The 46,800-nt window shown below is 71.3% G+C and carries 33 protein-coding genes and 7 pseudogenes; 23 read left to right on the top strand and 17 right to left on the bottom strand.

Annotated elements, in window-relative coordinates; translation table 11 throughout:
* Positions 1 to 268: pseudogene (locus FF36_RS24235) on the top strand (IS1634 family transposase); the annotation flags it as partial.
* Between the two features lie 70 nt (positions 269 to 338).
* Here the strand turns inward: FF36_RS24235 and FF36_RS24230 are convergent.
* Together FF36_RS24230 and FF36_RS41560 are read right to left on the bottom strand one after the other, a co-directional pair.
* The gene (locus FF36_RS24230) at positions 339 to 923 is read right to left on the bottom strand and encodes an SDR family NAD(P)-dependent oxidoreductase (RefSeq protein ID WP_255355910.1); all 585 of its coding nucleotides are present in this window, start codon (positions 921 to 923) and stop codon (positions 339 to 341) included.
* Positions 920 to 1,162, bottom strand: a complete 243-nt coding sequence (locus FF36_RS41560; protein ID WP_199865483.1) for an SDR family NAD(P)-dependent oxidoreductase — start codon at positions 1,160 to 1,162, stop codon at positions 920 to 922. The genes FF36_RS24230 and FF36_RS41560 overlap by 4 nt, the downstream gene beginning before the upstream one ends.
* 138 nt (positions 1,163 to 1,300) lie before the next feature.
* Here FF36_RS41560 and FF36_RS24225 point away from each other — a divergent pair, with 138 nt between their 5' ends.
* Positions 1,301 to 2,086, top strand: coding sequence for a TetR/AcrR family transcriptional regulator (locus FF36_RS24225; RefSeq protein ID WP_199865482.1), 786 nt, complete (start codon positions 1,301 to 1,303; stop codon positions 2,084 to 2,086).
* A 44-nt stretch (positions 2,087 to 2,130) separates the two neighbouring features.
* On the opposite strand, the pseudogene FF36_RS24220 reads toward FF36_RS24225, so the two are convergent.
* Positions 2,131 to 3,303, bottom strand: a pseudogene (locus FF36_RS24220) (ABC transporter substrate-binding protein).
* Positions 3,304 to 3,736: 433 nt separating this feature from the next.
* On the opposite strand from FF36_RS24220, the gene FF36_RS24215 reads away from it, so the two are divergent.
* From FF36_RS24215 to FF36_RS38885, 6 genes and pseudogenes are all read left to right on the top strand, one after another.
* Positions 3,737 to 5,065: an FAS1-like dehydratase domain-containing protein gene (locus tag FF36_RS24215; protein ID WP_044887476.1), complete on the top strand. Its 1,329-nt coding sequence runs from the start codon at positions 3,737 to 3,739 to the stop codon at positions 5,063 to 5,065.
* A gap of 408 nt (positions 5,066 to 5,473) precedes the next feature.
* Positions 5,474 to 6,985 (top strand): annotated as a pseudogene (locus FF36_RS38900) (branched-chain amino acid ABC transporter permease); the annotation flags it as partial.
* 1 nt (position 6,986) lies between these two features.
* Positions 6,987 to 8,372 (top strand): annotated as a pseudogene (locus FF36_RS38895) (branched-chain amino acid ABC transporter ATP-binding protein/permease); the annotation flags it as partial.
* Positions 8,373 to 8,574: 202 nt separating this feature from the next.
* The gene (locus FF36_RS24205) at positions 8,575 to 9,303 is read left to right on the top strand and encodes an ABC transporter ATP-binding protein (RefSeq protein ID WP_044887465.1); all 729 of its coding nucleotides are present in this window, start codon (positions 8,575 to 8,577) and stop codon (positions 9,301 to 9,303) included.
* Between the two features lie 332 nt (positions 9,304 to 9,635).
* Positions 9,636 to 10,182: pseudogene (locus tag FF36_RS40465) on the top strand (ABC transporter substrate-binding protein); the annotation flags it as partial.
* Between the two features lies 1 nt (position 10,183).
* Positions 10,184 to 10,919, top strand: a 736-nt coding sequence (locus FF36_RS38885) for an ABC transporter substrate-binding protein (protein ID WP_242422803.1), incomplete at its 5' end; no start/stop codon positions are given.
* Between the two features lie 372 nt (positions 10,920 to 11,291).
* On the opposite strand, the gene FF36_RS24195 is transcribed toward FF36_RS38885, so the two are convergent.
* The gene (locus tag FF36_RS24195) at positions 11,292 to 11,759 is read right to left on the bottom strand and encodes a helix-turn-helix transcriptional regulator (RefSeq protein WP_044887463.1); all 468 of its coding nucleotides are present in this window, start codon (positions 11,757 to 11,759) and stop codon (positions 11,292 to 11,294) included.
* A 532-nt stretch (positions 11,760 to 12,291) separates the two neighbouring features.
* Between FF36_RS24195 and FF36_RS35565 the strand changes: the two genes are divergently transcribed.
* The 4 genes from FF36_RS35565 (at position 12,292) to FF36_RS24180 (ending at position 18,547) form a co-directional block, all read left to right on the top strand.
* A complete protein-coding gene (locus FF36_RS35565) occupies positions 12,292 to 12,447 on the top strand; it encodes a hypothetical protein (RefSeq protein WP_157866981.1) in 156 nt (51 codons plus the stop codon).
* 2,283 nt (positions 12,448 to 14,730) lie between these two features.
* Positions 14,731 to 15,516 (top strand): enoyl-CoA hydratase/isomerase family protein, encoded by a 786-nt coding sequence (locus tag FF36_RS24190; RefSeq protein ID WP_095212335.1) that lies wholly within the window; start codon positions 14,731 to 14,733, stop codon positions 15,514 to 15,516.
* Between the two features lie 221 nt (positions 15,517 to 15,737).
* The gene (locus FF36_RS24185) at positions 15,738 to 16,535 is read left to right on the top strand and encodes a FadR/GntR family transcriptional regulator (protein ID WP_044887462.1); all 798 of its coding nucleotides are present in this window, start codon (positions 15,738 to 15,740) and stop codon (positions 16,533 to 16,535) included.
* 308 nt (positions 16,536 to 16,843) lie between these two features.
* Positions 16,844 to 18,547, top strand: a complete 1,704-nt coding sequence (locus FF36_RS24180; protein WP_242422801.1) for a SpoIIE family protein phosphatase — start codon at positions 16,844 to 16,846, stop codon at positions 18,545 to 18,547.
* 96 nt (positions 18,548 to 18,643) lie between these two features.
* Here FF36_RS24180 and FF36_RS24175 read toward each other — a convergent pair whose 3' ends face one another.
* The 5 genes and pseudogenes from FF36_RS24175 to FF36_RS24150 all read right to left on the bottom strand — a co-directional run bounded on the left by FF36_RS24175 (position 18,644) and on the right by FF36_RS24150 (position 23,990).
* Complete coding sequence (locus FF36_RS24175; RefSeq protein ID WP_044887460.1) at positions 18,644 to 19,117, bottom strand: pyridoxamine 5'-phosphate oxidase family protein; 474 nt, start codon at positions 19,115 to 19,117, stop codon at positions 18,644 to 18,646.
* A gap of 360 nt (positions 19,118 to 19,477) precedes the next feature.
* On the bottom strand, positions 19,478 to 20,839 hold the full coding sequence (locus FF36_RS24165; RefSeq protein ID WP_044887458.1) for a M20/M25/M40 family metallo-hydrolase: 1,362 nt from the start codon (positions 20,837 to 20,839) through the stop codon (positions 19,478 to 19,480).
* Positions 20,836 to 21,303, bottom strand: a pseudogene (locus FF36_RS38880) (GNAT family N-acetyltransferase); the annotation flags it as partial. The gene FF36_RS24165 and the pseudogene FF36_RS38880, both read right to left, overlap by 4 nt.
* A gap of 293 nt (positions 21,304 to 21,596) precedes the next feature.
* Complete coding sequence (locus FF36_RS24155) at positions 21,597 to 22,538, bottom strand: NADP-dependent oxidoreductase (RefSeq protein ID WP_044887456.1); 942 nt, start codon at positions 22,536 to 22,538, stop codon at positions 21,597 to 21,599.
* Positions 22,539 to 22,730: 192 nt separating this feature from the next.
* Positions 22,731 to 23,990, bottom strand: a complete 1,260-nt coding sequence (locus FF36_RS24150) for an LLM class flavin-dependent oxidoreductase (protein ID WP_044887455.1) — start codon at positions 23,988 to 23,990, stop codon at positions 22,731 to 22,733.
* 979 nt (positions 23,991 to 24,969) lie between these two features.
* Here FF36_RS24150 and FF36_RS24140 point away from each other — a divergent pair.
* Positions 24,970 to 25,806: an SAM-dependent methyltransferase gene (locus FF36_RS24140; RefSeq protein WP_044887453.1), complete on the top strand. Its 837-nt coding sequence runs from the start codon at positions 24,970 to 24,972 to the stop codon at positions 25,804 to 25,806.
* Between the two features lie 118 nt (positions 25,807 to 25,924).
* Here FF36_RS24140 and mscL read toward each other — a convergent pair whose 3' ends face one another.
* From mscL to FF36_RS33275, 3 genes are all read right to left on the bottom strand, one after another.
* Positions 25,925 to 26,458: a large conductance mechanosensitive channel protein MscL gene (gene mscL / locus FF36_RS24135; protein WP_063897425.1), complete on the bottom strand. Its 534-nt coding sequence runs from the start codon at positions 26,456 to 26,458 to the stop codon at positions 25,925 to 25,927.
* A 171-nt stretch (positions 26,459 to 26,629) separates the two neighbouring features.
* Positions 26,630 to 27,928: a bifunctional o-acetylhomoserine/o-acetylserine sulfhydrylase gene (locus tag FF36_RS24130; RefSeq protein WP_044887452.1), complete on the bottom strand. Its 1,299-nt coding sequence runs from the start codon at positions 27,926 to 27,928 to the stop codon at positions 26,630 to 26,632.
* Between the two features lie 22 nt (positions 27,929 to 27,950).
* A complete protein-coding gene (locus FF36_RS33275) occupies positions 27,951 to 29,213 on the bottom strand; it encodes an isopenicillin N synthase family dioxygenase (RefSeq protein ID WP_044887451.1) in 1,263 nt (420 codons plus the stop codon).
* A gap of 708 nt (positions 29,214 to 29,921) precedes the next feature.
* Between FF36_RS33275 and FF36_RS24120 the strand changes: the two genes are divergently transcribed.
* From FF36_RS24120 to FF36_RS33270, 9 genes are all read left to right on the top strand, one after another.
* A complete protein-coding gene (locus tag FF36_RS24120) occupies positions 29,922 to 31,460 on the top strand; it encodes an ABC transporter substrate-binding protein (RefSeq protein WP_044887450.1) in 1,539 nt (512 codons plus the stop codon).
* Between the two features lie 40 nt (positions 31,461 to 31,500).
* Positions 31,501 to 32,520, top strand: a complete 1,020-nt coding sequence (locus FF36_RS24115) for an ABC transporter permease (protein WP_242422800.1) — start codon at positions 31,501 to 31,503, stop codon at positions 32,518 to 32,520.
* Positions 32,517 to 33,527: an ABC transporter permease gene (locus FF36_RS24110; protein ID WP_063870494.1), complete on the top strand. Its 1,011-nt coding sequence runs from the start codon at positions 32,517 to 32,519 to the stop codon at positions 33,525 to 33,527. Before FF36_RS24115 ends, FF36_RS24110 begins: the two co-directional genes overlap by 4 nt.
* Entirely contained in the window at positions 33,524 to 34,351 is an 828-nt protein-coding gene (locus tag FF36_RS24105) for an ABC transporter ATP-binding protein (protein ID WP_044887449.1), read from the top strand. Before FF36_RS24110 ends, FF36_RS24105 begins: the two co-directional genes overlap by 4 nt.
* Positions 34,348 to 35,178: an ABC transporter ATP-binding protein gene (locus FF36_RS24100; RefSeq protein ID WP_242419490.1), complete on the top strand. Its 831-nt coding sequence runs from the start codon at positions 34,348 to 34,350 to the stop codon at positions 35,176 to 35,178. Before FF36_RS24105 ends, FF36_RS24100 begins: the two co-directional genes overlap by 4 nt.
* Positions 35,179 to 35,273: 95 nt before the next feature.
* Complete coding sequence (locus FF36_RS24095) at positions 35,274 to 36,452, top strand: LLM class flavin-dependent oxidoreductase (protein WP_242419491.1); 1,179 nt, start codon at positions 35,274 to 35,276, stop codon at positions 36,450 to 36,452.
* Positions 36,449 to 37,849, top strand: a complete 1,401-nt coding sequence (locus FF36_RS24090; RefSeq protein ID WP_044887448.1) for an LLM class flavin-dependent oxidoreductase — start codon at positions 36,449 to 36,451, stop codon at positions 37,847 to 37,849. The genes FF36_RS24095 and FF36_RS24090 overlap by 4 nt, the downstream gene beginning before the upstream one ends.
* The gene (locus FF36_RS24085; protein ID WP_044887447.1) at positions 37,846 to 39,207 is read left to right on the top strand and encodes an LLM class flavin-dependent oxidoreductase; all 1,362 of its coding nucleotides are present in this window, start codon (positions 37,846 to 37,848) and stop codon (positions 39,205 to 39,207) included. The genes FF36_RS24090 and FF36_RS24085 overlap by 4 nt, the downstream gene beginning before the upstream one ends.
* 135 nt (positions 39,208 to 39,342) lie before the next feature.
* Positions 39,343 to 40,269, top strand: coding sequence for a phosphotransferase (locus tag FF36_RS33270; protein ID WP_157866982.1), 927 nt, complete (start codon positions 39,343 to 39,345; stop codon positions 40,267 to 40,269).
* Between the two features lie 46 nt (positions 40,270 to 40,315).
* Here FF36_RS33270 and FF36_RS41135 read toward each other — a convergent pair.
* The 5 genes and pseudogenes from FF36_RS41135 to FF36_RS24060 form a co-directional block, all read right to left on the bottom strand.
* Positions 40,316 to 41,119, bottom strand: a pseudogene (locus FF36_RS41135) (phosphotransferase); the annotation flags it as partial.
* Between the two features lies 1 nt (position 41,120).
* A partial coding sequence (locus FF36_RS41130; RefSeq protein WP_422615112.1) for a hypothetical protein occupies positions 41,121 to 41,251 on the bottom strand: 131 nt, incomplete at its 3' end.
* Positions 41,252 to 41,257: 6 nt separating this feature from the next.
* Positions 41,258 to 43,921: a winged helix-turn-helix domain-containing protein gene (locus FF36_RS24070; protein WP_044887444.1), complete on the bottom strand. Its 2,664-nt coding sequence runs from the start codon at positions 43,919 to 43,921 to the stop codon at positions 41,258 to 41,260.
* 461 nt (positions 43,922 to 44,382) lie between these two features.
* Positions 44,383 to 45,630 (bottom strand): IS4 family transposase, encoded by a 1,248-nt coding sequence (locus FF36_RS24065; protein WP_044887443.1) that lies wholly within the window; start codon positions 45,628 to 45,630, stop codon positions 44,383 to 44,385.
* Positions 45,631 to 45,727: 97 nt separating this feature from the next.
* Positions 45,728 to 46,333, bottom strand: coding sequence for a GNAT family N-acetyltransferase (locus FF36_RS24060; RefSeq protein WP_242422799.1), 606 nt, complete (start codon positions 46,331 to 46,333; stop codon positions 45,728 to 45,730).
* A gap of 203 nt (positions 46,334 to 46,536) precedes the next feature.
* On the opposite strand from FF36_RS24060, the gene FF36_RS24055 reads away from it, so the two are divergent.
* On the top strand, positions 46,537 to 46,800 hold a 264-nt coding region (locus FF36_RS24055), incomplete at its 3' end, for a transposase (RefSeq protein WP_044887442.1).

Below are 46,800 nucleotides of genomic sequence, written 5' to 3'. Positions count from 1 at the left end.
GCGCATCGACGGCCTCATCCACGTCATCTGCCTGGCCCTGCTCGTGTTCACCCTGATCGAACGCGCCGTCCGCCAGGCGATCGCCCCCGCCGAGAAGCTGCCCGGCCTCTACGCCGGCCGCCCCGCCCGGCCCACCGGCCGACTCATCCTCGAAGCCCTCGCCCCCCTGCGCCTGGTCCCCACCGCCGCCGGCCAGCCCGCCTACATCCCCAGACCCGGACCACTCCAACAGCACCTGCTCGACCTCCTCGGCATCGACCCCACCTAACCCCCATGACCCGAAAACAAGATCACAGGGGCCGGTCGGCGCAGCAGAATCCGAAGTGCGAAACACGGGGCTAGCTGCCCTGGGCCTCGATCGAGACCTGTTCCCACTGCGCCCAGGTGTCCAGCCGCTGCTGGTAGACCGCCTTGACGATCTGGGTGGGCGGGGTACCGAACAGCACCCGCAGCGGCGGGTTCTCGGCGTTGACAATCTTCAGTAGGGCCGCGCCGGTCGCTGCTGGGTCACCGATCGCGGACCCGGCGTTGGCGCGCCGCTCGGCCATCGCCTTGCGCAGGTTGTCGTAGGCCGGCGACGGGGCCGAGTGCACCGCCGAGGACCCCGCCCAGTCGGTGCTGTAGCCGCCCGGCTCGACGAGGGTGACCTTGATCCCGAAGGCGGCGACCTCCTGGGCGAGGGACTCGCTGAGCCCCTCCAGCGCCCACTTCGACGCGTGGTAGGCGCCGAGGGACGGGAAGGCGGCGATCCCGCCGATCGTGGAGATCTGGATGATGTGCCCGCTGCCCTGCGACCGCAACTGCGGCAGCACCGCCTGGGTGACCCACAGGGCGCCGAAGAAGTTCGTCTCGAGCTGGTCGCGGATGTCGCTCTCGGTGAGTTCCTCGACCGCGCCGAAGTGGCCGTAGCCTGCGTTGTTCACGACGATGTCGAGCCGCCCGAAGTGGGCGATCGCCGCCTTGACCGCGGCGCCACGGCGGCCCGGTCGGTGACGTCCAGCGCGAGCGGCAGTACGGCGTCACCGTGGGTCTGAGCCAGGTCGGCCACCGCGTCGATCTTACGGGCGGTGGCGACCACCTGGTCGCCGGCCCGCACCGCGGACTCCACGAACACGCGGCCGAAGCCTCTGGACGCTCCGGTGACAAACCAGATCCTGCTCATGGTGTTCCCTTCCCGGGTGCTGAGTTTGTCGCGGCCAGCCCGGTCTGATGTCTCGGCGGTGGCCGCTGTTCGCAACACCGTACGCCGGAAACGTCACTCGATGACAGGTCGGTCACGGCGTACCATCGGCGGATGATGATGGAGTCGCCTCCCGGCCTGCGGGAACGCACCCGCCGTGCCGTGCGCTCCGAGCTCATGACCGTGGCGATGAGCCTGTTCGCCGAGCAGGGTTACGACGCGACCACGATCGACCAGATCGCCTCCGCCGCCGGACTGTCCAAGCGCAGCTTCTTCCGCTACTTCGCGTCGAAGGAAGAGGTGATCCTGGTCAACTTCGAGACGTTCGGCCGGGCGCTCGCCGACGCCGTCGGGCGACGCCCCCCGCAGGAGGGCGCATGGCTGGCGCTGCGCCGTGCCTTCGACCTCATCGAGGAGCGCAACCGCCTCGATCCGGGGCGCACGTTCGTCCTGCTGCGGATGCTGCACGAGACCCCGGCGCTCAAGGCCGCGCACCTGGAGAAGCAGTCCCGATGGCGGGAGCTGCTGGTCCCCGAGGTCATCGATCGCCTCGCCCGCGTGGCCGCCCCGGCCCGGTCCGAACCCTCGCTCGGGTCTGACCCGTCGGTCGGGTCTGATCCGTCGGTCGGGTCTGATCCGTCGGTCGGGTCCGATCTGCCGGTCGAGTCGGATTCGTCGGCGGGGTTCGATTCGTCGGCGAGGGCGGAGCCTCTGACTGGTTCACCCGGTGCCGATGAGCGGGCCGGTGGAGTCGGTGGGGTCGAGCGGCGTGCTGCCGCGGTCGTCGCGGCCGCCCTGGCCTGCCTCGACGCCGCCCAGAGTGCGTGGTGTGACGCCGGCGGCCGGGCGTCGCTCGCGGCGCTGCTCGACGAGGCGATGGGCGCGGTCGCGCCCTTGCGCGCATGACCTTGCGCGCATGAGCCGGGCGGGTGATCGCCACGTTCCGGCGGTCAGTCCGGCAGGACCTTCCCGCAGAGCTGCTTCTGTGTCACCTCGAAGGCGGTTGCCGCGGCGTTCGCCCGGACGAAGGCGTAGCAGGTCTGCTGCCGGCCGAAGTCGTCCCTGATGCTGATCGGCGCGATCAGCCCGCGGGCGTTGTAGTTCGAGACGTTGTGCAGGTTGCGGATGAAGGAGGCGCGGGTCGGGCAGGTGCCGGCGTCGGCCAGGCCACGCAGGAACAGGTCGGTCTCGATGTAGGAGCGCAGCGCGAACTCCTGGTCGGGCGAGCTGAGCTGGGGCGCGTACCGGTGCACGGCGTTGCGGTACTCCTCCAGCGGTGGGCCGCCGGCCTCGAACGGCAGGAAGTACAGCGGGATCGACACCCCGGCCATCACCGGGCCGAGCTGCCGCAACAGGCCGGTGTCATACCCGGTGAACGACAGGGTGGACTTCGGGGCCGCGCCGGCTGACCGCATGGCCCCCAGGATCTCGGCGAGGGAGCGGGCGTCGAGCAGGCTGAGCACGACGTCGGTCCCCTCGGCGGCGAGCCGGCGGCCGGTGGTGGCGGGGTCGTCGACACCCTCGGTGTAGGCGAGCCCGGTCGCCTCGACGCCGGCGGCCCGCATGCTCCGGATGACCTTGTCGCCGAAGCTCGCCACGGCGCCGGACAGCGGCTGGATGAGCATGACGGCCTTCGTGCCGCCGCTCTGCCTGACGTAGGTGCCGAACGTGTCGATCGCGGACTCCGCCGAAGAGACGAAGGAGAACATGTTCCGTTACTGCGCCCAGACCGATTCCGCGTCGAGGCCGGTGACGGGAACGCCCTGCTCGTTGAGGTACCTCGCGCTACCGGAGGCGGCCACCGACGATATGATCAACCCGAAGACCCCGGTGTTCTCGACGAGGTCGCGCGCCACCCGCCCGTTCGTGTCCGGGTTCGCCTCGTCGTCGCGCCATTCGTAGGTGATGCGGCGGCCGTTCACCCCGCCCTCGGCGTTCGCGAGTCCCAGCCGGGCGTCGACGCCCGCGCGGGCCGCGGCGAAAACTGCCGATCCGACCCCGGTGTCCGGATAGATGAAACCCAGCTTGATCTGGTCTTTCGAAACTCCGGGGGAGTTACAGGGACCGTCGGCGTCCGGTGGGCCCGCCGTCGAGCATCCGACGCCCGCCACCAGCAGGCCCATGATGGCGGCGGCCACGCCTAAGCGGCCCTTGCGGGATGAAGACACAGAGTCCCCTCAAGTCGATGGCCGCGCCGACTCTGGTGCTCGGCGATCGGGTGCGCGAGGTCGTTCCCCTGTCATGCCTCGCCGCATCGGGGCCGCCCGGCGAGTGGAGCGATCCGCGAGGCCGGAAGATCCGTCATGACATGGATAACTTAGTAAACCTCGATCGACCGTGCGGCAACAGTCGTCCTATGCCGGGCAGTCATGCCCCGACTGTCGGGATGCGAGCTCCAGCCGAGCCTCGCCGGGCAGGGAGTGGCCTCGATGCGCCTTCCTTGGGATGTGCGCCGCCCCGGGAGCGCGTTGACCGGGCCGGAGGGGTCGTCCCCGGTGTCGCTGGGACTCCGCGGGAGAGGGGGACGTGGACATAGTTATCTGTTATAACTAGGTGGTGGATGAGAGTGCTGAGCGCTTCGGTGTCCTGACGGACGCGGCCTTCGAGCGGTCGCGCAGGCGGATCGGGGTTCCGCAGCCCCTGCCGAACCCGCCGCACAACTACGAGGTGACCTGGGACGCCTCCCGGCACTTCGCCTACGGCTACGGGGACGACAACCCGCTGTACTGCGATCCGGACTACGGCAAGGGCACCCGGTGGGGGACGCTCATCGCGCCGCCGACCTTCCTGTACACGGTGGGTGAGGACGCGGCGCCCAGGCCCGACCCGGAGACGAAGGCGTTGCTCAAGGGCGATCCGTTCGCGGGCCTGGGTTCCTACCAGGCGGTGATGGAGTTCGAGTGGTGGCGGCCGTTCGCCCTCGGTGACCGGGCGCGTTGCCTGCGTACCCAGGTCGGGGTGGTGGCGAAGCCCAGCTCCTTCGGGGGGCGCACCGCGCACGTCACCCACGACTTCATCTTCGCCAACCAGCACGGCGAGCCCACCTGCCTGCAGCGCGGCACCTGGATCAACGCGGAGCGGCACACGTCGCGGGAGCGCAAGAAGGAGCACGATCTGCCGGAGCCGTACTCGGCGGAGCAGTTGGCGGAGATCGACGCCCTGTACGCGGCGGAGTCGCGGCGGGGTGGGCAGCCGCGGTATTTCGAGGACGTGGTGGTGGGGGAGGAGCTGCCGACGAAGGTGAAGGGTCCGTTGACGACGACGGATGTGGTGGTGTGGCACCTGGGCTGGGGAATGCAGCTCACTCCGCCGGGTGCGTTCCGGTTGGCCCACCGGGTGCGGGCGAAGGCCCCGGGGCTGTATCCGGCGAACGCCCTGAACATTCCGGACACGGTCCAGCGGTTGCACTGGGAACCGGCGCGGGCGCAGGAACTGGGGTTGCCGACGTCGTACGACTACGGCGCCATGCGGGAGACGTGGCTGTGTCATCTGCTGACGGACTGGATCGGCGACGAGGGCTGGCTGTGGAAGCTTTCGGTGCAGCACCGCCGGTTCAACTTCGTGGGGGACACGACCTGGTTGAAGGGGCGGGTGACGGACAAGCGGCAGGTGTCCGGGCCAGACGGGTCCGAGGCCCGCGGCGAGGGGGGGATCCGCGGCGAGGGGGGGATCCGCAACGAGGGGGGGATCCGCAACGAGGTCGAGATCGAGGTGTGGGCGGAGAACCAGCGGGGGGTGACGACGTCGCCGGCGAAGGCGGTGGTGCTGCTGCCGAGCCGGACGGGTGGCCAGGTCGTCCTGCCCACCCCGCCGGCCGACTCGGCCGAGGGCATCGTCCGCCACGAGATGGACCGCATCGCGGCGGAGGCGGCCGCCGAATCCTGACGTTCCCCGCACCGTGAGACGTCCCCGGCGGGCGAAGGCTGGTCCTTCGCCCGCCGGGGACGTTCGCCGTTTCGGGGCCGGTTGCCCCTGCCTCGCTCCGGTCCTGGGCCCCCGGGCGGGCGTGGCACAACGGATCACCGCTTGACCAGGTCGACCACCTAGTTTACAAAGATAGCGGTGTGCCGCACGTCTCACCGGTCGTCGACCGGATGCGTCGAGCCCCGACGTGCCGAAGGGCTGACCCGTCCCGCTCGGATCGTCGCGCCCCCCTGACCGAACCGGTAGGCCACCCGCACCCGGCGGTCCGTCCCGCGGCGTCGGGGTCGGCGCGTCAGGCCGCCCGGACCCACCTGCACTCGATCACTTCGCGGCTGTGCCGACGGAGGGTGAGGGGAGACATCGCCCGCGATGACTCAACACATAGTCTTCCTGCTACTCGGGCTGGGGAGCGGAGCCGTCTTCGGGGCGCTCGCGCTCGGCCTGGTGGTCACGTATCGCAGTTCGGGTGTGGTCAACTTCGCCACCGGCGCCATCGCCCTGTACACCGCGTACACGTATGCGTTCCTGCGCAGGGGTGAACTGCTGCTGCCGATCCCCGGCTTACCGAAGACCGTCTCCGTCGGCTCCGACTGGGGCCTGTGGCCCGCCCTGGGCGTCTCGCTGGTCATCGCCGCGTTGCTCGGGGTCCTGCTCTACGTGCTGGTGTTTCGGTGGCTGCGCACCGCGCCGCCGGTCGCCAAGGCGGTCGCCTCGATCGGTCTGCTCATCGTCTTCCAGGCGCTGCTCGCCCAGCGGGTCGGCACGACGCCCGTGTCGGTGAAGCGGATCCTGCCCAGCGACAGCTACACGATCGGCGACCTGCGCATCCAGGGCGACAAGCTGTGGTTCGCCCTGACGATCGTCGTCCTCGCGCTCGCCCTCGCCGGCGTGTTCCGCTTCACCCGCTTCGGCCTGGCCACCCGGGCCGCCGCCGAGACGGAGAAGGGCGCGCTGGTCACCGGCCTGTCGCCGGACCGCATCGCGCTGGCGAACTGGGCCATCGGTGCGGTGGTCGCCGGCCTGTCCGGCATCCTGATCTCACCGATCGTGCCGCTCATCCCGGTCTCCTACACCCTGTTCATCGTGCCGGCGCTCGCCGCCGCCCTGGTCGCCGGCTTCAACTCCCTGGGCCTCGCCGTCGGCGCCGGCCTGCTCATCGGGATGGTGCAGTCCGAGCTGCAGTACCTGCAGTCCCAGCACTCCTGGCTGCCGCAGCAGGGCCTGGGCCAGCTCGTCCCGCTCGTCGTCATCCTGGCGTACCTGGTCCTGCGCGGCCGGCCGCTGCCGACGCGCGGCATGCTCATTCGCGCCAACCTCGGCCAGGCGCCCCGGCCGCGCCACCGGCTGCTGAACGTCGTCATCCCGGCCGTCGTCGCGGTCGTGCTGCTGGTCGTCACCTCGGGCTCGATGCGGGCCGCGGTCGTCACCTCGATGCTGCTCGGCATCGTCACGCTGTCGTTGGTGGTCGTCACCGGGTACGCCGGCCAGGTCTCGCTCGCGCAGCTCACCCTCGCCGGGGTCGGCGGCTTCCTCGTCAGCCGGATGACGACCGACTGGAACATTCCGTTCCCCGTCGCCCCGTTGCTCGCCGCGCTCGGTGCGATGATCATCGGGGTCGTCGTCGGCCTGCCCGCGCTGCGCATCCGCGGCCTTCCGGTCGCCGTGGTGACACTCGCCCTCGGGATGGCGGTCGAGTCGATCTGGTTCCGCAACCCGGACGTCAACGGCGGGACCGGCGGCGCGAAGGTCGCCGACCCGAAGCTGTGGGGGCTCAACCTGCGCATCGGCGCGGGCGAGAACTACCCCCGCATCCAGTTCGGCCTGCTCTGCCTGGTGGTCCTCATCCTCGTCGCGCTGGCCGTCGCGGAGCTGCGGCGCAGCNGCCTCGGCGCGGCCATGCTCGCCGTGCGCGCCAACGAGCGCTCGGCGGCGGCCGCCGGCATCGACGTCGCCCGGATCAAGATCGCCGCCTTCGCGATCGGGTCGTTCATCGCCGGCCTCGGCGGCGCGCTGATGGCCTACCAGCAGACCCTCGTGGACGCGGAGTCCTTCTCCGTCGTCGGTGGTCTGGCCCTGTTCGCCACCGCCTACCTCGCCGGGATCACCTCGGTCTCCGGCGGTCTGCTCGCCGGCGTCCTCGGCGCGGGCGGGCTGTTGTTCGTCGCGCTGGACAAGGCGGTCGATCTCGGTAGCTGGTACCAGGTCATCACGGGTCTGGCCCTGGTCCTGTCCGTGCTGCTCAACCCGGAGGGCGCCGTCGGCCCCGTCCACGCCTGGTGGTCAGGTCAGCGGGCGAAGCGGCTGCGCGCCGAGCCGCCGGTCCTGCCCACCGCCGACGCCATCCCGCCGACCATCCCCGCCGAGCCGGCCGCGGTCTCCGAGCCGGCCGCGGTCTCCGAGCCGGCCCCGGTCTCCGGGTCGGTGCCGGCTTCCGGGTCGGTGCCGGTCGCGGCCGATGCCGTCGCGGCGGCGGCGACCGCCGACGCCGAGCGGATCCTGCTCACCCTGCGCGGAGTCGGGGTGCAGTACGGCGGCGTGCGGGCCGTGCAGGACGTCAGCCTCGACTTCGGCCACGGCCAGGTCATCGGTCTGATCGGCCCCAACGGCGCGGGTAAGACCACCCTGATCGACGCGATCAGCGGCTTCATCACCGCCACCGGCGAGGTCGAGTTCGAGGGCTACCGGCTCGACGGGCTCAAGCCGCACCACCGGATCCGCCGGGGCCTGGGCCGCACCTTCCAGGGCATCGAGCTGTACGAGGACCTCTCGGTCGCCGAGAACGTCTCCGTCGGCGAGGCCGCGGCCCGCGGCGGCGGTGGCCGGCTACCCGCCGATCACGCCGACCATCTCGACCGGCTCTACCGCGCGTTGCAGCTCCACGAGGTCCGCGACCGCCCCGTCCGCGAGCTGTCGCAGGGTCACCGCCAGCTCGTCTCGATCGCCCGGGCGCTCGCCGGCCGGCCGCGGGTGCTCCTGCTCGACGAACCGGCCGGTGGCCTGGACAGCACCGAGAGTCTCTGGCTCGGCGAGCGGCTGCGGGAGGTGGCCCGCACCGGGGTGACGATCGTGCTCGTCGACCACGACATGAACCTCGTGCTCGGCGTCTGCGACCGGATCGTCGTGCTCGCCCTCGGCGCGGTGATCGCCAGCGGCTCGCCTGAGGAGATCAAGAACCATCCGGCGGTCACCGAGGCCTACCTCGGCAGCACCCCCGTCGCGTCGCAGCCCTCGGTGCCGGCCGGAGCGGTCGCCGGTTCCGTGGTCGCCGNCCCCGCGGCGGCAACCCCCGCGGCAGCCGGAGCCCCCGTGACCGCCGATTCCGCCGACGCCGACGCCGACGCCGACGCCGGAGTGAACGCCGACGCCGAGGCCCAGGCCGGCACCGGCACCGGCACCACTGCTTCCACCACTGCTTCCACCACGGCGACTCCGCCCGGACCGTCCGCATCGCTGGAGAAGGAGAGCGTCGGTTGAGCGTCCTGCTGCAGACCCGCGGGCTGAACGCGGGATACGACCGGGTACCGGTGGTGCGCGGCTTCGATCTGACGCTGCGTGAGGGCGAGGTCGTCGCCCTGCTCGGGCCGAACGGCGCCGGCAAGACCACGGTCCTGCTGACGCTCGCCGGGCTGCTGCCCACGCTCGGCGGCGAGGTAGCCGTGCACGGGCAGGGCGTGAACCGGGCCAGCCCGCGGGCGCTGTCCAGGCTCGGCGTGGTGCTCGTGCCCGACGACCGGTCCCTGTTCACCACGTTGACTTCCCGGGAGAACCTCCAGCTCGGGCGGGTCAAGGGCGGGCTGAGCGTCGACGAGGTGCTGGACTACTTCCCGGCGCTGCGCAAGCGGCTCGATGTCCGGGCTGGGATGCTCTCCGGCGGGGAGCAGCAGATGCTCGCCATCGGGCGGGCGCTCGTGCAGCGCCCGCGCATCCTGCTGATCGACGAGCTCAGCATGGGTCTCGCCCCGGTGATCGTGCAGGAGCTCCTGCCGGTCGTGCGGGCGGTGGCCACGGACACGTCGGCGGCGGTGGTGCTCGTCGAGCAGCACGTGCACCTCGTCATGGGCATCGCCGACCACGCGATCGTGCTCGCCCACGGCGAGGAGGTGCTGTCCGGGCCGGCGGCCGAGCTGCGGGCGAAGCCCGAGCTGCTGGAACGGGCCTACCTCAGCGAGCGGCACGCCCCGCGGGAGACAGCCGCCTGAGCGTGGCGAATCGCCTTCGTCGCGTCCCCGGCCCCGGCCCGGCTTTCACCGTCCTGGCCGTTCGGCAACACATCTCGGCGTCTGCTGGCCCGTTCCGGCGCCTGCGGCCGTACCCACCGGAGAGCCGTCTCCGGGTGAAGGCCGCGCCCACGAACTCGGTTTGCTTGACGAACCGCGTGATCACTAACATAGTGCACTAAGTCATCTTAGGAATTCTTGTGGGGTCTGCGGTCGTCGCGCCGGCGAGGGGCACCCGGCGATCGGCCGGGCCGCCCGACCGGCGGGGATACCCCGCCATCTGCGGGACGGCCGGACGGTGAGAGGGAGGAACAGTGGGCGCGAGGAACGGGTACTGGCACGGCGGACGCCGCGGCGTGCGGGCGGGATCGGCGTTCTTGGTCCTCGGCCTGGCCTTACTTCCGGCGGCCTGCGGCAGCGGGAGCGGCGGCGGCGACGCGGGCAGCTCGTCCGGCCCCACCGCGTCGACCGCGACGCTCCCGCCGGGTACGAAGGCGGCGGGTGCGCCGGTGAAGATCGGTTTCATCACCGCGGAGGGCGGCAGCGCGGTGTCCCTGCCCGAGGTCCGCGAGGGCGCCCAGGCGGCCACCGCCTACGCCAACGACTACCTCGGCGGCATCGGCGGGCGGCCCATCCAGCTCGTCGTCTGCAAGTCGCAGGAGGACGCGGCCTCCGCCCGGACCTGCGCCAACGAGATGGTCGAGCAGAAGGTCACCGCGGTCGGCACCGGAACCACCGGCTTCGGCGACACCCTCGTGCCGATCATCGCCGGGGCGAAGATCCCGTATGTCACGGGCACCGCGACCGCCGGCTCCGAGTTCGCCACCGATGGCGTGTTCTCCTGGACCGGAGCCTTCCCCGNCACGCTGGGCACGATGGCGAGCTACGCGAAGGAGAAGGGCTACAAGCGGGTGGCGCTGTTCGTCACGGACGTGCCGGCCGCGATCACCGGGGCGAACGCCCTGGGCAAGCCGGTGTTCCAGAAGTCCGGCGTGGACCTGGACGTCATCTCCATCCCGCGGGGCACGGCCGACGCCACCTCCCAGGTGACCTCGGCGATCGGCAAGAAGCCGGACGCGCTCGCCCTCGTCGGCGACGCCACCCACTGCACCTCGGTGTTCAAGGCCTTCCAGGCCGTGGGTGCGACCCAGCCGAAGTTCGTGATCCAGCCGTGTGTGTCGAAGACCGTCGACGACGCGGCGCCGGGCCAACTCGACGGCTCGATCCTGTTCACCCCGTCGGACACCGACTCCGACGACACGGAGGCGAAGCTGTACCGCACGGTGATGGCCAGGTACACGCCGAAGACGCAGACCGACGGCTATGCGGTCACCGGCTACCAGACGGTCCTCGGCCTCGCACGGGCGCTCAAGGGCATCAGCGGCGACGTCACCCCGGCCTCGGTGACCTCCACCCTGAAGACGGCCAGGAACATCGCGATGCCCGCCGGTCACGGGCTGACGTTCTCCTGCGACGGCAGTGCCATCCCGAGCCTGAAAGCGCTGTGCTCGGCCAGCTCCGTCGAGGCGACCCTCAAGGGCACCAGGGCGACTGACGTCCGGACGGTCGACGCGGCGAGCCTGTTCGCCGCCGGCTAGGCAGATCCGTCATACCCGACGGTGCCATCCGGGCACCGACGACCGGGGCTCGGATCGGACGATGACGTCCGATCCGAGCCCTTTTTCAGGTTCCGGAGTGGTCGCGATCCGGCATGGAGGGAGTGCCGGAGCGGGCCGACGGATCGCGGCAGGGCCCGGAGGGAGCAGTGCCGGGCGGTGGCTGCGGTGGCCCGTCGGTGGTGGCGCCTGACAGCGCCGGTGCTGCTTGCGGCACTGTGGTGCCAGTGTTGCGGGTGTCGGTGTTGCGGGTGTCGGTGTTACGGGTGTTGGTGGTGTGGGTGTCGGTGGTGCGGTGCTGGGGCGGCGTCGGCGGTGGGAGTGAGCCGCCATGCCGACCCGATCGGCGTCCGTTCAGTCCAGTAGGCCGATCTGCCGGGCGGTGTGCACCGCCGCGGTCCGGTTCCGGACGCCCATCTTGCGCATGATGCTGCGCATGTAGGTCTTGACCGTCTCGGCCCGGATGGTGAGCTGCTCAGCCGCCTCGACGTTGGAGCACCCCGTGGCCACCAGAGTGAGCACCTCCATCTCACGCAGGGTGAGGCGGAAGGGCGGTGGCTTCGCCGGGCTCTGCACCACCGGCTCGCTGCGTAGCAGTGAGTAGATGCGCAGGATCTGGCGTCGCAGGTGGGGTGTCGTGAGCTGCGCGCTGAGCTCCAGCAGCTCGATCTGGGCCAGGCGAACCCGTTCCCGCTGGGTCCGCACGTCGGTCGGTTGGTTGTCGGCGGAGAACGGACCCGACGCTCGGTCGAAGCCGGCGGCGGTCATCGTCCGGTGCAGGCGCACCTGCACAGCGGACGAGTCCGAAACCACTGGGCCCATCGTGCTCCTCTCCCTGTCCACTCCGGTTTACCCGACCACTCCGGATGAGGATCACCGGCTCATCGCCGGCAGTCCGGCAGATTCATCCGAGGGTCGGGCAGGGGATCAGCCGTACACCACCTTTGTGGGTGGCCATGCATGGCCCGACCCCGGGTGAAGTGGCGCGCCGCCACACCAACTCCCTCCGGGCTCGGCATGCCTTCGCCGGCCCCACTGTCGGCTACATCGAAAAGGTTATCCCGCCGCCCGCCCATGCCGTCAATGCCGCCCGCTCCGATGTGCGAGAACTGACTCTCGTGGCGTCGGTGAGCCCCAATGAGGATCCTGATCCCCTCCCCCGAACGGGGGTCCGCCCGCTGCGGCTGATCGAGCCGCCGGTCGCACGTCCCATCGGTTTGCGGGGGGTACGGAAGGAGATTCATGGGGCCACCTGGACGGGCGGGTTGCCGGCGCGATGGCCGGCGACGAAAACTGCTCTGCCAGGTTATCCGATGAGCCCCCGTGTTTATTAGGCGGCCCGGGGGCGGTCGAGGTGGGCGGATGCACGGGAATCCGCCTGCTGCCACCCCTGGAATGGGTGGCACTGGCCGCAGTCCTGATCTTCGGGGAGATCCCCGAACTCCGCCATCCGGACCGCGGCGGTTACGGCGACATCTACTACGCGGCCGCGGTCCGCTCGGGTGCGTAGTTCGTAGCACATCCAGGTGTTCGATGCTCCCCACCCGGCCAACTTCAGCGTCCCCGACCGCCGATCAAGGCGGCCGGCAGGCGGATGCCCGGCCGGAGCCCGGCCGGCCGACAGCGCGACGAGCACGGCTGTCCGCCCGCCCGCCTCCTGCCCGGGCGGTCCGTGCTCGCCGCCGGTGGAGCGGGGGCCCGGTGGCCCCCGGCCTCGCGTTCGACCCGGCGGGCGGCTTGCCGAGCCCGCGGTCGACGTCGCCGGCCCGCCCTTCGCGGACGATTGCAGGATCGTTGCAGATGCCCTTTCGCCGGGCCTTCACCCCCGCCTTGCCTCGCGTGCGCAGATCAATGTTGCGGCCCGGCATCGCCGGATCCTCTCGGTTGTCGGCCAGCAGTGGGATCGACACCCGTCCACCGAGGTGGAGAATTTCCGTGTCGGCCGAAGTCGACGCCCATGCGGGCCGTCGAGATTCGCCCGCACGGTTCAGGACAGGGAGATGGTTCCTGAATTCGACCTGGGCCGTCAGCTCGGATATATTGCCGTCCTGAAACCGCGCAGAACGACGTACCGAAATCGGCGGAAAAAGGAGCACGGATTAGCTTTGCGTGACCGTCGACCGGTCGCCGACGACATCATCCGGGGCCGAGTTCATGGCCCGCCTCGGGTGGCGGGTTGGCACGGCCCGTGCATGTTTTCGTACTTGCCTCGTGGTTGGCTCACGTGTTTTTCTCGGATGATTCGCGAGGCCGATCGTCTCGAGTTTGTCCACCGCTGGAACCGCCGCTGTTCAGGAACCGGCAGATCGGCTGTTGAATGCGGGTCGCGGTGATGCGGTCAGGTTGCCCCCGGCCCCGGCCGGAAAAACGTCTCTCGCCGCCACGGCAGGCGGCTGCGCAGGTTCTCCGGGACGTCGGGACACGGGTTCAGAGCTGCGCGGGACGACCTGGCCCGTGCGTTGCCGCCGCAGGTCGACGACTTTCGCGGGTTCAGCGGCCCCCGGTCCGACGCCGGCTGGCGGGGCCGTGCCCGCAGGTGGATCGGCGAGGCGCACCAGGACCGGGCGGCTGGCCGGGAGCCGAGTTCAACGACGCCGACCCAACGCCGGCGGACCGGGAACACGACGGGCTCCGTTGCGCATCTTCGCTGGTCAGGGACATGGCAGGGGGGCCGCCGGGCCGGCGGCGGCGCGGCTGTCAACCGTGGTGGAGGGCTCGGCGCGGTCCCGCGGTGGTCCTGGGAACGCTCGCCGTGTCGGCACCCGTCGTCCGACGCCGTGTCTCGGACGTCCGTGCCGTCCAGAGAGGTCAGGTCGACCTTTCCGGCTGTCCTGGCGCCGCGCGCTCGTGGGAATCAACGGGGCCAGCCGGCGGCTCGTGTTCCGTCCTCCCCGTCCGGCAGTGGGATGTCCGTCGGTTCGCCGCCGGGTCGCGATGGTGTGCGCGGCGGCCTGATCAACCCGGCGGTGGCGCCCGCATTCNCCCCCCCGTCGTGGCGGGTCCCGCCGCTGCCCCCGGAGTTTGTCGCCGTGCTGGTCAGCGACCTTTCGACCATCATCTTCCGGGAGGTGGTCCGGCGGGTGTGGAGGTTCGATCCGGGGTCTGTCTGAGTGTCTGTCGCGTTCCGGGTGGGGCGACGTCGAGAATTCGGCGTCGAGTGGGGCGGAGATCGGTTCGACGGGTGGAATCGGCGCATGCGGCGATAGTGGGGCCCGCAATCCGGGGTGTTCCCGGGTCGGCGGTGCGACGCGTGGTGTCACTGGGTTGTCCCCTCCTTGTGATTGTGTGGTCACGTCGGTCGAGACACGGACGATGGTGGGCCCAGGGACGCGGACCGCATGATCGTCGGTCTTGTGTGCATCGCGGGAAGTGGGTNCCCGGCGTGACGCCGCGGCGCCGACGCGCGCTTTGTCCGGGGCATCGAATGGCCGGGTGATGGCCTCGATGACGCCGCCGATCCCGGTGGGCACGCACCATGAGCTCCGGCCTGAGGGGAGTTCGGCGCGCGGCCGGTTGTGGTGCGCGGGGGCGGTCCCGGGCTCGGGTCGGGGTGGCTCGGGAACGGTCCGGGTGGGCGGGGTGGACGGCGGAGTCGGCACGATCGACCGCGTTGCTCGGGTCGGCCGCTCGGGTCCCTGTGCGTCCGTGGCGCGGAGACGGCCTGGTGGGCTATCCTCGTGCACTAAGTTAGAGATGTCGGAGGGTGTGCTGCCCAACCCGGCTACGTCCTCGCCGTGCCGGCCGGGCCGGGTCGGGGGTCCTACGGCCACCCCGATGACGAGGAGGCAACGAGATGCCAGCCGAGGTACCCGCGCTGACGAGCGTCCTCGCCACGCTGGGTGATGATCACGTTCTCACCCTCACGCTCAACCGGCCCGACCGGCTCAACTCGTTCAACCAGGAGGTGCTGGACGACTTCCGGGCGATCTGGGACTTCGCCGCCGTCACCGACGACGTACATGTCGTCGTCCTGCGGGCGCAGGGCGAGCGCGCCTTCAGCACCGGCGTCGACGTGGTCGAGGGCTACGACCTCGCGAAGGAGCCCCTCAAGCAGGTGGACCCGGCCGCCTACCTCTCCCCGAAGTTCAACCAGTGCTGGAAGCCGCTCGTGTGCGCGGTGCACGGCATGGCCGCGGGTGGGGCGCTGTACTGGCTGAACGAGGCCGACATCATCATCGCCGGTGAGGACGCGACCTTCTTCGACCCGCACGTCACCTTCGGCATGACCGCGGCGTTGGAGCCGATCGGGCTGGCCCGCCGTATCCCGATCGGCGAGGTGCTGCGCATGGCGCTGCTCGGTAACGACGAACGGATGTCGGCCAGGCGTGCCCACGAGATCGGTTTCGTCAGCGAGGTCGTCCCCCGTGACCGGCTGTGGTCGCGGGCGCAGGACATCGCGGAGCGCATCGCCCGCCACCCGACCGTGGCGGTCCAGCAGACCGTGCGGGCGATCTGGGAGTCCCTGGACTCCACGCGGACGCAGGCCCTGCGCACCGGCCTGCTCTACGTGCAGGTCGCGACCCCACCGGGCACGTCACGCACCCAGCCGGCGACCCGCGGCGGGTATGAGGTGCGGTAATGGTCACGTCGCCAGGCGCGCCCGCCGCCCGGTCCGATCCGGCAGGTATCGTTTTGCGACCGGGCGCGCATCACGGGTTACCGGGGCCGCAATCACCTCAAAGCTAACTAGGTTTACTCTGTAGTAGCATGGACGCGGAGCCGTGATCCCGCGGCCCTGACCGGGATCGCGGCGGTGGTTCGCAGCGTCCGACATTCCATGCAACGCGAGGAGTCGATCCCATGGCCGCGCCGGTCTTCTCTCTGCCGGAGGGTCGGTCCGGGGCGGACGTGCGGTCCCCGAAGACAGCCGAGCTGCTCACCCGCAGGCTCCGGCGGATGATCGTCACCGGGGAACTGCGCGACGGCGACTATCTCCCCCGCGAGGCCGAACTCATGGCCCACTTCGGGGTCTCCCGCCCGACGCTGCGCGAGGCCGTGCGGGTGCTGGAGGCCGAGTCCCTCGTCGAGGTCCGCCGCGGCTCCCGCACCGGCGCCCGCATCCGGGTACCGGGCCCCGAGATGGTCGCCCGCCCGGCCGGGCTACTGCTCGCCGTCGCGGGCACCACCCTCGGTGAGGTGCTCATCGCGCGCCTCGGGATCGAACCGCTGGCCGCGTGGCTGGTCGCCGACCGGGGTTCCGACGACGCGATCGAGGCGCTCGTCGCGGCGCTCGACGAACTGACCGCCAAGCTGGCCCAGGACGTGAGCGGTGCCGCTGTCGGGGCGGGCTTCGCCCGGTTCCACGAGGTCGTCGTCGAGCAGTCCGGCAACCGCGCGCTCGTGGTCACGGCCGGCATGATCCAGGAGATTCTCGCGCGGCACATGGCGACCGCGACGAGGACGCACTACGAGTCCGAGCCGGACGAGGTGCAGTTGCAGTACCGCCGGGCGGTCCGGGCCTACGAGAAGCTGATCAGCCTGGTCCGGGCCGGCGAGGCGGACGAGGCGGAGCGGTTCTGGCGGCGCCACCTGATCTCCGCCAACGAGTCGCTGCTGCGCGGGTTCGACGCGGCCGGCGTCATCGACATCCTCGAGTAGCCCCGCGCGCAGCGGGGCCCATCCCCGGTCCCGCCGGCGCGAGCGCCCTGGCCGGGCGGGCCGATCGGATGCGGAGCCCAAAGTGTGCCCAGCGGTGCGCCGGGGGAGGATTACCCGGGCGGGCCGGAGCATCGGTTTCCCGGCCCGCCCAACGCGCGGCCGTGGGCCGGGCGTCGATGCGCGGGGAGGGCGGCGCAAAGGTGGGACTGCGGGCAGGTCGCGCGGTCCGTGCGCTGCGGGGCCGCGGGCCGGGACGGAGCCGGTCGACGGGCCCGTCTTACCAGGCCGCGGGGCCGTCACCGGCAGGCGTGGGCGGCGCCGGAGCCGGACGCACCGCCCCGGCCGGCCGGGCGGCGGTACGTCCCACGGCCGAAGTCGCCGATCTGTCGCTGACCCTGGCCGGCGCCGAGATCGGGGTGTGGAGCTGGGAGCCGGCCAGCGGTCAGCTCGTCTGCGACGAACAGGCGGCCGCGCTGTGCGGTCTGGCCCCAGACGAGTTCGACGGGACCATCGACGCCGCCCTCGCCATGGTCCACCCGGAGGACCTGGCGGGCGTGCGCACGACCCTGTCGGACGCCGCCCGCACCGCCGGCGCCGTCCTGGAGGAGTATCGGATCCTGCGTCCGGACGGCTCGATCCGCTGGGTCCAGGCCCGTGGGGCCATGGTGCGGGACGAGACGGACGGCGCGGCGCGGATGGTCGGGCTGGTCGGCGACGTCAGCTCGGTGCAGGCGGATCGCGACGGCGCGGGCCCCGGGTCCACCACACTCTGGCGCGCCGCCCGCCTGCTCGACCTCACCCACGCGATCGGGCAGGCCCTGACCGTCGACGAGCTCGGCGACGTGGTCGTGCAGACCGCCGCCGCCGACCTCGGGATCGTGTTCGCGGCGGTCATGCTGCACGGCGACGACGGCGAGCCGTACCGCAGCATCGTGCACCCGGCGACCTCGCCGGTCCTCGCGATGTGGCAGGCCCTTCCGATCCGCGGGCCGGCCGCCGCCGCCGACGTCGTGCGCGACCGGCGGCCCCGCTACCACCCCAGCCGGGCCGAGTACCTCGCCGACTACCCGGACCGGGACCAGACGGTGCGGGTCCTCGGGCTGAACGCCTGTGCCCACCTGCCGCTGGTCGTCTCCGGTCGGCTCATCGGCGTCCTCGTGCTCGTCTGGGACGTGCCCCGCGACTTCGACCCGAGCGATCAGGCGTTCCTGCAGACCCTCGCCGGGATCTGCGCCCACGCCTTCGAGCGGGCCCGGCTGTACGAGCGCCAGACGACGCTGGTCACCGTCCTGCAACGGGCGATCCTGCCGCAGCGGCTGCCCGATCCGGCCGGAGTGCGACTCAGCGCCCGGTACCTGCCGGCGAGCCGGGACGTCGGCATCGGCGGCGACTGGTACGACGCCATCGTGTTGCCGGACGGCGCGCTCATGGTCGTCGTCGGGGACGTCGGCGGCCACGGCCTCGGCGCGATCGCGATCATGGCGGAGCTTCACCAGGCCACCCGGGCGTACGCGCTGCAGGGCCGGAGCCCGGCGGAGATCACCACCCAGCTCGCCGCGAACCTCGCCGGCGAGGGCGACGAGACGCTGGCCACCGCCGTCGTCGCCCATCTCACCCCGGGCGAGCGGCGGTTGACCTGGTCCAGCGCGGGACACCCGCCGCCGCTGCTGATCGCCGGGTCGTCCACGCGCTACCTCGAACAGGTACACGGCCCGATTCTCGGCGCGGCGCCAGGCCACCGGTACGGACAGAGCGAGCTGCCGCTGCCGCCCGGCTGCCGGCTGCTGCTCTACAGCGACGGGCTGGTGGAACGGCGGGGGGCGTCCCTGTCGCTGGGCCTCGACGCGTTCGCCGCCGCCGCGAGCGCCGGGACCGCACCCGGCCCCGACCCGGCCGGTGGGCCCGGGCCCGGCGGTGGGCTGGAGAACCTGTGCGACGGGATCCTCGCCGAGATCACCGCTCCCTCCGGGCGCGACGACGACGTCTGCCTGCTCGCCATCGGCCTGGACTGACACCCGCTCGCCCAGCCGGTCGGCGCTGGCCCGTCACAGGGAGTGGCCCGCCTGGGTCGGGCGCGTCAGGGCCAGGCGCGTCAGGGAGCGGGCGCGTCAGGAGTGGGCGACGACCCGGCCGGTCATCGACTCGGGCAGGATGCGCACCCAGTGCGGGTGCTCGATGCGGTCCGCCCACGGGGCGAGCCCGGTCTTCTCCAGCCTGGCCAGGGTCTGCTGATCGGTGACCGCCACCGCCCTGCCGTTGATCAGAACGCTCCAGCCCGCGCGGGCCACCGGGTCATGGCCGTCGACCTCGAATCCGACGGCGTCCTCCTCGAGCGCCGCGGCCAGCTTGGAACCGGTGGCCGTGCGGAACGCGATGGCGTCCCCGTCCAGCACGTAGTTCACCGGCAGGACGAGGATCTCCCCGTCCGCGCGGAAGGCGACCCGGCCCACCTGCTCGCCGGCGAGCAGCCACAGGCAGGTGGCCGCGGGCAGGACACCACCCCCGGCATGGTCGAGGGTGACGGTGGTCTTGTCACTGGCGCTGGCGGTGAAACCTGGCGCGCCCACACTCGTCGATGTCATCGTGTGTTCCCCTCGTCCGCTGGTGGGCGTCCGGACCGACGGGGCGCCCGGACCGCTTCGGCGATGCCCGGTTCGACGGTAGATCGGTGCGCATCGGGAGATCAGGGCCGATCGTCGTCCGCCCGCCGGGCCCTCCGGCACGGCCGTGCCCGTCCGGTTGGTGCGGTGCCGGTGCCGGTGCCGTGCGCGGTGCCGGTCCTGTGCACGGTGTCCGTCCTGTGCGCGGTGTCCGTCCAGCGCCCGGTGTCGGTCCAGCGCCCGGTGGTCAGCGCCGTGCCCGGCGCCGACATCCCAGTCCTACCCGGGCAGGCGGGGGATGCGCACGGTCGACCGGGGCGGATCCGTGGTCGCGCGGTGCGGTCAGCAGGTCCGCAGCAGCCGATCCAGCACGCGGGTGCCGAACTCCAGGGCCGCGACGGGGACCCGTTCGTCGACCCCGTGGAACAGGGCGCTGAAGTCCAGCTCCGGCGGCAGGCGCAGCGGCGTGAATCCGAGGTGGCGGATCCCCAGCCGCTGAAACGACTTCGCGTCCGTCCCCGCGGCCAGCAGGTAGGGCAGGACGCGCGCGCCCGGGTCCTCCGCTTCGATCGCCGCTTCGATCGCCGCCACCAGGGCGCCGTCGAAGCTCGTCCCGACCGGCGGCAGGGTGTCCCATTCGGCCAGCACCCGCGGGCCGAGCACCTCGACCAGCTCGCGGCCGAACGCCTCCTCCCGCCCGGGCAGAAACCGGCCGTCCACGGTGGCGCGGGCCGTGGCGGGCACGACGTTCGACCGGTACCCGGCGTCGAACAGGGTCACGTTCGCCGTGTCCCGCAGCGCCGCTCCGACCAGGCGCGCCAGCGGGCCGAGGCGGTCGACGGCGGCCTGCGGATCGGCCTCGTCGAACGGGGCCCCGGTGATGTCCGCGATGCCGGTGAGCAGCGCCCGGATCGGATCGGTGAGCACCAGCGGGAAGCGGTGGGCGTCGAGGCGGGCGACGGCCGCTGCCAGAGCCGCGATCGCGTTGTCGTCGTGCAGCATCGAGCCGTGCCCGCCGCGGCCGCGGGCCGCCAGCCGCAGCCACATGCTGCCCTTCTCTGCCGTCTGGACCAGGTAGGCGCGCACGTCCTCGCCGGTGGTGGTGGAGCCGGGGGTGGTGGAGCCGAGGGTGACGGAGAAGCCGCCGACCTCGCCGATCGCCTCGGTGGCGCCCTCGAACAGATCGGGACGGTTGTCCACCAGCCAGCGAGCCCCGTACCAGCCGCCGGCCTCCTCGTCGGCGACGAACGCGAAGATCAGATCGCGCGGCGGGGTGACCCCCTCCCGGCGCAGGCGGCGTGCCACCGCCAACATGATCGCCACCGCGCCCTTCATGTCGACGGCGCCGCGCCCCCACACGTAGCCGTCGCGCACCTCGCCGGAGAACGGGTGGACCGTCCAGTCGGCCGCGTCCGCCGGGACGACGTCGAGGTGACCGTGCAGGAGCAGGGCGCCCCGCGACGGGTCGGCGCCGGTCAGCCGCGCGACGACGTTGCCGCGCCCGGGTGCGCCGGACTCCACGTAGGTGACGTCGTAGCCGACGTCGGCCAGCCGGCCGGCCACGTACTCGGCCGCGGGCCGCTCGGTGCCCCGGGCATGCGGGTCGCCGTGGTTGCTGGTGTCGAAGGCGATGAGGTCGCTGGCCATCGCCACCGCCTCGCCGGCGGCGACCCGCTGACCGGCCGATGTGTCGGCACCGCTCATACCGCCGGCTCGTCCGCGCCGGCGCCCGGGCGCGCGGCGAGCGGCCCGTCGGCCTGGGCGGGCACAGGCACGGGCACGCCGCCCGGGACCCGGGCGGCGCGGAAGGTCACGGTGCGCCGCTGCCGGAAGCCGAGGGTCTCGTAGAGACGGATCGCGTTCGTGTTCGTCGCGGCGGCGTGCAGGAAGGGGATCTCACCGCGGGCGCGGATCCCGGCGGCGACCGCCCGCACGAGCCGGGACGCCAGCCCCGTCCCCTGATGATCCGGATCGGTGCAGACGGCACTGATCTCGGTCCAGCCCGGTGGGTGCAGCCGCTCCCCGGCCATGGCGACCAGCGCCCCGCCGCGGCGGATGCCGAGGTAGGTGCCCAGCGCGATGGTGCGGGGCAGGAACGGGCCCGGGCGCGTGCGGGCCACCAGGTCGAGCATCTCCGCGACGTCCGCCGGACCGAGGCGTACCGCGTCNTCGTCGTCGACCGCATCGATCCCGGCGTCGATCATCTGGACCCCCGGGCCGAAGCCGACCTCCTCCCACCCAGGCGGCACGGCCGCGTCGACGCCGGTGAACGGCACCAGGGCGCCCGGACCGAGCAACGCCGCCAGGTCCCGCCAGGTGTTCTCGTCCGGCTCGTCCGGCAGGGCGATGAACGGGCAGACGTCCGCCGGATAGCGCAGCACCTCCCCACGCCGCTCGGCGAGGTGCGCGTGCGGGCCGAGCAGGGCCGAGCGGGCGGGGTTGTCCAGGACATGCCGGGTCGTCACCCGGCGACCTCGATCACGATCTTGCCGCGGGCGTGACCGGTCTCCACCGCCCGCAGGGCCGCGTCCGCCCGGTCCAGCGGGTAGACGTCGCTGACCTGGGGGTCCAGCACCCCGGCCGCGACGAGGCCGGCGACGGCGTCGAGCACGTCCGCGTTGCGGGCCCGCTGCACGGCCACCCCGCCGAGGCGGGTGACCGTCGCCGTGTCCGCGGCCGTGACCAGGCGCGGCGGGGCGTCGGCGGCGGAGGCCGGCGGGGTGAGCACCCCGGCGATCTCCTCGAGCGCCGCACCGCCGACGAGGTCGTAGACCGCGTCGACGCCCTGCGGCGCGACCGTGCGGACCCGGTCGACGACGCCCGGGCCCGGCTCGACCCAGGCGACCCCGAGGGACTCGACGAGGTCCTTCTTCCCGGCGCTCGCCGTGCCGACGACGGTGAGCCCGGCGTGCCGGGCGATCTGCGCGGCGGCCACGCCCACCCCACCGCCGACGCCGGTGATCAGCAGGGTCGCGCCCGGCGGCAGCGCGAACTGGTGCACGCCGTCATAGGCGGTCGCCGCCGCGACCGGCAGGGCGGCCGCGTCGCGGAAGCTCACCGCGGCCGGCTTGTGCGTGGCCAGCGCGGCCGCGAGCAGGGTGTACTCGGCGTAGGCGCCGCCGACCGTGATCCCGAGGACCTCGTCGCCCACCGCGAATCCCGCCACCTGCGGGCCGACGCCGGTGACCACGCCGGCCGCCTCCAGCCCCAGCACGACGGGGAACACCGGGTCGGGCAGGCCGGGTATCGAGTAGCCGTCGCGCAGCTTCCAGTCCGCGGGGTTGACGCCCACCGCGCGCACCGCGATCGCGAGCTGACCCGGGCCGGGCTCGGGCGCCGGCAGATCGGTGAACGTCTCCACCTCGGGGCCGCCGTTCGCGGTATAGACGTATGCCTTCGGCACCGCAGTCCATCCCTTCGTCACTGGTCGACGTCAACGGACCGCCGCACAGTCCTGGCCAACGGTCCTGTCCAACGATCCCGCTTCAACGGTTCGCTTCAACAACGGCCGGCGCCGTGGCCTTCCGCATCGTCAGCCGGGGCGCCGGACCCGTCACCGCGCCGCCCGGTTCGGCCCCGATCGCCCCGGGACGCCTCAGCCGTGGCGGCGGGCCCACTCCGCGGCCAGCAGCTCGTAGGAACGCACCCGGTCGGCGTGCCGGTGGGTGATCGTGGTGACGGCCAGCTCGTCCGCGCCGGTCGCCGCCGCGAGCTGTTCGAGCCGGTCGGCGACGGTCGACGGGGAGCCGACGAGCTGGGTGGCGACCCGGTCGGCGACCAGCTCCCGATCGTCGTCGCTCCACGTGTGCGCGGCGGCCTGCTCGGGAGTGGGGAACGGGATCGCGCCCGCGCCGCTGCGGATGCTGCGGACCCACAGCCCGTAGCCGGCGGCCAGCCGGGCCGCGCTGGCGTCGTCCTCACCGACGACGACGTCGGCGGACACCGAGACGTACGGGGCGGCGAGATCCGTCGACGGCTCGAACGCCGCCCGGTACGCCTCGACCGCGTCGAGCACCGTGCTGGGGCTGTGATGGTAGGACGCCGCGAAGCGCAGCCCCCGCGAACCCGCCACGGACGCGCTCGACCCTCCGGACGCCCCGAGGATCCACACCTCCAGCGCCGCGCCGGCCCCGGGCCAGGCGCTGGCCGTCTGGCCGTCCGCGGTGTGGTAGGTGTCGCGCAGCAGGGCGAGGACGTCGTCGACCTGGTCGGCGTACTCCGGGGTGTAGGCGCCCGGCTGCTGCAGCAGCGACAGGGTCACCCCCAGCCGGGGGGAGCCGAGCAGCCGGCTGAAGTCGAACCGGCGGGGGATCAGCAGGCCGTTGGCGGCCCGCTGCTCGGTGCTGTGGTCGACCCCGCCGAGGCTGGCCTGGTAGGCGGCCGCCGCGGCCGTGACGAGGGCCGGGGCCGGGGTGGGTGTTGCTGCGCCGTCCCCGGGTCCGCCGTCTCCGGTTCCGCCGTCCGCGCCGGCCGGGGACGAGCCGTTGCGGGGCGCGCCGTTCGTCGGTGCCGGCCGGCCCGGTGAGCGGCCGATGCCGAGGTCCAGGCGGCCGGGGTGCAGCGCGTCGATCAGCCCGAACTCCTCGACGACGGACAGCGGGGTGCGATGCCCGCTCTGCACGCCGGCCGAGCCGAGCCGGATCGTCGACGTCGCCCCGGCCACCAGCGCGATCGCCACCGCGGGGGACACGCCGAGCAGGCCGGGGTTGAGGTGATGCTCGGCGAACCAGTACCGCCGATAACCGAACTCCTCCGCCTGCCGGGCCAGGTCGACGGTGTTGCGTAGCGCGTCGTTCGGGGTGTCACCGGCGCTGACCGGAACGAGATCGAGGACGGCCAACGGGATGTCTGCCATGTCTGGCCTTTCGGTCGAGGCGGGTGGGGCTGGTGCCGGCGCCGGGCCGCTCCCGCGGTGGGCCCCCGCCCGAGCCGTGGGCATCGTCCCGACAGCCGTCCGGGTGGGTTCCGCGCGGTGGTGTGGGATGCCGGCCGGAGACCGGTGCGGCCCTGGCGATCCGGGCGGTCCAGTCGGCGGCCGCCGATCCGGCGGGTCCCGCGCTGTCGGGCCCTGGCCGATCGTGTCGCGGGGCTCCCCGGCCGGCGGCCTGGACCCGCGGGACGGTCCGGAGCGGTCGGATGAGGCGGTGCGGCGCGGCGGAGCGGACCGTGACCGAGGCTGCGGCCGCGATGCGGCGCAGGCGGACCGCGGGATCGGACCGGTCAGGGAGCGGGACAGCGACTGCTGGACGAACGGCGCAGATCGATCACGAGCCGCCGGGTGAGCCGCCACCGGGCGGACCGGCTGCGCGGCAGGCCCCACCGTGCGCTCGCGGGACGCCGATCGGGTGCCGGCGGCATCGCACCACTCCCTCGACTCGGGCCTGCGTTCGACCCGGGCCACGAAGCCGGTTCGTGCGCGGGCCGCTGGGGAACGTGGCCAAGCCGCCACGGGCACGCCGACGACCGGCCGGCCGTGACCGCGAACCATGCAGTCCGGCGAGGCGTCCCCCGGGCCCGGCGCAGCGGCCTGACCAGGGTCAAGCTAATCGCGAAAGTCGACTATGTCCATAGGCCCGCTGGAGTCCGGCGGACCACGGGGTGCGTGGGCCCACTGGGTTCAGTCACCGAGCCGAGCCGAGCCGGGTGGCGACGGCGGTGCCCGTGGTCGCCTCGAGACGAGTGGTTCCGAACCCCGGCCGGACGTCGCGGATGTGATGTTCCTGCCCGGTGGACCGTGCCGCCCGCGGGGATGGAAAGATCCGGTTGTGCGGGCGACGCGCGCCGGGGCGTGGACGCCGCAGCCACGTGTCGGGGAGCAGAGAGGCGGGGCGGACGTGCAGGCAGACGCGGGGACGAGCGGACGCGCGCGATCGGTCGACCTGCGGGAGGACATCCCGCACTCGGCCCGGATGTACGACTACTACCTCGGCGGCAAGGACAACTACGCGGCGGACCGGGAGGCGGCCGAGCAGGCGCTGGCGGTCTTTCCCCACCTGCGCACCTACGCCAGCCAGAACCGGGCCTTCCTGCACCGGGCCGTGCGGTACCTGGCGGCCGACGCCGGGGTGCGGCAGTTCGTCGACGTGGGCACGGGCATTCCGACCTCGCCGAACCTGCACGAGATCGCCCAGCGGGTCGCCCCGGACGCGCGGATCGTCTACGTCGACAACGACCCGATCGTGCTCGTCCACGCGCGGGCCCTGCTGACCGGAACGCCGCAGGGCCGGACCGCCTACGTCGACGCGGACCTGCGCCGCCCCGACGAGATGATCGCCGTGCCGGAGTTCGCCGCCACCCTCGACCCGGCGCGGCCGATCGCGCTGTCGCTCATCGCGATCCTGCACTTCTTCCCCGACGCCGACCGGCCCGCGGACATCGTCGCCCGGCTGTGCGAGCGGCTGCCCGCCGGCAGTTTCCTCGTCGTCAGCCACGGCACGGCCGAGCTCGCGCCGCAGGCCGCGGCGCGGGTCGTCGAGGTCTACAACAGCCGCGGCATCCCGTTCCAGACCCGCGACCGCGCCGAGCTCACCGCCCTGCTGCCCGCCGGGTGGGAGCTGGTCGAGCCCGGCGTCGAGGTGCTGCACCGCTGGCGCCCCGAGCCCGGCAGCGACCCCGATCTCATCTCCGACGCCGACATCAGCGCCTACGCCCTGATCGCCCGCAAGCGGTAGCGCGCTCCCAGAGTCGTCCCCGCCCGCGCGGGGGTCTTCCCGAGCTGCGCCGGGCGCGGCCACCCCGGGCCTGAGTCGTCCCTGCTGCCGCAGGGGTCCTTCTTGGTGGCTTGAAGAGTCAGGGCTCGGTGTCCTGTGCGGCGATCACCGCGCCCGCCTGCGCCGCCTCGCTCGGCTGGTCGGGCAGGCGCCGGCCGTCGCCGGCGAGCAGGTCGCGGATCTCGGTGAGCAGGCGCGTCTCGTCGCTGATCGCCGGCTCCGCCTCGGGCACGGGATGGCCGCGCCTGCGCAGTTCGTTCGCCTTCGCCAGTGGCAGGACGACCACGAAGTAGACGACCGAGGCAACGAGCAGGAAGGCCACCACGGCGTTGAGGAACAGGCCGTAGCGGAACACGCTGTGGTTGATCGTGAACGACAGCCGGGCGAAGTCCGGCTTGCCGCCCACCGCGGCGATCAGCGGCGTGAGCAGGTCGTCGACCATCGCCTTGACCACCGCGGTGAACGCGGTACCGATGATCACGGCGACGGCCAGGTCGACGATGTTCCCGCGCATGAGGAACTGCTTGAAGCCCCCGAGACCCGGCCGGATCAGCCGCACGGACGGCTCGACCATTTCCCGACTCCGACCGATGATCTTCTTGAAGCCGAACACGCCATCTCCTCGCCAGCTCCGCACGGACCCGTCGGGCGGGCCGCCCGCGGTGGGCGGGCGGCGGCCCGGGAGGGCGCCCGACCCGCGTCCGTTATCACCCGGCGAAGGCGGATCCAATCCCGCTGGTCGGCCGGCGGTGCCACCGCCGGGGAACCCCGAGGAGCCGGCGGGTCAGCGTTCCTTGGCGGCGCGGAAGCCCCGGTCCAGGTCGGCGAGGATGTCCTCGACGCCCTCGATGCCCACCGACAGCCGGACGAGTTCCTCACTCACCCCGCTGTCGACCTGCTCGTCGGGGGTGAGCTGGGCGTGCGTCGTGGACGCCGGGTGGATCGCCAGCGAGCGGACGTCGCCGACGTTGGCGAGATGGCTGTGCAGTTCCAGGCCCTCGATAAAGGCCCGCCCGGCCGCCGCGCCGCCGCGGATCCCGAACGCCAGCACCGCCCCGGCCCCGCGGGGCAGGTAGCGCTGGGCCGCCGGGTACCAGCGGCTGTCCGCCAGGCCCGGGTACGCCACCCAGGTGACCTCGGGACGCTCGGCGAGCCAGGCGGCCACCCGGGCCGCGTTGGCGCTGTGGCGCTCCATCCGCAGCGACAGCGTCTCCAGCCCCTGCAGCAGCAGGAACGCGTTCACGGGGGACAGCGCCGGGCCCAGGTCGCGCAGCAGCCGGGCGCGGGCCCGCACGATGAAGGCGGTCTCGGCGAACGCCTCGTGGAAGACCAGGCCGTGGTAGGCGGGGTCGGGGGTGGTGAAGCGGGGGTGGCGCCCGGCCGTCCAGTCGAACCGCCCGCCGTCGACGATGATCCCGCCGATCGTCGTCCCGTGCCCGCCGATGAACTTGGTCGCCGAGTGCAGCACGATGTCGGCGCCGTGTTCGAGGGGACGGTTCAGGTACGGCGAGGCGAGCGTGTTGTCGACGATCAGCGGCACCCCGGCGGCGTGCCCGACCTCGGCGACGCCGGCGATGTCCAGGACGTTCCCCCGCGGGTTGCCGATCGTCTCGCCGTACAGCGCGACGGTGTTCGGGCGGATCGCGGCCCGCCAGGCATCGAGGTCGTCCGGGTCGTCGACGAACGTCGTGGTGATGCCGAGCTCGGCCAGCGTGTGCTTGAACAGCGCGTACGTCCCCCCGTACAGCGACGTCGACGACACCAGGTGGCTGCCAGCGCCGGCCAGGTTGAGCACCGCCAGGGTCTGCGCCGCCTGGCCGCTCGCGGTCGCCAGCGCCGCGACCCCGCCCTCCAGGTCCGCGATCCGCTGCTCCAGGGCGTCCTGGGTGGGATTGACGACCCGGGTGTAGGTGAAGCCGACCTCGGCGAGGGAGAACAGGTCGGCCGCGTGCCGGGTGTCGTCGAACACGAACGACGTGGTCTGGTAGATCGGCACCGCGCGGGCGCCGGTCGCCGCGTCGGGTGCCGCCCCGGCGTGGATCTGCCGGGTCTCGAAGCTCCAGCCGGTCGGGGAGGTAGTCACGCGGAGATTCCTCTCGTGTGGATCAGTGGGTGCCGGGACCGGTGGGCTGCGTGGCGGTGGGCTGCTCGACGGGGGACTGAGCGGCGGGGGACTGAGCGGCGGTCGGGTGCTCGACGTCCGCGTAGTGGCGGCGGGCCACCTCCGGATGGCTGCGCAGCCAGCTCTTCAGCGTGTTCACGCCGTGCTGCGCGAAGATCGGGTTGTGCGGGTCGGGTGGGGGAGCGTCGCCGATCTCGCGCAGGAGCTCCTCGGGCAGGGGGACGGGTTCGAGGGTGGCGGACAGCCGCGGGCCGAAGAAGAACGCCACGGACAGCCGTTCGTGGCCCGGCGGTGGGCTGACGACCCGGTGCACGGTGGCACGGTAGTAGCCACGGGTCGCCAGCTCGAACATCTCGCCGATGTTGACGACGAAGGTCCCGGGCCGCGGGACCGCGTCGATCCAGCCGCCGGAGCCGTCGGCGACCTGCAGCCCCGCGGCCGGCTCGACCGCGTCCCCCGGTCGGTCGGCGTCCCCTGGCCGGTCGGCAACGCCGTCCCGGTGCTCGTCACCCGTACTGCCGTCTGCGCTCCCACCGCCGCCGCTGCTGTCGCTGCCGCCGTTGCTCCCGCCGTCGCCTCCTTCGCGCAGCGCCCGGACGTCGTCCTGGAGGACGAAGGTGAGGAAGCCGCCGTCCTTGTGGGAGCCGACGCCCTGGTCGTAGCCGGCGGGGTGGGCCGGGGGAGCGGTCAGGTAGCGGATCAGCTTCAGGTGCGAGCGGGGTTCGTCGGCGAAGGTCCGGTCGAGATGGTCGGCCGGCAGCCCCAGCGACTCGGCGAAGGCCCGGACCAGCAGCCGGGACAGCCCGCCGAGCTCGTTCATGTAGGCCAGCACGCTCGCGCGCAGCTCGGGGATCTGGGCCGGCCACTGGTTGGGGCCGTCGAGCCGCAGGTACGCCGGGTCGTCGGGGCCGAGGACCTGGGCCGGGCGTTCGTCGGAGATGTCTATCTGCTCGCGAATGTCGGGATTGCCGCGGGTGATCTCGTGGCCGAGTCGGGTGTAGCCGCGAAAATGCGGCGAATGAACGTTCTCGATCTCCAGCTTCGCCGCCTCGTCGAGGTGGAAGAAACGGCGGCTGACGTCGAGCACGGCGGCGGTCCGCGCGGCGGGGATCCCGTGCCCGGTCAGGTAGAAGAAGCCGGGTCCGTGGCAGGCCACGCGCAGGTCGGCGAGAAACCGCGCGCGATCGGCGGTGCCGGCCAGGAACGGGCCGATGTCGAGAGTGGGCAAGGTACGGGCGCTGGTCACGGTGGGTTCGCCTCCGGCGCGTCGGTGTCGGGGTGAAAAGCGGCGCGGGCGTCTGGGACGGCGCTGGCATCTGGGGACGGCGCTGGCATCTGGGGACGGCGCGGGCGTCGGGGGACGGCGCGGGCAGTCGAAGGATGGCGCGGGCGGTCTCGGGACGGCGCGGGCAGTCAGGGACAGAGCCGGCTGGCCACCAGCATGAGATCGACCGGGCGACGCCGGGTGAGCCGAATGCGCGAAGCCACCCTGCCACTGTGCCAGGCGGCGGCGCGGTCCGTGCGGCGTCCGCGCCGACCACGTCCCAGGCGTTCCGGGGCGTTCTGCGCGCCTCTGGACCGATTGCCGCGCCTCTGGTTACAGTCAGGCCGTGGGAACTGGGCAGCCGCCACGGCTGGCGATTCTGGACGCGTTCTGGAGTTCCCGTCGCGCGCACCACTTCGACCAGATCTGTTGTTGATCAACGCCTGACGGCGAGCCTGCCCGGGTCGGCCGGCTGCCGTCCACCGGCTCGGTGCCCCGACGCCGTCCACCTCGCTGTGCGCGTGCCCGCCGCGTCGACGGACTTACCGCTGACGGACGAGGTGCCGCAGGCGAGTTCCCCGCGCATTCTCGGCGCGGCCGTTTCCGGCCCGCCGCCTGCATCCTTCCGGTCGCCGGGCGCTGACTTCCGCGCGTCCGTCGGCATCATTGCTGCCTCGCAAAGGGCGCTTCATGAGAATCAGAACTTTCGCCGCTGCCGTCGCCGTGACCGGCCTGGCGCTGGCGGCCTGCGGGTCGGACGGTGGGGGCGACGCGGACGGCGCATCGGCGTCGAGCGGCGCGTCGGCGTCGACCGGCGGGCGCGCCAATCCCGACGCCACCGTCACCATCGGCGCCGTCCTCGAACCGACGAGCCTCGACATCACCCGGACCAGCGGGGTCGCGCCCGGCCAGATCCTGCTCGGCAACGTGTACGAGGGGCTGGTGAAACGGGACCAGAAGGGGGTGGTGAGCCCGGCGCTCGCGACGTCCTACAAGATTTCCCCGGACGGTCGCACGTACACGTTCACCCTCGCGGACAACGCCGCCTTCCAGGACGGCGCCGCGGTGCGCGCCGCGGACGTGGTGTCGTCGCTGACCAAGGTGATCGCCCCGAACTCGACGAACCCGCACGCCAGCGACCTGGCCTCCATCTCCGCGGTCGCCAGCCCCGACCCGCACACGGTGGTGCTGACGCTGAAGGAGCGCGACAGCGGACTGCTGTTCAACCTGACCGGACCGGCCGGCGTCGTCGTGCGCGAGGGCGCCACCGGCCTCGACGGTCATCCGGACGGCACCGGGCCGTTCCGCTTCGACTCCTGGCGGCGCGGCGACAGCATCACCCTCGTGCGCAACGACGCCTACCGCGGGCCGAAGGCGAAGGTCGCCCGGGTGGTCTTCCGCTACCTCACCGCCCCGAACGCGCAGAACAACGCGGTGCGCACCGGCCAGGTCGACGTCGGCGTGATCTCCGACAACGATCTGGTCGAGGCCTACCGCGGCAACCCGAAGTTCCTCATCGCCGAGGGCACGACCACCGACAAGTTCACCCTGGCGTTCAACCAGGACCGCGGGCCGCTGGCCGACGCCCGGGTCCGGCACGCGATCCGCCAGGGCATCGACAAGGACGGGTTGATCAAGGTGCTCGGCGCCGGGACCCGGATCGGCTCACCCGTGCCGCCGTTGGACCCCTGGTACGAGGACCTCACGAGCATCGACCGGTACGACCCGGCGAGCGCGCGCCGGTTGCTCGCGCAGGCGGGGCACGGCGGCGGGCTGCGCCTCGGCCTCACCATCCCGAACATCTACCCGCAGAGCATCGGCGACTACGTCGCCTCGCAGCTACGCGAGATCGGCGTCACCGTCGACCTGCGCCGCGTCGAGTTCCCCGCGTGGCTCACCGGGGTCTACACCAAGCACGACTACGACCTGAGCATCGTCGACCACGCCGAGGCGCGCGACCTCGCCTTCTACGTCAAGCCCGGCTACTACTTCGGCGACCGCTCCCCGCAGGCCAGCGATCTCGCGAAGGCCGGTGCCACCGCCGCCTCCGACGCCGACCGCGACACGGCCCTGCGCGCCCTCGCCCGCCGCTACTCCGAGGACGCCATCGCCGACTGGCTGCTGCTCGGCAAGGCGCGGCAGGTCGCCCGGGTCGGCGTCACCGGCTACCCGACCGACAACGTCTCCGCGACCTACGACCTGTCGAAGATCGAGGTGGCGAAGTCTTGACACGCCCGGTCGGTGGCCGTGGTTGCTGGGGTGGCCGTGGTTGCCGGAGTGGCTGGGGCAGCCGGAGTGGCTGGGGCAGCCGGAGTGGCCGGAGCGGGGCGGCGGTCCGATGGCGGTGATCGTCCTGCGGCGGCTGGGCCTGCTGGTGGTTTCCCTGTTCGTCGCCAGCCTGCTGGTGTTCGCGCTGCTGCGGCTGTTGCCCGGCGACGCCGCCGACGTGCTGGCCGGGACGTCCGCCTCGCCCGACCAGGTGCTGCGGATCCGCCACGAGATCGGCGCCGACCGGTCGCTGCCCGCCCAGTACCTGCACTGGATAGGCGGCGTGCTGACGGGGGACTTCGGCGTCTCGGCGCTCAGTGGCGCCTCGGTGTCGGCGGAGCTCTCCGAGAAGCTGAGGGTGACCGCCCCGCTCGTCGGGGGCGCCACCCTGCTGGCGCTCGCGGTCGCCGTGCCGCTGGGCATCCTCGCCGCGGCGCGCCACCGGCGGGCGTCCGGGGTCGCCCTGTCGGCGCTGAGCCAGCTCGGCCTCGCGGTTCCGGCCTTCTGGATCGGGCTGATGCTGGTCACGGTGTTCGCGGTCGACTGGCGGCTGCTGCCCGCCGGCGGGTTCCCCGCGGACGGCTGGGCCGATCCGGTCGCGGCCGTGCGCGCCCTCGTGCTGCCGGCGGTCACCCTGGCGGTGGTGGAAGCCGCGGTGCTGCTGCGTTTCGTCCGCTCAGCGACCCTGGAGGTGCTGCACGCCGACTTCATCCGGACCGCCCGGTCGAAGGGCCTGACCCGCGGGCAGGCCCTGCGTCGCCACGGGATCCGCAACGCGGCCCTGCCGGTGGTGTCGATGCTCGGCCTGGAGTTCGCGACGTTGCTGCTCGGCGCCGTGGTGGTCGAGAACGTGTTCGCGCTGCCCGGGCTCGGCGAGATGCTCGTCGCCGACATCGGCAACCGTGACCTGGTCAAGGTCCAGGGCACGGTGCTGCTGGTGACCGCGGCCGTGCTCGTCGTCGGCTTCGGCGTCGACCTCGCGCACCGGCTGCTCGATCCGCGGCTGCGCGGCGCCCGGTGACCGGCTCGGTGGGGGCGCTGGTTCGCGGCGTGTGGGGCAGCCGGTCCGGCCGCCTCGGCGCGGTCCTGTCCGGGCTCGTCGTCGTCGCGGCCGTCGTGTCGCTGGTCTGGACGCCCTACGACCCGTCCCGGGTGGACCCGGCGGCGTCCTGGGCGCCGGTCGGGACCGCGCACTGGTTCGGCGCCGACCGGCTCGGCCGGGACCTGTTCAGCCAGGTCCTCGTCGGCGCGCGCACCACCCTGGTCGTCGCCGTGGCGGCCACGGCGATCGCCGCAGCCGTCGGGGTGGGGCTCGCGCTGCTGGCGACCCTGCCGCCGCGCCTGGTCGCCGAGGGGGTCGCGCACCTCGTCGACGTGCTGCTGGCGTTCCCGGTGCTGCTGCTCGCCATGGTGCTCGCGGCCGTGTACGGCGGCTCGCGCTGGACCGCGATCGTCGCCATCGGCGTCGGGGCGGGCATCGGGCTGGGCCGGGTCACCCGTGGCGAGGTCCGCCGGGTGCTGGGCGCCGACTACGTGCTCGCCGCGCGGGCCGCCGGCGCCGGCACCGGTCGGATCGTGCGCCGGCACGTGCTGCCGAACATCGCACCGACGGTGTGGGTCCAGCTCTCGCTCATCCTCGGCCTGTCCGTGCTGACCGAGGCGGCACTGTCCTACCTGGGTTTCGGTACCCCGCCGCCCACCCCGTCCTGGGGACGGATGCTCTCCGAGCTCCAGCCGTACCTCACCCTGCGCCCGCTGACGCTGCTGTGGCCCGGCCTCGCGGTCGTGCTGACGGTCCTCGGCTTCAACCTGCTCGGGGACGGCCTGCGCGAGGCCGGCGACCCGCGGCTGCGCGAGCGCCCGGCCGGGGGCTCCGACGGCGCCCCGCGCACAGCGGCCGCCGCCACGACCCCGGCGTCCACGACCCCGGCGCCGCCAGCCCCGGCGCCCATGGCCGCGGTGGCGCCCACGGCCGGTTCCGCCCCGCGAACGCGACTGCGGTGGGTCCGTGGGGAGGGCCGGGCATGACGACCGACGCGGCGGTGCTGGAGGTGACCGACCTGCGGGTGCGTCTCGGCGGCGTCGACGTGGTGGACGGCGTCAGCTTCGCCCTGGCCGCGGGCGAACGGCTGGGGCTCATCGGCGAGTCCGGGTCGGGCAAGTCGCTGACCGCGCTCGCCGTGCTCGGCCTGCTGCCGGCGGGGGCGCGCGTCACCGGCAGCGTCCGCCTGCAGGGCCGCGAGCTGCTCGGCGGCTCGGACCGGGAACTGTCCCGGCTGCGCGGCCGCGACCTCGCGATGATCTTCCAGGAGCCGTCGACCGCGTTGAACCCGCTGATGCGGGTCGGCCGCCAGATCTCCGAACCGCTGCGGCTGCACCGCGGGTACTCCCGCCAGGCGGCGGCGCGGGCCGCGGTGGAACTCGCCACGGCGGTCGGGCTGCCGGACCCGCAGCGGCTCGTCCGGTCCTATCCGCACGAGCTCTCCGGCGGTCAGCGCCAGCGGGTCTGCATCGCCGCGGCGCTGGCGTGCCGGCCGGCGCTGCTCCTCGCGGACGAGCCGACGACGGCGCTCGATGTCACCGTCCAGGCCGAGATCCTTGCCCTGCTCGGCCGGCTCGTCGCCGAGGCCGGCACCGCCCTGCTGTTCATCACGCACGACCTCGCGGTGGTCGCAGCCGTCACCCGCCGACTCGCCGTGCTGCGCCGTGGCCGGGTCGTGGAGACCGGCGCGACCGACGACGTGCTGCGGGCCCCCGCGGACCCGCACACCCGCGCGCTGCTGGCGGCGGCGCGGCTGACCCAGTGGAATCTCCCCGCCGCCGGATCCGCGGCGGCGAGGACGAGCCCGTGACCGCGGTGAGGGAGCAAGCCGACGGCGGCGCGACCGGCGCCGAGCCGTTGTTCGAGGCCACGGGGCTCGTGCGGAGCTACCGCCTGGCGCGGACCTCGCCGTTCGGCCCGCCCGGCGTCCGCCACGCCGTGCGCGACGTGACCCTGCGTCTCGCCGACGGGGCGGCGCTCGGCATCGTCGGCGAGTCCGGGTCGGGCAAGTCGACCCTCGTCCGCCTGCTCCTGGGACTGGACCGCCCCGACGCCGGCACCGTCCGCTACCGGGGCCGGCCGGTCGTCGCCGGGCGTCCCCGCGCGCTGCGCTGGTTCCGCCGCGAGGTCCAGGTCGTGTTCCAGGATCCGGCCGCCTCGCTCGACCCGCGGATGACCGTCGGCGCGGCCGTCGCGGAACCGCTGGCCTGCCTCGGCGTTCCCGGCGACCACGACGAGCGGGTCGACGAGGTGCTGCGGGCCGTCGACCTCGATCCCGACGTCCGCGGGCGCTACCCGCACGAGTTCTCCGGCGGTCAGCGCCAGCGCATCGCCATCGCCCGGGCGCTGGCGCCCCGGCCGCGGGTGCTCGTCGGCGACGAGCCGGTCAGCGCCCTGGACGTCTCCGTCCGTGCCCAGATCCTCGACCTGCTCGGCCAGCTCGCCGAACGGCACCGCCTCGGCCTCGTGCTCGTCTCCCACGATCTCGGCGTGGTCGCCCGGCTCTGCGACCAGATCGCCGTCATGCGCGGCGGCACGCTGGTCGAGCAGGGTGCGACCGCCGACGTGCTGTCCCGGCCGGCCCATCCGTACGCGAGGGCGTTGCTCGCGGCCGTGCCACGACTGCCGCCGCCCTGACCGGCGCATGCTGGTGGACCCGACCGTCGACGAGACGGGAGCCGAACCCGCCGAGGTTCGCCGCAGTCCGATGAGGTACGACCAGGGAGGACGCGATGCCCGCACCCGGCGGCCCCGGCCCGTTCAGGCTGGGCTTCCTCACCCATGTGCATGGCCGCGGACGGCCGGCCGGCGCCGTCTACCGCGACCTGGTGGAACTGTTCGTCGCCGGGGAGGAGCTGGGGTTCGACGGCGGCTGGCTCGCCCAGCACCACTTCTCCCCCGACTACGGCCGGCTGCCGTCGCCGCTGCTGCTGCTTGCCGCGGCCGCCCAGGCGACCCGGCGCATCGACCTGGGCACCGCCGTCGTGGTCCTGCCGCTGGAGGACCCCATCCGCCTCGCCGAGGACGCCGCCGTCCTCGACGCGCTCAGCGGCGGTCGCCTGCAGCTCGGGCTCGGCACCGGTGGGCCGAGCGCGCCCGCCTTCGGCGCCTTCGACCGGGACGTCGCCCGCCGCCGGGAGCTGTTCGACGAGGCGCGCGGCCGGCTGCGGGAGCTGCTCGCCGGCGAGTCGATCGCGGGGACCGACGGGCTGCGGCTGCACCCGCCGGCGCCGACCCTCACCAGCCGCTTCTGGGACTCGACGACGAGCGTCGACGGGGCGCGGGCGGCGGCGCGGGCCGGCGACGGGCTGCTGCTCGGCATCGGCCCGGCGGGCTCCGCGCAGCGACCTCTTGCCGACGTCTACCTCGCCGCCCACCACGCCGCCGGCCGGGCGCCCGCGGGCGCGCGCCTCGCCGTCTCGCACGGGGTGTTCCCGGGGCCGGACCGGCTGGCCGCCCGGGTGGACCTGGCTCCCGACATCGCCCGGTTCCGCCCCTGGCTGGGGAACTTCGGGTTCCCCGCCGACCTCGACGACGGCGCCGCGCTCGACGCGATGAACGTCCACCACGGCCCGGTCGGCGTGGTGATCCACAGCCTCGCGACCAACCCGGTCGGCCCCGCCGCCGTGTCGTACTTCATCGCCGCGGTGCAGGGCGAGACCGGCGCGGCGGCCGACCTCGACGCGACCCTGCGCCGCATGGAGCTCATCGCCACCGAGATCGCCCCGGCGCTGGGCTGGCGGCCCGCCGCCGGACCCGTGCCCGACCCGCCGACTGCCGCCGACCCGCCGACTGCCGCCGACCCGCCGACTGCCGCCGACCCGCCGACTCCCGCCGGCCTGGGGACTCCCGCCGGCCTGGGGACTCCCGCCGAACTTGAGGCTCGCGCCGCACTGGAGAGGAACCGATGACCACCACCCCCGACGGGCGTCCGCGGCGGATGCTGACGCTCGGCGCCGTGCTGCAGGGCGCCGGCGGTCACATCGCCGGCTGGCGCCATCCGCTGTCCCCGCCCGACGGCGAACTCGACCTCGCCCATCACATCCGGGTCGCCCAGACGCTGGAACGCGGCACCTTCGACGCGCTGTTCATCGCCGACGTCGTCGCGATCTCGGGGACGGACCTGGACGCGCTGCACCGCACCGCCCGGTCGGTCCGGTTCGAGCCCCTGACCCTGCTGGCCGCGCTGTCGACGGTGACCGAGCGGATCGGCTTGGTCGGCACGGCCAGCACGACCTACAACGAGCCGTTCCACGTCGCCCGCAAGTTCGCCTCGCTCGACCATCTCAGCGCCGGGCGCGCCGGCTGGAACGCGGTGACCTCGGTGCTGCCGCAGGAGGCCGCGAACTTCGGCCGTGACGCCCACCTCGAACACGGGCTGCGCTACCGGCGTGCCGAGGAGTTCGTCGAGGTCGTCCGCGAGCTGTGGGACAGCTTCGACGACGGCGCCGTGCGGCGTGACATCGCCGCGGGTCGCTACTACGACCCCACCGGCCTGCGCACCCCGCACCACCGCGGCGAACACTTCGCCGTGCGCGGGCCGCTGAGCATCTCCCGGCCCCCGCAGGGCCACCCGGTCATCTTCCAGGCCGGTTCGTCGGAGGCGGGCAAGGACTTCGCCGCCCGCTACGGCGAGGTGGTGTTCACCGGGCAGGGCACCCTGGCCGGTGCCCAGCGGTTCTACGCCGACGTGAAGGCGCGGGCCGCGGCGCACGGGCGCAACCCGGACCATCTGCTGGTCTGGCCGATCCTCGCGCCGATCGTCGGCGACACCGAGGCCGCCGCCCGCGCGCGGCGCGACGAGCTGCTGGAGCTCATCCACGACGACGTCGCCCGTCGCCTCGTCCAGGACACCGTCGGCGACGTCGACCTCTCGGGCTATCCGCTGGACGGACCGTTGCCCGAGGTCGGTGAGACGAACCGCAGCCGCAGCCGCTCCGAACAGATGCTCGACCTCGCCCGCCGCGAGAACCTGACGATCCGCGGGCTCGCCCGGCGATCCTCCGGCGGCGGCATGATCACCGGCACGCCGGAGACGATCGCCGACCACGTCGAGGAATGGTTCACCGGGCGTGGGGCGGACGGCTTCAACGTCGGCTTCCCCTACCTGCCCGGCGCCGCCGAGGACTTCGTCGACCAGGTCGTGCCGGAACTGCGCCGCCGCGGACTGTTCCGCGAGTCCTACACCGAGACCACGTTGCGCGGGCATCTCGGCCTGCCGCGCCCGGTCGCCATCGCGCGGCGGGACGACCTCACCCACCCGAGCGAGCCTCTCGCGGACGAACCGAGCAGGGCAGGATCCCGATGACGTCCACGCAGCCTCGCCGCGGCGGTCAGGTCCATCTCAACGCCTTCCTCAAGCCGCCGGGGGAGTTCCTCGCCGCCTGGCGGCACCCCCACGCCGTCGCCGACGCCGGGGTGAACATCCGGCACGTGATCGAGCTGGCCCGCACCGCCGAGCGGGGGACGTTTGATGCGATCTTCCTCGCTGACCTGGTCGGCGTGCCCCTGACCAGCCAGGAGGTGCTCTCCCGCGTCTCGGTCGTCAACGACTCCTTCGAGCCGACGACCCTGCTCGCCGCGCTCGCCACCGCGACCACCCGCATCGGGCTCGTCGCGACGGCGTCGACGACCTACAACGAGCCTTACCACCTGGCCCGGATCTTCGCCTCGCTGGACCACCTGTCCGGTGGGCGGGCCGGCTGGAATCTCGTCACCTCCCTCAACGACGCGGAGGCGCGCAACTTCGGGCTGGACAGCCACGTCGAGCACGAGCTGCGCTACGCGCGGGCCGCCGAGTTCCACGACGTGGTGACCGGGCTGTGGGACAGCTTCGACGACGACGCCTTCCGCCACGACCAGGCCAGCGGGGTCTACTTCGACGCCGACAAGGTCCACTGGCTCAACCACGCCGGGACGCACTTCCGGGTCAGCGGGCCGCTGAACATCGCGCGGCCGCCGCAGGGCCGCCCGGTCGTCGTCCAGGCCGGCGCGTCCGAGACGGGCCGTGACCTCGCGGCCCGGGTCGGCGAGGTGATCTTCACCGCGCATCCGACCCTGCCGGCGGCGCAGGCGTACTACGCCGACATCAAGGCGCGGGCTGCGACCGCCGGACGCGACCCCGACCACGTGATCGTGCTGCCCGCGCTGTCCACGATCGTGGGGCGGACCCAGGCCGAGGCGGAAGACAAGATCGCCGCGTTGCGCTCGTTGCTCGACCCGCGGGTGGCGCTCGCCGACCTCACCTACCGGCTCGGCGGGTTCGACCTCACCCGTTTTCCCCTGGACGGACCGCTGCCCGAGCTGCCGCCGTCCAACCAGAGTCTCAGCGGCCAGCGGCAGATTCTCGACCAGGCTCGGGCGGACAACCTGACCATCCGCCAGCTCGCGGACCAGATCGCCCGGGACGACCGGACCCTCGTCGGCACGCCGACGACCGTGGCCGACCACATCCAGGAGTGGTTCGAGCAGCGCGCCGCCGACGGCTTCAACGTGATCTTCCCGTATCTGCCGGACGCGTTGAACGACTTCGTGGACCTGGTCATCCCCGAGCTGCGCCGCCGCGGCCTGTTCCGCACCGCCTACACCGGCCGCACGCTGCGCGAACACCTCGGCCTCCCGCGCCCACCCAGCCGCTACGCCTCCCGCTCCGGCGCGCCGACCTGACCCCATCAACGCCTCCCGGCCGGCCCGTGCTCGCCGATCCAGTCCGGGTCTGCTGCCAGCACATTCGCCCCATGGCAGCGAACGAGCATGGCCCCGGGACCGATTAAGATAGCGAGGATTGCAAGGAGGTGCGTCGTGCCGCTCTACACCCCACTCACTCTCGACGATCTCTCAAAAATACTGAAACCATACGACTGCGAGCCCATATCGCACGCCCACCTGTCGGCAGGAGTGGAGAACACAAATTATCGTGTCAGGACACGCGGCAGGCTCCAGGATGGTGTCCTGACGGTCCTGGAGAACAGAGATCTCTCCTCGGCTGAGGCATATGCCGGGCTACTTGCCCGCCTCCATGCGAGCGGTATTCCGATGCCACGTATTTGGAGAAGGCGTGACGGCGGCCATGTTTCGGTGCACCGTGGAAAGCCCGTCATCGTGTCGGATCATATATCTGGCCACTGCCATGATGTACTTCCATCGGAATTCCTTCCTGTGGCCGGAAGGGCACTGGCCAGCGTTCACGCACACTCGAGCACGGACTTTCTTCCGGATCCGGTCGTGAGGCTTGGAGAGTCCGATCTCCAGCACATCGATTCGTTTAGCGATTCGACCTTCTCGTCCTGGCTACTTGAGTGGCACGACAAGGTTTGCTACGTCACTGAGGACGATAGCTTGCCGCGAGGTCTGACTCACGGCGACCTGTTTGCGGACAACATGATTGTCACTCCTCGGCGCGATGTCGTGATCCTGGATTGGGAAAACGGTGCAAATGACTATCATGTTCTTGATCTAGGTATGGCGGTTCTTGGTCTGACTGGAGTCGGTGCGATATTCGATGCGAATCGAGCCCGACTCCTTCTTGAGGGCTATCAGTCGAAGCGTGTCGTCCGGCTATCGCCTGATCGTCTTCTTGAATCCATCATCTATGCCGCTGTCTTCACTGCATATCACCGATACCTCAAACATGAGATCGCGGACCGTGCCAGCGGAAAGCAAGGGTATTATCGCGAAATACCGACATTCGTCGACTCGCTCATCGCGCGTTGGAGTGCTGTCTTCTGACGCGGTTGGACTCGCAATCGAGGGCCGTCTGAAGCGGGATCCTCAACTATGCTGACGCCGGCAGGCCTTCTTCTACTGAGCCCACGAATTTGATCATCTCGAGGTAGCTTTCGCTCTTGCTCGGATCCGGGAATCGAATGTTGTGGCGAACGTAGCGGTGGTAGGCGATGATTACGGCCGCGTTGATAACTTCTATTGGGAGAAAAATGAGGTCCGCCTCGTCGAGTGCTCTGATCTCCCGGTAGCCGGCGACAAGTGCGTCCATGCGCACCGGAGACAGGAGGCCACCCTCTTGGCCAAGCCCGACAATCGTCATCCCGAGATCGAGCAGAGGATCGTCGAGAGAGATGGTCTCCCAGTCCAAGACGGAGATCTGACCGTCGCCGGACACGACGAGGTTGTCTGCGAAGAGATCTCCATGCACGAGCTTCTTCGCGGGTTCGCGATTTGCTTCCGCGCGACGGACCCGCTCCAGCTGTGCGGAGAGCCAGAAGCCGAATTCCTTGTCGGCGAAGTGAGGAATGGCGGACTCGTGCGTGACCGAGAGCCTACGGGTCCCAGGTGGAATGTCCCTCAGTTCCGGTACATGAAATGCTAGCTGATGGATCTGAGCGAGGATCCGCCCGGCGGCGGGAAGGAGCGACAACGGGAGAGGATCTTGCACCTCGCCGGCTATCCAATACTTCAGGATGGCGGGTCGGCCTTCGAGTATGGTGACCAGATCGCCATTGACGGTGGGAACAACCTCCGTGGTTGGAACGCCCAGCTCGAATACGGCTTGGGTGTGTGCTGCAAGTCGTTTGGCACTAGAGATGTCATGGTTGTCAAGGATGGTCAGGACAAACTCACCNCTGCTGGCTGAGAGGTGGAAGCTGGAGTTCGCCGCACCCCCCGGCAAAGAAGCCAGCCGGGGCTCGTCGAGTGCGTACCGCGTTGAGACCGTCGCCAGATCGACCTGATCTACCGTTGTATAACTTGCCATACGGAATCAATCCCCTCGTCGCCCTGCGACTTCCAGTCGTCGATCGTCGACGATGGCGCTCCAACGGGCACGGACCAGTTGGGACCCGTCCAGCCACTGGGCCAGAGGTAGATCGGAAGGCGGCTCGTCACCCGTCATCAGATAGGTCAGCTCCGCGAGATAGGCGAATTCTGCACCCAGGATACAGGCATGTAGTCGTGGTCTCGCGTCGGCCAACAAGGTCGGCGAGTTGAGCACCACGGCATGTAGACACGCCGCGAATCGGATGTAGGCAACAGAGGATGTCAGGCCCGCCTCGCGGGCCGTCTCTGCAAGCTCCTCGGCACGCTCCGGCAGGTCCGCAGCGACGCCCGCGTCACGCAGGAGCTCCGCGGCCCGCGTTTGAATCTCGGCCCATCGAAGCGAGACCCCGGCCAAGAGAGCATCGGCGCGCGCGATCTGCTCGGTAGCCCGGGACCTGTCCTGGAGCCCGGCCGCGAAGGCCAGACAGGCCTGCGAAAGGGCCGCCTCACCCGGCTGTGCGTTGGCAATCGCTTCGTCGCGGCTCGCGGCGTACGACGCGCAAGCGAGAGTAACGTTTCCCTGGGTCCACCAGAGGTCGCCGAGTGTGCGGTCTCGCCGGCCTTCCGGTCCGAGCCTCTCGGCTCCGGCCAGCACCTCAGGAAAGCGTCCGAGTCGGCGAGCAAGATGCACAAGCCCGCGAGCCGCGGTGGGAGCAAGACGGCCACCGGAGTCGACTACCTCCTGCATGCCGTCCAGGGACTGCTGCACATTTCCAAGATCGCGTTCACATTCCGCAAGAAAATAGCGCGGCAGTTCCAGGAGAGAAGGTGGCAACTGGCCGGAGGCCAAGACGTCCCGAAGCCGATCAGCAGTCTGGCCGCGGTGCCGATGTTGCCGCTGGGCGATGGTGGTCAAGGCGGCAGCAAGGGCATCCACGGCGTTGCTCATATCCCCCTCGACGCTGTTTCGTGTCCCCGGGGCGGGTGGGAGATCGATCGGTTCCCAAATGTAGTCCTGGACGTAGCGGAATGCGGCGTCTTCCAGCCAGCCGAGTGGCAGGCCGTAGGACCGGGCCAACGCCATACCCTGCCGCAGCGCCGCCACCAGCTGGCTGCGATTTGCGGTGGACTCGCCGCCGTACGCCTCGAATGCTCGGATAGCGGCGCGCCGCCAGTCTGCTGGGCTCCAGCGGTCCTCGCTAACCGAGTCGGCCTCGCGTACCGCCTCGCGGATCAGATCGTGCAGTCGGTAAGGCCACAGGGTCTCCCGGTCTTCGTCGATGAACGGTCGCTCGATCAGTTCCAGGACTGGAGCGTCCTGATCCAGTCCCGCTGTGGCGGCGGCGAGCTCCACAGAGAAGGAGTCAAGCAGGCTTACCGCCCGCAAGGCTCGTCGGACATCCGGCGTGAGGTCGCGGAACGTGCGGGCGGCAAGAGCGGGAAAGTCCAGATTGAACTCCTGTGGCGTTGGAATTCGACCGTGCCTTCTATAGAGGTCAAGAAAGCGCATGACCGCGAGGTCGAGATACAGCGGCAAGCCATGGGAGTTCGCGGTGATCAGCGCTCTCGTTGCTTCGTTGATCAAAGGTTGTTCGTTCACGGTGAGGCGCTCGGAAAGATAAGTGTCGCAGTCCTCGGTCGACAGATACCCGACGATATGCTGGCGCGGTTCGTCGGTCGCGCCGCCGGCTAGCAGAGGCCAGAAATCGCGCCCCGCCCAATCCAGCTGGCCTTCGAGCTTGCTCTCGGCCCACTCGAGCCTATTGCGACCCGTCACGATGAAGAGCGTGTTCGGCATCAGCCATACCATGCGTTGGATCAGTCGTTCGAGGTCGCGGTGTACGCGATCTCCTACGTCTTCGAAGGTATCCAGCAGTACGACAAGCGCCACATTTTTCTTTGGAGGAAGTTGACTAAGATCCCAGGCCAGCAAGTGGGAGTAGTAGCTGAGTGCCTCCACATTCGGCTCGGCTTCGAGGAGATCTGCCAGCCTTTGGCAGTTTGCCAGTGCACGCAGTTGATGTCGGTGTTCTCGTAGCCCTCGGATGACCGAAAGCAGCCCTTGACCGGCCAGCGCACCGACGGTTCCCGGAAAGGCGACAGCCTGTGCCACGTCGGCCAAGGCCGACTGCATTTGATCGGAAAGCGATTTCGCGCCAGGGAACCGATTGAACCACGTCCGGAGACGAAGGTACTCCTCGAGAGGTTCGCCCGGGTGGTTTCGACTCCAGTAGCGTTGGAAGGCGAGGTCGAATGCCGGCATCGGCCGTCCAATTTCTGCGACGGCCAGCCGAAGGGCCAAGACCAGTGATTCGAAGTCGCTACCTACGCCTCTGGACAGGTCGATGCGGACTGGGATAACCGTGCCCACGTCCTGTTCCAGTGGCGGCCACTCGGGCCTCGCGGAATCGCCCGTAGCCAGATGATCGGCCAGGCCGCGCGATAGCATGGATTTACCGATCCCACCGACCCCGTAGAAGACGAGGACGTTCCGCCGGGGACTTTCCAGATCCTCCACGTCGAAGGAGGAGTCTCGGATCCGCTGCGTGTGGCGGATGAGACTTGTCGCTACCGTCGCCCACTCGTCCTGCCGATCGGCGAAGAAGTCGACCGCCTTCAGTTCGCGATCATTAGAGCGGAAGAGTGCACGCAGGTCTGATTGCGACACGGGGGGCCAACCTTTACGTAGACGACCCAGTGCACCTATTGCATCACGCTGCGTGCGAGTGCGTCAAGAGTAGGTCTATCATTCCGGCTTCTGCTGCAGGCGGTCCGGCGAGCTCCGTCTGTCCCAACCCGACCAACTACGCCATGGAGGCGAGGGCAACCCGGCTTGGGCGCCCCTGGGCCTGATCGCTCATGTGGTGCTCGACTCGGCGGGCGCAGGACGGCGCTTCGCGGTCGTCAGGGGAGCTGTCTGCTCATGAACCAATGCCAGTGAATTAGGCGACGCGCGGGAGCGTGACGGTGGGTGGCCCGGTGTGACGGGTGGTGATGTGGATGTCGCGTTTGACGAGGTAGCTGTTGTGGCGGGCTCGTTTGATGACGCGGGGGCAGGTGCGGTGGCGGATGGGGTTCTTCCGACGGCGAATGTCACGGTGGACCCGTGTGAGGGTCTTCTTCTGGTCGTCAGGGGGAAAAATCCGCCGGCCCGGTGATGTGGCGGCGGATGACGCGGAGTGCGCGGGTGAAGGAGAGCCGATCGGGGTCTATATCGACTTCTTCGGCCGCGTCGGCCATGACTTTTCGGATGACGTGGTGGGTGAGGAGCATGGCCCAGACTTCCTGGCGGACCATTTCCGGGGTTTTTGAGCGAAGCACACGTCCGTTTCCACGCTGACTGATCTTAAGTTCCCCGATGCTGATTTCCTCCTGCCAGCGCTCGCTGTAGGCGGCGGCGAGCAGTGGAGCGGGGGTGTCGGCGGGGTCGAGCACCGTGGTGATCAGGCAGATCGTTTCTGTTCCGTCGCCGTCGCCGCGGTCGGTGATTTCGTATTCCACGACGCGGACAGTCATCGCCTCGGCCGAGTCGAGTTCGACGCCGTGCCGGGCGTTCTCCACGAGGTTACGTCGACGGCCGGCGGACAGGCCACCGGCGAGGACGACGGAGCGGTAGGAGCCGTCGGCGAAGCTCTCCAGCACAGGCAGGGTGAGATTCGCCTTGACACGCCACATGAGGTCGGCGCCGGTCTCCGCGGCGGCGCGCCACAGGTCGTATCCGTAAAAATTTCGGTCGGCGATGACGAGCATGCCGGGTTCCAACCGGCCCAGGATCTGGCGGGCCAGCGTGGTCTCACCCGTTCGGCATCCACCCAGCGCGGCGGCGAGAAACGCACGGGTGCCGCACTCGACGAGCCCAAGCACCTGAACTTTCGGGTAGGCGCTGGCCTTCGGCCCGTCCTGGAGCTTCTCGAACTCCTCGCGGTTGGCGGCAGTATCGGGGACGTCCAGGCTGAACCCGTCGATCACCATCAACCGCCGACCCGTCAGGAACCCCCCTTTCAGCCCGGGATGCCCGATCGGTTCCGCTGCCCGTTCGAACAACACCCGGAGCGGCTCCTCCCCGAGCCGTTTCCGCGCGTGCGTGATACCGCTCCCGGTCGGGACCTCCCAGTCCCGCCACCAGCCGAACACCTTCAGACCCGCGACAAGCTTCTCCATCACCTCCTCGTAGTCGTCATCGAAGAACAGCCACATCGCCAGCGTGAAATACACCATCACCCGCGCGGGCAGCTTCCGGGACCGTTTCTCAACCCGACCCGTCGCGACCAGAACATCGTCCACCAGATCATGGTGGACGAAACCCGTGAGCACCCCGAGCGAAATATGATCCGTCAACCGGCCGCCTGGCCCGGCGTTCCCGTTCTCAAGTACCACGACCTAATTCTACCGTGACCGGAAAAGGCACTCCGACGCCAACACCGCACCTGCAAGATCAATATCCAAAGTGGATCTTGCTGATGCTGTTCTTAATTCACTGGCATTGGCTCATGAACAGAGCTCGTTCACCAGCCGATTCGGTGCCTTCATAGAGGAGGATGTCGAGGCCGCAGAAAGTGAATCCCATACGGAGATAGGCGCGGATCGCAGGGGCGTTGATGTTGGTGACTTCGAGCCAGACATGGCCCGCCCCGCACTCCCGAGCGAAGTCGAATGCATAGTTCATCAGTGTTCGGCCGACCCCTTGCCGGCGATAGCCAGGGGACACCTCGATGTCGCCGATGGTGAGGCGCGAGTTCCAGGGTTCGAAGGAGGTCGCGACGAACCCGCACAGTTCTTCTCCGGAGCAGGCGACGACCGTCCGGGCCAGCGCGGGATCGTCGCCCTCCTGAACTTCGTCGGAGTCCTCCGCGGGAAATAACTTGTGGATCGGGGGGGTCGCCGGTTTCTCGCAGATCGAAAATCCCTCGCCGGTCGCCGTCACCTCGAATATGGAGTTCGAGGTGAAAGATCCGTCGATGGCGGCGATGATCTCACGGTCCTCGGGGCCGGCCAGGCGGTAAAGTAGGGAATCAGCTCTGCCGATTTTCTCCGCACTTTCCGCGGCTGTGATCCTTTCCCCATCATACGACCTGATCACATGATTGTCGCAGACCGATCGCCGGTCTGCGCACTGTTCGGCGACAATCGGTTGCCTCCTCGTGTTCGTGGTCGGCCAGTTGATGTTATGTCAGAGCAATGGTTGAGACCTGTGGATCGGCTGGGGAGGGCGTACCTTCCCGGTGATCGAGGTTGAGGTCTCAGTCAGGCCGACGTTGACGCGTCGGTCGGGAAGGCACGCCCGTGCTCACGGTAGTACCCGAGGAGAACACGCCCGCCGATGGTCCGGCGGGCAGCCCGTCGCTGATCGATGAGATCGTCCGGGAGGGTGCCCGGCGGATGCTCGCCGCCGCCCTGGAAGCCGAGGTCGACGCCTACATCGCCGAGCTCGCCGACCAGCGTGACGCCCGTGGCCGTCGGCTGGTGGTCCGTAACGGTCACGCGCAGCCGCGGCAGGTGATGACCGCCGCCGGCGCGGTCGAGGTCACCGCACCGCGGGTCAACGAC

Source organism: Frankia torreyi, assembly GCF_000948395.1.
In the GTDB taxonomy this organism is placed as follows: domain Bacteria; phylum Actinomycetota; class Actinomycetes; order Frankiales; family Frankiaceae; genus Frankia; species Frankia torreyi.
The sequence above is the reverse complement of the archived record's forward strand: the minus strand, read 5'-3'. Positions and strand labels throughout refer to the sequence as shown.

Excerpts from the sequence above, each read along its gene's own strand:
- FF36_RS41560 (WP_199865483.1), bottom strand. The coding sequence starts at position 1,162 with ATGAGCAGGATCTGGTTTGTCACCGGAGCGTCCAGAGGCTTCGGCCGC.
- FF36_RS24225 (WP_199865482.1), top strand. The coding sequence starts at position 1,301 with ATGGAGTCGCCTCCCGGCCTGCGGGAACGCACCCGCCGTGCCGTGCGC.
- FF36_RS24195 (WP_044887463.1), bottom strand. The coding sequence starts at position 11,759 with ATGGGCCCAGTGGTTTCGGACTCGTCCGCTGTGCAGGTGCGCCTGCAC.
- FF36_RS24190 (WP_095212335.1), top strand. The coding sequence starts at position 14,731 with ATGCCAGCCGAGGTACCCGCGCTGACGAGCGTCCTCGCCACGCTGGGT.
- FF36_RS24185 (WP_044887462.1), top strand. The coding sequence starts at position 15,738 with ATGGCCGCGCCGGTCTTCTCTCTGCCGGAGGGTCGGTCCGGGGCGGAC.
- FF36_RS24175 (WP_044887460.1), bottom strand. The coding sequence starts at position 19,117 with ATGACATCGACGAGTGTGGGCGCGCCAGGTTTCACCGCCAGCGCCAGT.
- FF36_RS24165 (WP_044887458.1), bottom strand. The coding sequence starts at position 20,839 with ATGAGCGGTGCCGACACATCGGCCGGTCAGCGGGTCGCCGCCGGCGAG.
- FF36_RS24150 (WP_044887455.1), bottom strand. The coding sequence starts at position 23,990 with ATGGCAGACATCCCGTTGGCCGTCCTCGATCTCGTTCCGGTCAGCGCC.
- FF36_RS24120 (WP_044887450.1), top strand. The coding sequence starts at position 29,922 with ATGAGAATCAGAACTTTCGCCGCTGCCGTCGCCGTGACCGGCCTGGCG.
- FF36_RS24105 (WP_044887449.1), top strand. The coding sequence starts at position 33,524 with ATGACGACCGACGCGGCGGTGCTGGAGGTGACCGACCTGCGGGTGCGT.
- FF36_RS24095 (WP_242419491.1), top strand. The coding sequence starts at position 35,274 with ATGCCCGCACCCGGCGGCCCCGGCCCGTTCAGGCTGGGCTTCCTCACC.
- FF36_RS24090 (WP_044887448.1), top strand. The coding sequence starts at position 36,449 with ATGACCACCACCCCCGACGGGCGTCCGCGGCGGATGCTGACGCTCGGC.
- FF36_RS24085 (WP_044887447.1), top strand. The coding sequence starts at position 37,846 with ATGACGTCCACGCAGCCTCGCCGCGGCGGTCAGGTCCATCTCAACGCC.